The sequence below is a fragment of the Povalibacter uvarum genome, assembly GCF_014202975.1.
Lineage (GTDB): Bacteria > Pseudomonadota > Gammaproteobacteria > Steroidobacterales > Steroidobacteraceae > Steroidobacter > Steroidobacter uvarum.
Window position 1 is genome coordinate 112,646 of record NZ_JACHHZ010000004.1, and the last position, 57,671, is coordinate 170,316.

The 57,671-nt window shown below is 63.6% G+C and carries 43 protein-coding genes (2 of these 43 running past the window's edge); 27 read left to right on the forward strand and 16 right to left on the reverse strand.

The features are described from left to right. Positions 1-208, forward strand: partial view of a hypothetical protein gene (locus HNQ60_RS16985; RefSeq protein ID WP_184333961.1) — the end only. The gene continues 593 nt to the left of window position 1, outside the view; 208 of the gene's 801 nt are visible here — the last part of the coding sequence; the start codon falls outside the window, past its left edge; the stop codon is at positions 206-208. Positions 209-218: 10 nt separating this feature from the next. Continuing rightward, entirely contained in the window at positions 219-812 is a 594-nt protein-coding gene (locus HNQ60_RS16990) for a hypothetical protein (protein WP_184333962.1), read from the forward strand. A 35-nt stretch (positions 813-847) separates the two neighbouring features. Here HNQ60_RS16990 and HNQ60_RS16995 read toward each other — a convergent pair whose 3' ends face one another. From HNQ60_RS16995 to HNQ60_RS17005, 3 genes are all read right to left on the reverse strand, one after another. Continuing rightward, complete coding sequence (locus HNQ60_RS16995; protein WP_184333963.1) at positions 848-2,221, reverse strand: sensor histidine kinase; 1,374 nt, start codon at positions 2,219-2,221, stop codon at positions 848-850. Between the two features lie 119 nt (positions 2,222-2,340). Next, positions 2,341-3,018: a winged helix-turn-helix domain-containing protein gene (locus HNQ60_RS17000; RefSeq protein WP_184333964.1), complete on the reverse strand. Its 678-nt coding sequence runs from the start codon at positions 3,016-3,018 to the stop codon at positions 2,341-2,343. A gap of 110 nt (positions 3,019-3,128) precedes the next feature. After that, positions 3,129-4,616: a DegQ family serine endoprotease gene (locus HNQ60_RS17005; protein WP_184333965.1), complete on the reverse strand. Its 1,488-nt coding sequence runs from the start codon at positions 4,614-4,616 to the stop codon at positions 3,129-3,131. Positions 4,617-4,882: 266 nt separating this feature from the next. Here HNQ60_RS17005 and HNQ60_RS17010 point away from each other — a divergent pair, with 266 nt between their 5' ends. The 5 genes from HNQ60_RS17010 (at position 4,883) to HNQ60_RS17030 (ending at position 11,509) form a co-directional block, all read left to right on the forward strand. After that, a complete protein-coding gene (locus HNQ60_RS17010) occupies positions 4,883-5,509 on the forward strand; it encodes an RNA polymerase sigma factor (protein WP_184333966.1) in 627 nt (208 codons plus the stop codon). 18 nt (positions 5,510-5,527) lie between these two features. Next, complete coding sequence (locus HNQ60_RS17015) at positions 5,528-6,541, forward strand: FecR domain-containing protein (protein ID WP_184333967.1); 1,014 nt, start codon at positions 5,528-5,530, stop codon at positions 6,539-6,541. 156 nt (positions 6,542-6,697) lie between these two features. Beyond that, entirely contained in the window at positions 6,698-8,380 is a 1,683-nt protein-coding gene (locus HNQ60_RS17020; protein WP_184333968.1) for a BamA/TamA family outer membrane protein, read from the forward strand. 1 nt (position 8,381) lies between these two features. Then, the gene (locus tag HNQ60_RS27585) at positions 8,382-9,101 is read left to right on the forward strand and encodes a phosphatase PAP2 family protein (RefSeq protein ID WP_184333969.1); all 720 of its coding nucleotides are present in this window, start codon (positions 8,382-8,384) and stop codon (positions 9,099-9,101) included. 65 nt (positions 9,102-9,166) lie between these two features. Continuing rightward, positions 9,167-11,509 (forward strand): TonB-dependent receptor plug domain-containing protein, encoded by a 2,343-nt coding sequence (locus HNQ60_RS17030; RefSeq protein ID WP_184333970.1) that lies wholly within the window; start codon positions 9,167-9,169, stop codon positions 11,507-11,509. A 61-nt stretch (positions 11,510-11,570) separates the two neighbouring features. On the opposite strand, the gene HNQ60_RS17035 is transcribed toward HNQ60_RS17030, so the two are convergent. After that, on the reverse strand, positions 11,571-12,224 hold the full coding sequence (locus HNQ60_RS17035) for a YceH family protein (protein ID WP_184333971.1): 654 nt from the start codon (positions 12,222-12,224) through the stop codon (positions 11,571-11,573). 159 nt (positions 12,225-12,383) lie between these two features. Between HNQ60_RS17035 and HNQ60_RS17040 the strand changes: the two genes are divergently transcribed. From HNQ60_RS17040 to HNQ60_RS17060, 5 genes are all read left to right on the forward strand, one after another. Continuing rightward, on the forward strand, positions 12,384-16,346 hold the full coding sequence (locus tag HNQ60_RS17040; protein ID WP_407676455.1) for a DUF3683 domain-containing protein: 3,963 nt from the start codon (positions 12,384-12,386) through the stop codon (positions 16,344-16,346). Positions 16,347-16,445: 99 nt separating this feature from the next. After that, on the forward strand, positions 16,446-18,305 hold the full coding sequence (locus tag HNQ60_RS17045) for a DUF4382 domain-containing protein (RefSeq protein ID WP_184333972.1): 1,860 nt from the start codon (positions 16,446-16,448) through the stop codon (positions 18,303-18,305). A gap of 76 nt (positions 18,306-18,381) precedes the next feature. Beyond that, positions 18,382-19,485, forward strand: a complete 1,104-nt coding sequence (locus tag HNQ60_RS17050; RefSeq protein ID WP_184333973.1) for a D-2-hydroxyacid dehydrogenase — start codon at positions 18,382-18,384, stop codon at positions 19,483-19,485. 234 nt (positions 19,486-19,719) lie between these two features. Then, positions 19,720-22,014 (forward strand): VTT domain-containing protein, encoded by a 2,295-nt coding sequence (locus tag HNQ60_RS17055; protein ID WP_184333974.1) that lies wholly within the window; start codon positions 19,720-19,722, stop codon positions 22,012-22,014. After that, positions 21,986-22,798 (forward strand): endonuclease/exonuclease/phosphatase family protein, encoded by an 813-nt coding sequence (locus HNQ60_RS17060; RefSeq protein WP_184333975.1) that lies wholly within the window; start codon positions 21,986-21,988, stop codon positions 22,796-22,798. Before HNQ60_RS17055 ends, HNQ60_RS17060 begins: the two co-directional genes overlap by 29 nt. Here HNQ60_RS17060 and HNQ60_RS17065 read toward each other — a convergent pair. The 3 genes from HNQ60_RS17065 to HNQ60_RS17075 form a co-directional block, all read right to left on the reverse strand. Further along, positions 22,743-23,462 (reverse strand): hypothetical protein, encoded by a 720-nt coding sequence (locus tag HNQ60_RS17065; protein ID WP_184333976.1) that lies wholly within the window; start codon positions 23,460-23,462, stop codon positions 22,743-22,745. The two genes, HNQ60_RS17060 and HNQ60_RS17065, sit on opposite strands and share 56 nt — an antisense overlap. A gap of 305 nt (positions 23,463-23,767) precedes the next feature. Further along, a complete protein-coding gene (gene folE / locus HNQ60_RS17070) occupies positions 23,768-24,385 on the reverse strand; it encodes a GTP cyclohydrolase I FolE (RefSeq protein ID WP_184333977.1) in 618 nt (205 codons plus the stop codon). 119 nt (positions 24,386-24,504) lie between these two features. After that, positions 24,505-25,224: a dienelactone hydrolase family protein gene (locus HNQ60_RS17075; RefSeq protein ID WP_184333978.1), complete on the reverse strand. Its 720-nt coding sequence runs from the start codon at positions 25,222-25,224 to the stop codon at positions 24,505-24,507. A 207-nt stretch (positions 25,225-25,431) separates the two neighbouring features. Between HNQ60_RS17075 and HNQ60_RS17080 the strand changes: the two genes are divergently transcribed. Both HNQ60_RS17080 and HNQ60_RS17085 read left to right on the forward strand, forming a co-directional pair. Beyond that, positions 25,432-25,992, forward strand: coding sequence for an SRPBCC family protein (locus HNQ60_RS17080; protein WP_184333979.1), 561 nt, complete (start codon positions 25,432-25,434; stop codon positions 25,990-25,992). A gap of 218 nt (positions 25,993-26,210) precedes the next feature. Further along, a complete protein-coding gene (locus tag HNQ60_RS17085) occupies positions 26,211-27,017 on the forward strand; it encodes a M48 family metallopeptidase (RefSeq protein WP_184333980.1) in 807 nt (268 codons plus the stop codon). Between the two features lie 26 nt (positions 27,018-27,043). On the opposite strand, the gene HNQ60_RS17090 is transcribed toward HNQ60_RS17085, so the two are convergent. Both HNQ60_RS17090 and HNQ60_RS17095 read right to left on the reverse strand, forming a co-directional pair. After that, positions 27,044-27,352: a hypothetical protein gene (locus tag HNQ60_RS17090; protein ID WP_184333981.1), complete on the reverse strand. Its 309-nt coding sequence runs from the start codon at positions 27,350-27,352 to the stop codon at positions 27,044-27,046. 148 nt (positions 27,353-27,500) lie between these two features. After that, complete coding sequence (locus HNQ60_RS17095; RefSeq protein WP_184333982.1) at positions 27,501-27,740, reverse strand: EF-hand domain-containing protein; 240 nt, start codon at positions 27,738-27,740, stop codon at positions 27,501-27,503. Positions 27,741-28,148: 408 nt separating this feature from the next. Between HNQ60_RS17095 and HNQ60_RS17100 the strand changes: the two genes are divergently transcribed. Together HNQ60_RS17100 and HNQ60_RS17105 are read left to right on the forward strand one after the other, a co-directional pair. Further along, the gene (locus HNQ60_RS17100) at positions 28,149-28,877 is read left to right on the forward strand and encodes a response regulator transcription factor (protein WP_184333983.1); all 729 of its coding nucleotides are present in this window, start codon (positions 28,149-28,151) and stop codon (positions 28,875-28,877) included. Beyond that, on the forward strand, positions 28,874-30,223 hold the full coding sequence (locus HNQ60_RS17105) for an ATP-binding protein (RefSeq protein WP_184333984.1): 1,350 nt from the start codon (positions 28,874-28,876) through the stop codon (positions 30,221-30,223). Before HNQ60_RS17100 ends, HNQ60_RS17105 begins: the two co-directional genes overlap by 4 nt. A 5-nt stretch (positions 30,224-30,228) precedes the next feature. Here HNQ60_RS17105 and HNQ60_RS17110 read toward each other — a convergent pair whose 3' ends face one another. Further along, positions 30,229-30,687 (reverse strand): hypothetical protein, encoded by a 459-nt coding sequence (locus tag HNQ60_RS17110; RefSeq protein WP_184333985.1) that lies wholly within the window; start codon positions 30,685-30,687, stop codon positions 30,229-30,231. Between the two features lie 159 nt (positions 30,688-30,846). Between HNQ60_RS17110 and HNQ60_RS17115 the strand changes: the two genes are divergently transcribed. The 5 genes from HNQ60_RS17115 (at position 30,847) to uvrA (ending at position 41,091) form a co-directional block, all read left to right on the forward strand. Beyond that, positions 30,847-31,095 (forward strand): hypothetical protein, encoded by a 249-nt coding sequence (locus HNQ60_RS17115; protein ID WP_184333986.1) that lies wholly within the window; start codon positions 30,847-30,849, stop codon positions 31,093-31,095. Between the two features lie 84 nt (positions 31,096-31,179). Continuing rightward, the gene (aroQ, locus tag HNQ60_RS17120; RefSeq protein WP_184333987.1) at positions 31,180-32,445 is read left to right on the forward strand and encodes a gamma subclass chorismate mutase AroQ; all 1,266 of its coding nucleotides are present in this window, start codon (positions 31,180-31,182) and stop codon (positions 32,443-32,445) included. A 142-nt stretch (positions 32,446-32,587) separates the two neighbouring features. Next, on the forward strand, positions 32,588-33,172 hold the full coding sequence (locus HNQ60_RS17125) for a LemA family protein (protein WP_184333988.1): 585 nt from the start codon (positions 32,588-32,590) through the stop codon (positions 33,170-33,172). Between the two features lie 85 nt (positions 33,173-33,257). Next, positions 33,258-35,189 (forward strand): M48 family metallopeptidase, encoded by a 1,932-nt coding sequence (locus HNQ60_RS17130; RefSeq protein ID WP_184333989.1) that lies wholly within the window; start codon positions 33,258-33,260, stop codon positions 35,187-35,189. A 163-nt stretch (positions 35,190-35,352) separates the two neighbouring features. After that, complete coding sequence (gene uvrA, locus HNQ60_RS28330; protein WP_184333990.1) at positions 35,353-41,091, forward strand: excinuclease ABC subunit UvrA; 5,739 nt, start codon at positions 35,353-35,355, stop codon at positions 41,089-41,091. Between the two features lie 15 nt (positions 41,092-41,106). On the opposite strand, the gene HNQ60_RS17140 is transcribed toward uvrA, so the two are convergent. Next, a complete protein-coding gene (locus HNQ60_RS17140) occupies positions 41,107-42,015 on the reverse strand; it encodes an NmrA/HSCARG family protein (RefSeq protein WP_184333991.1) in 909 nt (302 codons plus the stop codon). Between the two features lie 103 nt (positions 42,016-42,118). Further along, positions 42,119-43,024 carry a retroviral-like aspartic protease family protein gene (locus HNQ60_RS17145; protein ID WP_184333992.1) on the reverse strand — a complete coding sequence of 302 codons (906 nt, stop codon included), beginning with the start codon at positions 43,022-43,024 and terminating at the stop codon, positions 42,119-42,121. Positions 43,025-43,451: 427 nt separating this feature from the next. On the opposite strand from HNQ60_RS17145, the gene HNQ60_RS17150 reads away from it, so the two are divergent. Then, positions 43,452-46,544, forward strand: coding sequence for a TonB-dependent receptor domain-containing protein (locus HNQ60_RS17150; RefSeq protein WP_184333993.1), 3,093 nt, complete (start codon positions 43,452-43,454; stop codon positions 46,542-46,544). Between the two features lie 378 nt (positions 46,545-46,922). Here HNQ60_RS17150 and HNQ60_RS17155 read toward each other — a convergent pair whose 3' ends face one another. Continuing rightward, a complete protein-coding gene (locus HNQ60_RS17155) occupies positions 46,923-47,096 on the reverse strand; it encodes a hypothetical protein (RefSeq protein ID WP_184333994.1) in 174 nt (57 codons plus the stop codon). 284 nt (positions 47,097-47,380) lie between these two features. On the opposite strand from HNQ60_RS17155, the gene HNQ60_RS17160 reads away from it, so the two are divergent. Next, positions 47,381-47,731, forward strand: coding sequence for a hypothetical protein (locus HNQ60_RS17160; protein ID WP_184333995.1), 351 nt, complete (start codon positions 47,381-47,383; stop codon positions 47,729-47,731). A 27-nt stretch (positions 47,732-47,758) separates the two neighbouring features. On the opposite strand, the gene HNQ60_RS17165 is transcribed toward HNQ60_RS17160, so the two are convergent. Together HNQ60_RS17165 and HNQ60_RS17170 are read right to left on the reverse strand one after the other, a co-directional pair. After that, positions 47,759-48,424, reverse strand: a complete 666-nt coding sequence (locus HNQ60_RS17165) for a Fe2+-dependent dioxygenase (RefSeq protein ID WP_184333996.1) — start codon at positions 48,422-48,424, stop codon at positions 47,759-47,761. A 65-nt stretch (positions 48,425-48,489) separates the two neighbouring features. Further along, complete coding sequence (locus HNQ60_RS17170) at positions 48,490-49,668, reverse strand: aspartyl/asparaginyl beta-hydroxylase domain-containing protein (protein WP_184333997.1); 1,179 nt, start codon at positions 49,666-49,668, stop codon at positions 48,490-48,492. Between the two features lie 189 nt (positions 49,669-49,857). On the opposite strand from HNQ60_RS17170, the gene HNQ60_RS17175 reads away from it, so the two are divergent. The 3 genes from HNQ60_RS17175 to HNQ60_RS17185 are packed head-to-tail and all read left to right on the forward strand — an operon-like array spanning position 49,858 to position 53,429. After that, positions 49,858-51,027, forward strand: a complete 1,170-nt coding sequence (locus HNQ60_RS17175; protein ID WP_184333998.1) for an aspartyl/asparaginyl beta-hydroxylase domain-containing protein — start codon at positions 49,858-49,860, stop codon at positions 51,025-51,027. Between the two features lie 18 nt (positions 51,028-51,045). After that, positions 51,046-51,570, forward strand: coding sequence for a hypothetical protein (locus HNQ60_RS17180; protein ID WP_184333999.1), 525 nt, complete (start codon positions 51,046-51,048; stop codon positions 51,568-51,570). A 38-nt stretch (positions 51,571-51,608) separates the two neighbouring features. Beyond that, positions 51,609-53,429 carry a tetratricopeptide repeat protein gene (locus HNQ60_RS17185; RefSeq protein WP_184334000.1) on the forward strand — a complete coding sequence of 607 codons (1,821 nt, stop codon included), beginning with the start codon at positions 51,609-51,611 and terminating at the stop codon, positions 53,427-53,429. 16 nt (positions 53,430-53,445) lie between these two features. Here the strand turns inward: HNQ60_RS17185 and HNQ60_RS17190 are convergent, their stop codons facing one another. After that, positions 53,446-54,678, reverse strand: a complete 1,233-nt coding sequence (locus tag HNQ60_RS17190; protein WP_184334001.1) for a tetratricopeptide repeat protein — start codon at positions 54,676-54,678, stop codon at positions 53,446-53,448. A 317-nt stretch (positions 54,679-54,995) separates the two neighbouring features. Between HNQ60_RS17190 and HNQ60_RS17195 the strand changes: the two genes are divergently transcribed. Continuing rightward, positions 54,996-57,671: the 5' portion of a TonB-dependent receptor plug domain-containing protein gene (locus HNQ60_RS17195; RefSeq protein WP_184334002.1), read on the forward strand. Its footprint extends 273 nt past the window's final position; 2,676 of the gene's 2,949 nt are visible here — the first part of the coding sequence; it begins with the start codon at positions 54,996-54,998; the stop codon falls past the right edge of the window.

A 57,671-nucleotide genomic window follows, 5' to 3' on the forward strand; every position in this document is an offset into this window, starting at 1 on the left:
GCAGCAGGCACAACGAGTGAGCGGCAATTCGTCGACGATCCAGAGCCAGTCCATCGATACGCAGGTTGGCGGCGCGCTCGGCCAGTGGATCTCGCTGGGCGGCGTCAGCGAGTCGGGGCAATCGCGCGGCAGCGGAACGTTGAGCCGCAGCTACTCGACCGGCAGCAGCGACATGGAAGTTTGGGTGAAGGTAGAGATGGGTCGCTGAGAGCGCTGTGATGCTGCGACACTGGAAACCCCTGCTTGCGATCGGCGCCTGCTTCTTCGGCATCGTGGGCATGCTGTCGGGCCGTCCGATCGAACGGTCGCCGGGTGTTCTGGCACCGGAGGAGCCCATCCAGATGGCAGCCGAAACGGCGCCGTTCGACCATGGGGATTACCGGGTCGCCCCGCGGGCCCGGTATGACATCACGGCGCGTGTGCTTTCGGTCGAGCCCTACAGGGTGGATGGCGGCGCAGGGATCGCTCCGATCGATTTCGCAGTCGGCTGGGGCCCGATGTCCGACAGCACGGTGCTCGATCACTTCCGGGTCACGCAGGGATCGCGGTTCTTCACGATCTATCCCGACGAGGAAGCCATCGATCTGCCCACCGCTCTGCGCAGTGCGGCCAACATGCATCTCATCCCCGGATCAGCGCAAGTGCGTGAGCAACTCGAGTCCACTCGCGCGGGCAACATCGTGCGCTTGCAGGGCATGCTCGTGAACGTCAGTCGCGCGGACGGATTCACCTGGGAAACTTCCCTCAGTCGCAATGACACGGGTGCGGGTGCCTGCGAGCTCTTCTTCGTGGAGCAGGTGGAAGTCAGGTGATCGAAAGCGCTGCCGATCGGGCAGTCGCGCAGTAATCAGCCCTTCTGGAATCGACAAGCCACTCTGAGGCCCGGCGCATTGTCCGAGAGCTCGACCGTGCCGCGATGGAGCCGCATCACTGCCGCGACGAGACTGAGGCCCAGGCCGCTGCCGGTCTGGGTGCGATCGCGTTCGAGGCGAACGAACGGCTGGAGAATATGTTCACGCTCAGCGGCGGGCACTCCCGGACCATTGTCGGCCACGGTGAGGTTCACTTCGTTGCTCGTCGTTTCGACAGCGACGTCGATGCGCCCGCTCGCAGGAACGTACTTCAGCGCGTTCTCCACCAGGTTGACGAGTGCCTGCGCCAATAGCTGCTGATTGCCGCGGATGATGGCGTGGGTTTCGCCGCTGAAGGCCAGAGATAGGCCGCGTTCGCTCGCTTCAGGCTGATAGAGATCGACGATTTCACGCGCGAGCTCCGCGAGGTCAACGGCTTGGAGTGCGAGTTCGCGCGCACTACCATCGGCCTGAGCAATCTGCAGCAGCGTTCCCAACGTGCGCTGCACGCGATCGAGCTCGGCGAGCGTGGCGTCCATGACTTCACGCGATCCGCTCGCGAGGTCCGGGTGCTGCAGCGCTTCCTCGATCCGCACCCGGGCTCGATAGAGCGGTGCGCGCAGGTCGTGGGCTGCGCTGTCGAACGTCGTGCGCAATACGCTTGTCTGCTGCTCGATGCGATCGAGCATGCCGTTCACGGTCTTGGCCAGCTCATCGAATTCGTCGTGCGAGCCTTCGACTGGGAGGCGCTCCGACAGCCGGCCCGTCATGATCGATTCGCAAGTCGTCGCCACCGCCGCAATACGACGGCGCACGCGCTGGCTGTAGAAATAAGTGACCGGCACTGCGAGCGCGAGACACAGGCTCGTGCCCCAGATCATTGCGGAGCGCAGGCGCGACGCGAGTTGCTTGCGTTCGAGGATGTCCGTTCCGACGAGCAATGACCTTCCCGACGGCAGCTTGAAAATCTGCGCGCGTACGGGATGCGCGACGACTCCGCCGTGTTCGCTCGCATCGATCTCGAACTCGATCCACGCATCGCTGGTCGCGATCTGTTCCGGCCAGCCGGCGATGTTTCCGGCGATACGACGTCCCTGTGCATCCACCAGCAGGTAGACAGCGCCAGTGCGTCCCCAGCTGTCAGCGCGCCGATGCAATGTCTCGACGAGCTGCAGCACGCCGCCGCGACGATAGTCGTCGATGAGCCCATTGACCTCCGCCTGGATGACGACATCGACTTCGTGATCGAGCACACGAGCCGTGAGGATGTAGACGGTGGTGAGAAGGATCGCGATGCCCGCGGCAAAGATCGCCGCGAACAGCGCGGTCAGGCGGGAGGTGGAGAGGCGGAATTTGCGGGGAGCGGACATGGTTCGTTCGTCATTCCCGCGCAGGCGGGAATCCATCTTATCTGAAAGCCATGGATTGCCGCGTTCGCGGGAATGACGCAGGCGCAGCCCGATTCGCTGCGGGCAGTGCCAGCCATCAACTATTCGGATTCCTTCAATACATACCCAGCGCCCCTGACCGTATGAATCAACGGCCGCGGGAACCCCTTGTCGACCGCGTTGCGCAGTCGGCTCATGTGAACGTCGATGATGTTCGTCTGCGGATCGAAGTGCAGGTTCCACACGCCTTCGAGCAGCATCGTGCGGGTGATGACCTGGCCGGGGCGGCGCATCAGGTACTCGAGCAGCTGGAATTCCTTGGTCGTGAGATCGATGTTGCGGCCTGCGCGCGTGACGTGGCGGCCGAGCAGGTCGACTTCGAGATCGCCGACCTGCAGTCGCGTTGCTTCCGCGGCCGATGCGCTGCGCCGGCTCAGCGCTTCGATGCGTGCAAGGAGTTCGGCGAACGCGAACGGCTTGGTCAGGTAGTCGTCGCCGCCGACCTTCAGCCCGTGAACGCGATCGTCGACCGTGCCCAGCGCGGACAGAATCAGTACGGGAGTGCGATCACCTTTCTCACGCAGCGAGGCGATGATCGCGAGACCGTCCATGAAGGGCAGTTGCCGGTCGGCAATGATCACGTCGTACCGGTTCTGCGTGGCTCGCGCGAGACCGTCACGACCGTCGGCACTGTGGTCGATCGTGTAGCCGCTCTCGCGCAGACCCTTGATCAGGTACTCGGCCGCCTGGAGATCGTCTTCGATGAGAAGCAAGGACATAGCGGTAGCGGTTAGCGGTTGGCGGTTGGCAAGAGTTCAGAAACAAGACAAAGGCCGTGAGCACCGGATCGGGGTGCTCACGGCCAGGGCCTTATCTGGTCACTAAACTGTCAGCCTACGCGGACTGGAACGAAGATCTGGGCATTCTCGCGCTCGATGAGGAGGGCGACAACCTTTCCGCCCTTGCCGGCGGCTTTGCGCAGTTCATCCACCGACTTCACGGGCTTGCCGTTGACGCCCAGGATGATGTCGCCGGGTTGCACGCCGGCTTCGGCTGCGGGGCCGCCCACGTCTTCGACGAGGATCGAGCCGCTGGTTTCGGCCTGGCGCTTCTCTTCCGGGGCGAGCGGGCGAACGGCGAGTCCCAGCTTGCTTTCGGTGTCGTCCGCGGCGTTGCCACGTGAAGCCACCTGTTCCGCCTGCTCCTTGATCTCCTCCGGTCGCGCGGTCACGGTCTTCGTGCTGCCGTCGCGCCACACTTCGATCTTCACCGGCGTGCCGGGCTTGGTTTCGGCAATGATCGCCGGGACCTGAGCGGATCGATCGATCTCGTTGCCGTCCACTTTCAGGATGACGTCACCGGCCTTGATGCCCGCCTTGTCGCCGGGGCTGTCGCTTTCGACCATGCCGACGAGCGCGCCACGCGGACGATCGAGTCCGAACGAATCGGCGAGCTGGGCATCGACTTCCTGGATAGACACGCCGATGCGGCTGCGGGTCACCTTGCCCGTTGCGACGAGCTGTTCCTGCACCCGCGTCGCCACATCGATCGGAATTGCGAACGACAGGCCCATGTAGCCTCCCGTGCGGCTGTAGATCTGCGAGTTGATGCCGACGACTTCGCCCTTGAGATTGAAGAGCGGTCCGCCGGAGTTGCCCGGATTCACCGCGACGTCCGTCTGAATGAAAGGTGTGTAGTTCGCAGCGCCCGGCATCGAGCGCGACGTCGCGCTCACGACGCCTGCCGTCACGCTGTTCTCGAAGCCGAACGGCGAGCCGATCGCGATCACCCATTCGCCGGGCTTGAGCGTCGATGCGTCGCCGAGCTTCACGATCGGCAGGTTTTTCGCTTCGATCTTGATGACGGCCACATCCGTACGTTCGTCGACCCCGATGACCTTGGCCTCGTACTCGCGCCGGTTGGTCATCTTCACCGTGACCGATGAAGCGCCGTCGACGACGTGGGCGTTGGTGAGAATGTAGCCGTCCGCGCTCACGATGAAGCCCGAGCCTTCGCCACGCGCGGGCTGGGGGTTGCCACGCGGCATCTGGCCGCCGCCGAACCGACGGAAGAATTCGTAGAACGGGTCGTTGGGCGACATGCCCGGTCCGCTGGAATTCGGTCCGCCGCTGAAATTGCCGACCGGTTGCGCTTTCTCGACGACGGCGACGTTCACGACCGCGGCACCGTAGTGCTCGACGAGCGTCGTGAAGTCCGGCAGCCCCGTGACGACTGGCGCAGTCGCCGCCGAAGCAGGCGTCGCCGCGTCCGCACGGGCGCCGGCCAGAGACGACACCACTTGTTCCTGAGAGCAGGCAGCCAGCGAAAACCCGACTGCCGCGATGCAAAGAGAAGCCCGAGCCAGATTCGCAACCATAGATGCTTACTCCGCCGAATGAGTTGACTTGGCGCCGTCCCGCGCCGGATCAAAGGCATGGACTGCCGCTTTCGCGGGAGTCCATCCGGACGTTGCTCACGTTGAGACGACCGATGCCCGGGAAAGTTTGGTGGCGCAGGCCGGCGATTCCAGTTTCTTACAAAGAATTCATATGGATAGGCCGGTCTTCGCCCGCTCAGCGGCGCGGGAAAACCGCGATTGATTCCGCTTGCGAAGCGCGTCCAACGGGCAGACAGTGGCTAATCGTGGACGCGGAATTGATCGACGACCGTGAACTGGTGCGGCGCATGCTCGCCGGCGAGGAACGCGCCTTCAACGCGTTCTTCAACGACTTCTTTCCGCGCGTCTACCGTTTTGCCCTGCCGCGGCTGGCCGGCGATCAGGAGACCGCGAAGGAAGTCGTGCAGGCAACGCTCGTCAAGGCGATCCGCCATCTGGCCAACTACCGGGGCGATGCGGCATTGTTCAGCTGGGTCTGCCAGATCTGTCGGCATCAGATCGTCGACCATCTGCGGGTCCATCGGCGTCACAGCAAGCATGTGACTCTGCTCGAGGACAGCCCGGATCTGCGGGCCGCTCTCGAATCGATCGAAGCGCCGGCGGAAGATGAGCCGTTGCAGCACTACGGCACCGAAGAAACACGCCGGCTGATTCGCAGCGTGCTCGATCGCCTGCCGGGCCGTTACGGAGATGTGCTCGAATGGAAGTATGTCGAGGGACGCTCGGTCGAAGAGATCGGCGCGCTGCTCGGCATCGGCCACACGGCTGCGCAATCGATGCTGGCGCGTGCGCGTGTTGCGTTTCGCGAGGCGCTCGAAACGGTGTTCGGATCGACCGCCGCGGATGTACTCGCTGGGATGCGTAGTGTCTGAAGTGATGCACACGAGTCCATGAACGAGAAACTCCCCACTGCCGGGCTGGATGAAGACTCCGAAGACGAACGGAGTCTGCGCGATCTGCTGCGCGAGGCGGGCGCGCGCGACGTGCCTTCCAGCGAGGTGATGAACGAAGTGCGCCAGGTCGTGCACGGTGAATGGCGCGAGCTCGTCGAGCAACGCCAGCGTCGCCGCCGGTTTGTCGGATTCAGCGCGGCCGCCGGCATCGCAGCCGCGGTCGTTGCCGTTACGCTCGTATTCCAGATGGGTTCGAAGACTGGTGAACCTGTGGCGACTGTCGCCCGGGTCGACGGAGTTCTGCAGGCCGCCGCCGGCGGCAGCGATGAATGGCACCCCATCGTCCAGGGAGCGACGGTCACGACCGGGTCGATGTTGCGCACGGACGAGGGCACGCGTGTAGCGTTGACGTTGCCGAACGGCGTGTCGATGCGGATCGCGGCCGGCACGCTGATCGAGCTCAAGTCGCCGGAGCGCGTTGCGCTCGACAGCGGCGCGCTGTACGTCGATGCGAACCACCGCGCCGGCGCGCCAGCGGACCAGGCGCTGGTCATTGAAACTCTTTACGGCGCCGTCCGTCACCTGGGCACGCAGTACGAAGTCAGGACGATTCGATCCGGTATCGAAGTCAGCGTTCGCGAAGGCCGTGTCGAGATTGCAGGGCAGGGCGATACATACGTGGGCGCAGCGGGCGACCGTATGACCATCAGCAACCAGGGTGTGTCGGAACGCAACCGCATCTCCACGCAGGATCCGCGCTGGCAGTGGGCGACGAGCATCGCGCCCGTGTTCGATATCGAGCGTCAGCCGCTGTCGCGATTCCTCGAATGGGTCGCGCGCGAGACGGGCAAGCCCGTTGAGTACGCGACCCCAGAGCTGCAGGCGAGCGCGGGGCAACTCATTCTGCGCGGCTCCATCAACAATCTTCCTCCGGAGCAGGCGCTGGCCGCGGTTCTCGCGACCACGCCGTTCAAGCATTCCGAGACGGAAGCGGCGATCCTGATTCACTGAGAGCCTCCGTCATTCCCGCGAAAGCGGGAATCCACGCCTGTTAGGAGAAGATGGATCCCCGCTTTCGCGGGGATGACAGCTCGCCGCCTTTTTCCCCGATTGCTCCGTGCGCGTGAGTGCGTCCTACGCACAGCAGCCTCCTGTTCCGGAGCCCCCGTGAAAACCGCCGCGACAATCTCCGTCCTGTGCTGCCTGTGGGCAGTCGCCGAAGCCGAAGAAGCGCCGGTCGAGCAAGTGGCGCTCAATCTGCCCCCGGCTGCACGTTCGTCGTCGCATTCCCTCGATGACGCTCGCCTGCAACTCGATCACGCGCTCATCGGCAACGTCGAAATCCGGATCGACGATGTGTTCGAGGATGCAAACGATCTTTCGGCGCCGTACAAGCTCGCCAACGCGCTGCATATCTCTACGCGGGTGCGGACGATCGCCGAGCAGCTCCTGTTCCACACGGGTGACGCGTACAACCCGCATGCGCTCGCCGAGTCGGCCCGGATGCTGCGCGAGCAGCGTTATCTGAGCGATGCGACGATCGAGCCGGTTCGCTACAACGACGACAACACCGTCGATGTCGTCGTGCATGTCCACGACGTGTGGACAATGAGTCCCGGGATCTCCTTCGGTCGAAAGGGCGGCGCAAATGCGGTGAACCTGGAGTTCGAGGACACGAACTTCCTCGGTCTCGGCAAACAGATTGCCGTGGATCGATCCAGCGATGTCGATCGCGATGCATGGCGGTTCGCCTACAAGGATCCGCACTTGTTCGGGAGCTGGTGGCGGCTCGGGGCGAGTTATGCCGACATGAGCGACGGTCGCGAGGAGTCGCTGTCGCTGACCCGGCCGTTCTATTCGCTCGATACGCGATGGAGTCTCGGCGTCGGCGGGTTCGATTCGACTTCGACGCAGTCGCAGTACTCGCTCGGCGAGATCGTGAATCAGTACGCCGTCCATCAGCAAGCGTTCGATCTCGGCGGCGGCATCTCCGAAGGTTTACAGGATGGCTGGGTGCGACGCTGGATAACGGGCGTGCGCTACGACGCGCGTGACTTCTCGCTGGCGCCGCCGAAGGATGGAGTCAACGCGATGGTCCCGGAAGATCGCGTGCTCTCGTATCCGTGGGTTGGCATCGAAGTCATCCAGGATCAGTATCGGCAGACGCGCAATCTCGATCAGATCGGACGCACGGAGGATCTGCACCTCGGCCGCTCAGCCCGGCTCGAACTCGGCTACGCGTCGAGCGCCTTCGGCTCGACGCACGACGCCGTCGTCCTGAATGGAACGCTGCAGGCGGGATTCGAGCCGCTCGAGGATCACTACTCCATCAGCTCGCTCGCCCTGAACGGGCGACTCGAGGACGGCGAAGTCCACAACGGAACGCTCGAGGTCGGCAGTCGCTACTACATGCGGCAATCGCCGCGTCGCGTTCTCTTTGGCGCGGTGTCGGCTTCGTTCACGTCGAATCTCGATCCCGACACGCAGCTCCTGCTCGGCGGCGACAGCGGGCTGCGCGGGTATCCGCTTCGCTACCAGGCCGGTACGACACGGGCTCTGCTGACGCTCGAGGAGCGCTTCTATACGCGCTGGCAGCCGCTCAAGCTGTTCAATGTCGGCGCGGCGGTGTTCTTCGATGCAGGTCGCACATGGGGAACCGATCCTTATGCGCTCGCAGGCGGCAGCGGCGAGTCGCTCGGCTGGCTGCGGGATGTCGGTGTGGGCCTGCGGCTGGGAAGTGCGCGTTCGGGTCTCGGCAACGTCCTGCACATCGATGTCGCCTGTCCGCTGGATGGCGGCAAGGACATCGACAGCGTGCAGTTCCTCATCGAAACACGGCGTTCGTTCTGAAGTGTCAGCGCATGCGGATGCCTGGTGGGACGAGCTGCGCTGGCCATTGCTCGCCTTTGCGGTCGCCATTGCGATCATCAGCGCGACGGGCGCGGATACGCGGATCGCGGGCACGATTTTCTTCGACGAAGCGCGCATGCGGTGGCGCGGCGGAGAGAGCTGGTGGGCCAACGATTTTCTGCACACCGGAGGCCGCTGGTTCATCCGCTCACTGGTGGCGTCCGCCTGTTGTCTGTGGATCACGACTTTCTTCGTCGACCGGTGGCGGCAACGGCGGCGTCCCGTGGCCTATTTCATTGTTTCGATGGTTCTCGCCATCGGCTGCGTCGGATTGTTGAAGCAACTGACCAACGTCGATTGCCCGTGGGACCTGCAGCTGTTCGGCGGCCGGCTTCCCTACGTGTCGCTGTTCAGCGATCGGTTGGAGTCGCTGCGTGCCGCCCATTGCTTCCCGGCCGCCCATGCGAGCTCCGGCTATGCGCTGATGACTCTGTATTTCGCGATACGCGAACGGTCACGCGCTTGGGCGACGGTCGGACTCGCTGCCGGTGTTGCTGCCGGACTGGTCTTCGGGCTGGCACAGCAGTCGCGTGGCGCGCACTTCCTGTCGCACGATGTATGGAGCTCGATGCTGGTATGGCTGATCGCATCGAGCGTCTATCGGTTCGGTTTTCGCAGCCGGTTGTGGAGTCGGCCCAATTCAATCGAACCCGGGGTTTGATTAAGATGCCGCGAGTGAAGTCGTTCGCTGGATGACTTCGTCCGCACGGAACGGCATCCTTCAGCTTGAGCGATTCATTCATCACCGGTGGCCGGCACAGCGCGATTCGCGCCGCGATCGCGTGCATGGTGTTTGCCTGCAGCGTTGCAGTCGCTGCGCCCTACCAGGGCCGTCGCGTCAGCGATGTGCTCGATCAGCTGCGGGTCGAAGGGCTCACGTTCATCTACAACACCAGTCTCGTCTCCGATGATCTCGTGATTGGTGTCGAGCCGAGTGCGCAGCGGGGAGTCGAACTGGCGCGGGAAATTCTCGGGCAGCACGGGCTGGTGCTCGCCGAGGTGGCTCCGAAGACCTTCGCAGTGCAGCGAGGGGAACCGCCGCAACCTGCGAAGCCGAAACCAGCCGAACCCGCCGCGGCGCGTCCGATCGTCGAGGAAGTCGTCGTTCAGACGAGCCGATACGCACTCGCGTCCGATGTCGCGGGCTCGCACGCGTTCCTCGATCAGATCCAGGTGACGAATCTGCCGCGCCTCGGCGATGAGACCCTCCAGGCCGTGCAGCGATTGCCGGGTGTGGCGGCCAATGGGTTCTCGAGCATTGCTTCGATTCGCGGCGGTGTTCCCAACGAAACCGCGATCGTGCTCGACGGCCTGCGGCTCTATGAACCGTTCCATCTGAAGAATTACCTGAGCCCGGTGAGCCTGCTCGATTCGCGGCTGATCGCGGGGCTCGACGTGTACTTCGGTGGATTTCCGGTCATGTACGGCGATCGCATGAGCGCGATCATCGATGCACGCTCGATCCGGCCGGAGCAATCGCGGTACTACGAGCTGGGCCTGAGTCTCTTTCACGCCAATGCACTCGCGTCCGGAAAATTCCACGACGACCGGGCGCAATTGCTCGTCTCCGCGCGACGCAGCAATCTCGGCGAGCTCGCGCAGTTCGCGGAGAACGATTTCGGCAAGCCGGAGTACTCGGACGGCTTCGCGAGGTTCGACTATCAGTTCAGCGAAGCAACCAGAGCGTCGCTGAGCACGCTGCTCTCCCACGACCAGATTTCCGCGATCCGATCCGGCGGTACGGAACGTGCGCAGGATGAGTCGACCAACGTCTACACGTGGGCGGCGCTCGAGCATGACTGGTCCGGTTCGCTGACCAGTCGCGCGATCGCTTCATGGACCGACATCGTCGACAAACGACGCGGGCAGGTGGATGACCCGGATCGTCGCTTCGGCACGGTCGTCGATGACCGCACTTTCAGCGTGGTCGGCCTGCGCATCGACAACGACTGGAACGCGGAGAACCTCATTCACCGCTTCGGCGCGGAAGTGCGCCGCCTGTGGGCCGACTACGAGTACGACGCAAACATTTCCTTCGCGGCGGGTTTCCCATTCCCCGGTTCTCCGCCTGCGACTCGTGCGCGCAACGTCGTGTTGCATCCGGACGGCTTCGAAGCATCGGGCTACTGGGATACGCGTTTCGAAGTGAATCCTCGTTGGACGCTCGAAGGCGGCCTGCGGATCGACACGCAGACCTACGACGGCTCAGGCGATTCCGAGCAATGGAGCCCGCGAGTGAGCGTGCTCTATCTCTGGAACCCAGAGACGCGGCTGCGTGCGAGCTGGGGGCGCTTTTACCAGTCGCAGGGCATCAATGAGCTGCAGGTGGAGGACGGGGTCGACCGGTTCTATCCGGCGCAGCATGCGAACCACGCGATCTTCAGCATCGAACGTACATTTGCCGGACAGCTCGACGCGCGACTGGAGTTGTACCGCAAGGACTATCGCCAGCTGAATCCGCGCTTCGAGAATCTTTTCGATCCGCTCGTGCTGCTGCCGGAGATCGAGTTCGATCGGGTCCGCATCGCGCCGGACAGCGCTCGCGTCGATGGCGCCGAAGTCTGGTTCAACTGGCACCCCGACAGTCATTGGAGCGGCTGGCTGAGCTATACATGGTCGCAAGCACGCGATCGCACTGCGGGGGACGACGTATATCGCAGCTGGGATCAGCGCCATGCCGTCAGCCTGGGGATCGCGTGGACGAGTGGGCCTTGGGCAGCGACGCTCGCGAACAGCTTCCACACCGGATGGCCGACGACTCAGCTGAGTCTGGTGCCCGATCCGGCCCCCGGCCAGTCGCCGGTGGTTCTGGGCCCGCGCAACGCGCTGCGCTACGACGACTTCAATTCACTCGATCTTCGCGTCACCCGAACCTTCGATCTGCCTCGCGGCCAGCTCGATGTGTTCATCGAAGTGACGAACATGACCTCACGCGAGAATCCTTGCTGCACGGAGTATCGCGTCATCGACACGCCGGCAGGCCCGGCGCTGGAGTCCAGCACCGACAACTGGCTGCCGATGGTGCCGTCGATGGGGGTGCTGTGGCGATACGGGAAGGAGAAAGAGTAAGAGGTAAGAGTAAGAATCTCCCCGTGTGCCCCGTGGAGATTCTTCGTCTTGCTTCTTCCTCTCACTCCAGCTTCGCCTTCAACTCATCCAGTTCGCGGCGCAGTTCCGCGACGATTTCTTCCAGTTTCTCGATTCGCTCTGCTTGTGGCTGGGGGCGAGGGATCTGCACCATCGATTCGGTCGCGGAGGCTTCGGGAATCTCGACATCGCCGCTGAACAGATGCGCATAGCGTGAATCGCGGCGACCGGCTTCGCGCGGCAGCTGCACAACGAAAGGTCCGTCTTCACGCTTGGCGAGATTGAGAAGCGCGGACTCGACTTCGGAAACGTCGTTCACCTCCGCCATGCGCGCGGCACGCGTCTTGAGTTCGCCAGGCGTCTGAGGGCCACGGACCAGGAGTTCGCAAAGGATGCCGGTTTCGAGCGGCGTGAAAGTGAGCGAGCCGAAGCCGGTGTTGCAGAACCGATGCTGGTACTTCTGTACGCGGCTGCCGAAGCCGGACTTCTCCAGGACGAAGTGCTTGCGGACGAGGGAGTCCAGCGTCTGCTGCACCGTGCGCTCGTCCAGATCCATGATCGGGTCGCGGTTGCTCTTCTGATTGCACGCGGCAGTCAGGGAGTTCAGGGACAGCGGATACTGGTCCGGTGTCGTGATTGCCTTCTCGATCAGGCAGCCGATCACGCGGGCTTCGAGGGCCGTCAGCTCGATGTTCACCCTGAGGGTCCTTATTCGATTTGGTTACGAGAATATAAGCAAAGAACGCCCGCGTTGCCGCAGTTGTGTGGATTTCGGCCTGCACCTCATTGGACCGTCCGCACCGGCGACCACTACAATTCGTCGCCCCAGATCGCCACCGCTAGCGAGTCAGCCTTGCTGAACCTGTCCCTGCCGCTCGATCCCGTCGAGGCGGAACGCATTCCCGTCCCCGAAGCTCCCGCGCGCCTGCGCGAGATTCCCTACAACTACACCTCGTTCTCGGACCGGGAGATCGTCATTCGGCTGCTCGGCGAGCCGGTCTGGCAGGTGCTGGACGAGCTGCGGACTGAGCGCCGGACTGGCCGTTCGGCGCGGATGCTGTACGAAGTGCTCGGCGACATCTGGGTCGTTCAGCGCAACCCCTATCTCCAGGACGACCTGATCGACAATCCGAAGCGTCGCCGCCTGCTGATCGACGCCCTGCACCATCGCTTGAACGAGGTCGAGCGTCGCCGCGAGCCTGCGGACGCGGATCGCAATGCAAAGGTCGGCCAGTTGCTCGAAGCGGCCCGCAAGGCGGTCGAGTCGTTCGCGAGCGAATTCGACCGGGTCGCTACGCTGCGAAAGCGGGCGCGCAAGCTCTTCGCGCGCTACACCCGTGAAGATTGCATCCGGTTCGACGCCTTCGCACGCGTGTCGCACGTCACTGATGCCACTGACTGGCGAATCGAATATCCGTTCGTCGTGCTGTCGCCGGATGCCGAGAAGGAAATCCCGGCGCTCGTTCGCGCTTGCATCGAGCTCGGACTCACAGTGATTCCCCGCGGCGGTGGTACTGGCTACACCGGCGGCGCGATCCCGCTGACCAGCATGTCGGCCGTCATCAATACCGAGAAGCTCGAGCGCCTCGATGCCGTGGAGCTGGGCGAGCTGCAGGGAGTCGAGGGCAAGGTCCCGACGATCTACAGCGAAGCCGGCGTCGTGACTCGCCGCGTGTCGGATGCCGCCGAGCGTGCGGGTTACGTCTTCGCGGTCGATCCCACATCAGCGGACGCGTCGTGCATCGGCGGCAACATCGCGATGAACGCGGGCGGCAAGAAGGCGGTTCTCTGGGGCACCGCGGTCGACAATCTCGCGTGGTGGCGAATGGTCGATCCGGAAGGCAACTGGCTCGAGGTCACTCGCGTCGGCCACAACCGCGGCAAGATTCATGAAGTCGACGTCGCCCGGTTCGACGTCGTGTGGAAAGACGGACGTGAAGCACCCGATCGGGCGCGCGTCATCAATACCGCGCGGATCGATATCGAAGGCCGCAAGTTCCGCAAGGTCGGTCTCGGCAAGGACGTCACAGACAAATTCCTCGGCGGCCTGCCGGGCGTGCAGAAAGAAGGTTGCGACGGCCTGATCACGTCGGCGCGCTGGGTGCTGCATCGCATGCCGAAGCACATCCGCACGGTGTGCATGGAGTTCTTCGGTCACGCGCGTTATGCGATTCCATCGATCGTCGAGATCAAGAATTTTCTCGACAGCGAGGCGCGCACGAGCGGTGTGCAGCTCGCCGGTCTAGAGCATCTGGACGAGCGTTATCTGCGCGCCGTCGGTTACGCAACGAAGTCGAAGCGCGGTGCATTGCCGAAGATGGTGCTGATCGGCGATATCGTGGGCGATGACGATGACGCCGTGGCGCGTGCCACCTCCGAAGTCGTGCGGCTGGCGAACGCCAGATCCGGCGAAGGCTTCGTCGCCGTCAATCCGGATGCGCGCAAGAAGTTCTGGCTCGATCGTTCGCGGACGGCGGCGATCGCGCGCCATACCAACGCATTCAAGATCAACGAAGACGTCGTCATCCCCCTCGACCGGATGGGCGACTACACGGATGCGATCGAGCGCATCAACATCGAGCTGTCCTTCAAGAACAAGCTGGTGATGCTGTCCGAGCTCGGGCGCTTCTTCGCCGGTGAGCTCCAGCTCGGCAAGGTCGACGATCCCGACATGGAGCGGGCTTCGCGACAGGAACTGATCGGCGATCGCCAGCAACAGGCGCGGCAGGTGATCGCTACGGCGCACGCGCGCTGGGCGTATCTATATGAGAACCTCGATACGCCGCTGCGCGACGCCCTCTCGCAGTTGTCGATGCTGGGCTTCGAACCGGTGCGGGGCGATTTCGAAACGCGGCTGGAAAAGGAGCCCGACGTCCGCCTGTTCGACCTGATCCAGGACCGGACGATCCGTACGTCCTGGAAGACAGAAGTCCGCGCGCACCTGCGCAGGCTCTTTGTGGGCGGCGCCTTCATTCCGGTTCTGCAAGCGGCGGAGGAGATTCACAAGCGCGTGCTGCGCGGTCGCGTATGGGTCGCTTTGCACATGCACGCCGGCGACGGCAATGTGCATACGAACATCCCCGTCAACTCCGACGACTACGAGATGCTTCAGGAAGCCTATCGCGCGGTCGAGCGGATCATGCAGATCGCGCGCGGGCTGAATGGTGTGATCTCGGGCGAGCACGGCATCGGCATCACCAAGCTCGAGTTCCTGTCGGACGATGAGACCGCGGAATTTCGTCGCTACAAGGATCGCGTCGATCCGGACGGTCGCTTCAACCGGGGCAAGCTCCTGCCGGGCGCCGACCTGCGCAACGCCTGGACGCCGAGCTTCAACCTGATGGGTCATGAGTCGCTCATCATGCAGCACTCGGACATCAACTCGATCTCCGATGCGATCAAGGACTGCCTGCGCTGCGGCAAGTGCAAACCGGTCTGCGCGACGCATGTGCCGAGAGCGAACCTGCTCTATTCGCCGCGCAACAAGATTCTTGCCACATCGCTGCTCATCGAGGCCTTCCTCTACGAAGAGCAGACGCGCCGTGGCATCTCGATCCGGCATTTCGATGAGTTCTCCGACGTGGCCGATCACTGCACCGTGTGCCACAAGTGCGTAACGCCGTGTCCTGTGAACATCGATTTCGGCGATGTGTCGATGGCGATGCGCGACCTGCTGCGGCGCATGGGCAAGAAGCGCTTCAATCCAGGAACCGCCGCTTCGATGCTGTTCCTGAATGCGACGAACCCTGAAACCATCAAGCTCACGCGCAAAGCGATGATCGACTGGGGCTTCAAGGCGCAGCGCTTCGCCAATCGGGCGCTCGGTGCCTTCGCATCGGGCCAGACCAGGCGGCCGCCGGCAACGACCGGCAAGCCGGCGCTCAAGGAGCAGGTCCTGCACTTCGTGAACAAGAAGATGCCGGGCGGTCTGCCGAAGAAGACGGCGCGCGCGCTGCTCGATATCGAGGATCGTCACTACGTGCCGATCATTCGCGATCCGCAGCGCACGAGCAGCGACTCGGAGGCGGTGTTCTATTTCCCCGGGTGCGGTTCGGAGCGGCTGTTCTCGCAAGTGGGGCTCGCGACGCAGGCGATGCTGTGGCACGTCGGCGTCCAGACCGTGCTGCCGCCGGGCTATCTGTGCTGCGGCTACCCGCAGCGAGGCTCGGGCGACTTCGAGAAGGCGGAGAAGATGATCACGGACAACCGGGTCCTGTTCCACCGCGTCGCGAACACGCTCAACTATCTCGATATCAAGACGGTCGTCGTGAGTTGCGGCACCTGCTACGACCAGCTGCAGGGCTACAAATTCGAAGAGATCTTCCCGGGCTGCCGCATCATCGATATTCACGAGTACCTGATGGAGCGGGGCGTGAGGCTCGAAGGGGTCACCGGCGTGCGCTACATGTACCACGACCCGTGCCACACGCCGATCAAGCAGCACGATCCGCTGAAGGTCGTGAATGCCCTCATGAACTCGCAGGCGAACGGCAAGATCGAGAAGAACGACCGCTGCTGCGGCGAGTCGGGAACGTTCGCGGTGACGCGTCCGGACGTGGCTACGCAGGTCCGCTTCCGCAAGGAGCAGGAGATGCGTGCAGGTGCGGACAAGTTGCGCGCCGATGGCTTCAAGGGCGAGGTAAAGATCCTCACTTCGTGCCCGTCCTGCCTGCAGGGACTGAAGCGCTACAACGACGATGCTTCGACCGAAGCCGACTACATCGTCGTCGAGATCGCGCGTCATGTGCTGGGCGAGGAGTGGATGCCTGCTTATGTGAAAGCCGCGAACAACGGCGGGATCGAGCGGGTGCTGGTCTAGTCGGCGGCTGGCGACAACGGTTTTCCCTTACCGCCCGCGTCAACCGTTCGCGGACCCGCACGTTTATGCTCCGTTGTGTTCTCAACGGGAGATCCCGCCATGCGCGTTCCGGTCCTGGTGCGGTTTGCTGCGGGCGCCATTGGTGCCTTGATGCTGGCGGGGTGCGGTAGCGGCGGCGGAGACGCGGCGACCCAGCAGCCACCCGGACCCGTGTATTCAGGATGCGTTACGCCCGCGGACTGCGGCAACGTGATCATCGCGATGACGGATGCCGACGGTGATTTCCTGAGCTACACCGTCGACGTCCAGTCCCTGACCCTCAAGCGGGCGAACGGCGATACCGTCGAAACGCTACCCCTGACGACGCGGATCGATTTCGCGCAGGTCGTCGATCTCAGCGAATTCCTGACCTCCGCCACGGTACCCAACGGCGCCTATGTCGAAGGGTCGCTGCGGCTCGACTACTCGAACGCAGCGGTGACGGTCGAATCGAATGGTCAGCCGGTCGAGGCGCGAGTGGTCGGTGCCGACGGCAGTCCTCTCGGCATCGTCGACGTGCGCGTCGTGCTCGACAATCGCAATCACCTGACGGTGTCACCAGGTCGGCCATCGTTGCTGACGCTGGACTTCGATCTCGCCGCGTCCAATACCGTCGATCTCACGACATCGCCGGCTACGGTGACTGCCACACCTTCGCTCGTCGCGTCGCTCGAGCCCGTGGACGAAAAGGATCTGAGACTGCGTGGTCCACTCGTCAGCGTCGACGCGGCGTCTTCGAGCTACGTCGTGGATGTCCGGCCGTTCGGTCACCGCAGCGGAAAGTTCGGCCAGGTAACCGTGTACACGAACGCATCGACCGCGTTCGAAGTGAACGGCACTGCGTCGACGGGCGCTGCGGGTTTGCAGGCATTGGCCACGGCCGGAGCGGGCACGCAGACTCTGGCGGTGGGGACTTTGTCGCGGGGCGATCGTCGATTCGACGCGCAGACGGTCTATGCAGGCACGAGCGTGCCGGGCGCTGGCGTCGATGCTGTGCTGGGCAATGTGCTGTCGAGAGTCGGTGACGAACTCATCGTGCGCGGAGGCACGCTCGATCGCAGTGACGACGGCAGCTCCCGCTTCATTCGCGACCCGATCGTTGTCCGAGTCAGTTCCACGACGAAGGTGCTGAGGGTAGGCGCGCCATCGTCGAGCGCATTCGACAGTCAGGATGTTTCCGTCGGCCAGCGCGTTCTCGCCTTCGGTTCGATCGAAGACGAGGCGGGAGCCGCGGTGCTGGATGCCACGCAGGGTCGTGTGCGCATGCTGCCCACGCACTTGTCCGGAACCGTGCATGACGTGAGCGCCGGCAATCTCGAGTTGCAGCTGGAATCGATCGACGGACGCGCGGTCGGTGCCTTCGACTTCGCGGGAACTGGCGCCAGCGCGGATCAGGATGCGGACCCGGACAGCTACGAGGTCTCCACCGGCTTCCTCGGTGGGAATCTGCGCGAGGGACGCTCCGTCCGGGTGCTTGGTTTCGCGACGACCTTCGGTGCCGCGCCCCCGGACTTCGAGGCTCGCACTGTCGTCGACATGCGCGATTCGCGTTCGTCCCTGACCGTCACCTGGGGCATGGACGGAACCGATGCACCGTTCTCGACCGCCGACGATTCGGGCCTGATCGTCGATCTGCAGAATCCCGATCTCGGGAGGCTGCACGTCCTCCGGACGGGCTGGCGTGTCCGCGATCTGCTGGACCTGCCCGCTTCGCCCCAGCTCGTGCCCACCGGGGATCGCGCCGCCTTTGTCGTAGCTTCACGCGGTTCGTGCCGGTCGTTCCATGAATTCGCCGACTTCCTTGCGGAGATCCAACGGCAGCTCACCGCTGGCGGCGCCGCCAGATCGCTGACCGCCCACGGCGTGTACGACGAGAACGCCAACGTGCTGAGGGCCAAGTCGATCGTGGTCATTCTTTGAGGAAGCGTTCCATTTCGGATCGTCGCGACCTCGGGCTATCCTTGCAGTGTCGAGGAGTTCCCACCCGAGGTTCGCGATGCCGACTGCAGCCCGCTGGTTGATGATTTTTGCCTTGGCCTGGGCCTGCGCTCCGGTCTCGGCTGCTCAGAAGGTCGACGACGCGATCATCGAGCGCTACCACCTGGAGCAGGCCGAAAAGCCGGTGAGCGACCGCGCCGGCTGGCGCAAGCCGAAGCGCATCGTCGTCGGCGGTTTCGTCAGCCAGATGATCGGCGATCTTCGCAAGGACTTTCCCGATGTCGAGTTCGTCGCCGCGACGCCGGGACAGATCGCCCAACAGGCCGCGAATGCGGACGCATTGTTCGGCGTGTGCAACGCGGAGGCGCTCGCCGCGGGCAAATCGATCCAGTGGATTCATTTCGTGACTGCCGGCGTCGAGAACTGCGTGTCGGTCCCCGGCGTGCGCGAACGCAACATCCTCGTCACGAACATGCAGCGCATCGGCGGCCCGATCATCGCCGAACACGTCATGGCCATGACGCTTGCGTTCACGCGCGGGCTCGATCTCTACATCCCGCAGCAAGCCAAACACGAATGGAAGCGTGTGACGCCGCCGGGACGCATGGCCGTCGTGAAAGGAAAGACGATGCTCGTCGTGGGCCTCGGCGGCATCGGCAGTGAAGTGGCGAAGCGGGCGCACGCGATGGAAATGAAAGTCATCGCCACGCGCGCGAGCGGCCGAAGCGGACCTGACTATGTGAGCTACGTGGGATTGCCCGACGAATTGCCGAAGCTCGCTGCGGAGGCGGATTTCGTCGTCAATACGGCGCCGCTGACGCCGGAGACGAAAGGTATCTTCAATGCGGCCTTCTTCAGCAAGATGAAACCCAGCGCGTACTTCATCAACGTGGCACGCGGCGGCAGCGCGGACACCGACGCACTGGTTGCGGCTCTCAAGAACAAGCAGATCGCAGGTGCGGGACTCGACGTCACGGACCCGGAGCCTCTGCCGTCCACCCATCCACTCTGGGATGCGCCGAACGTGATCATCACACCTCACGTCGCGAACGATTCCGACCTGGGCTTCGACGCGCAGATCGCGGTGACGAGAGAGAATCTTCGGCGGTATATCGCAGGGGAGCGGATGCTCTCGGTCGTGGATGTGGCGCGGGGGTACTGAGGATCAGAATGAAGAGTGAAGATCTCCACGGGGTACACGGGGATCACGGGGGAGGAAGTAAACGCGAACGAAGTTTTTGCAGGATTTTCGGCGCACAACGGGCCGCGGCGTCAGATGAGGCGGTCCCGTACATCTGAATTCGTTCCCCCGTGATCCCCGTGTACCCCGTGGAGATTCTTTCTCTGGTCCCTGCCTCTGAGGAACCCGGCCGCTACGAGCGGCGTTTTCCCGACAATGGCAGCGGGAATCCCTTTACCGAAGCATCGTACTGAACCGGCACCGGCCAGGCTCTTCGAGCCGGGCCGCAATTGCTGGCGCGTCGAGCATGCGACACGTGCGGCGTACATCGTTGATGCTGACGCCTATTTCAAGGCGTTCGTCGAGGCTGCGCGCAAGGCGCAACGCTCGCTCCTGATCACGGGCTGGGATTTCCACAGCCGCACGCGGCTTCTGTGCCAGGGCGACGGCACTGACTGCGATCTCGAACTCGGCGAGTTTCTCAACAGCCTGGCGCGCGAGCGCCGCGATCTCCAGATACACATCCTCATCTGGGACTACCCGATGATCTTCGGGATGGATCGCGAATGGGCGCCGATCTATGGGCTCGGCTGGAAGCCGCACCGTCGTGTGCATTTCCGCTACGACAATACGCATCCAACCGGCGGTTCGCACCACCAGAAGATCGTCGTGGTCGACGATCTGCTGGCGTTCAATGGCGGAATCGATCTCACCTGTCGCCGCTGGGACACGTGTGCGCACGCTGCAGACGATTCGCACCGCGTAAGCGAGGGCTCGGCCTATCCGCCGTTCCACGACATGATGATGGCAGTCGAGGGGGATGCGGCACGCGCGCTCGGCGATCTCGTTCGGGAGCGCTGGCGCATTGCCACCGGTGAAACGCTGCGAGCGCCCACGACTCCGCGGAAGATGGATTGGGTGAGACATCGAAAGGGACTGCGTCGTTCCGTTCAGCTGACGGAATCGCATTGGCCGCAGGTGCTCAACGTCAACGTGAGCGATGTTCCTGTCGCGATTTCGCGGACCGCGCCTTCCGCCAACGGTCATAGCGAGGCACGCGAGGTCGAAGCGCTCTACGTCGATATGATCGCGGCGGCGCGCCACAGCATCTACCTCGAGAATCAGTACTTCACGGCACAGCGCATCGGCGACGCGCTGGAAGCGCGTCTTCAGGAAGCCGACGGTCCGGAAGTGATCATCGTGCTGCGCAAGCTGAGTCACGGCTGGCTCGAGGAAATGACGATGGAGGCGCTGCGCACCCGCATGATCGCTCGCCTCGAGGCGGCCGATCAGTACCAGCGTCTTCGTGTAGTGTATCCCTACATCGAAGGATTGAAGGAGGGCACCTGCATCGACGTGCACTCCAAGATGATCATCGTGGACGATGACATCGTACGTATCGGCTCGGCAAACGTGGCGAATCGATCCATGGGCCTCGATACCGAGTGCGATCTCACGATCGCCGCGGACGGTCGTGAGGACGTGCGGCAATCGATTCGCGAACTGCGCGCCGTATTGCTGGGAGAGCACCTCGGTCGGGATCCCGAGGTCGTGCATCGGATGATTGATCGGACGGGCTCCCTCGGTGCGACGATCACGGAGCTGCAGCAGGAACACAGGACATTGCGCGACCTCGAGGGCGGCGCCGAGACATCGGATGGCCTCTTGAACGTGTTGAGCGTTGCCGATCCCGAGAAGCCCGTCGGCCTCAGTGAGCTGGCGAAGATCTTCAGTGCCGACGATGCTGTCGAAACCGCTCGTCCCTCGACGGGTCCGGCCTGGGGCAAGATCGCAGCGATCGCGTTCGTGCTGGTTGGGCTCACTGCGCTGTGGCAATTGACGCCACTCTCCGAGCTCATGGACGCCCGACGCATCGTCGCCTGGGCGCAGGAGTTCGGCGGCAACTGGTGGGCACCGATCGTGACGATCCTTGCGTATACGCCGGCGTGCATCGTGATGTTTCCGCGCTCTCCGATCACGCTGTTCGCTGTCGTAGCGTTCGGGCCGTGGCTCGGATTCGCATACGCGATGATCGGCCTGGAGTTCGCGGCCTGGATGACCTACTTCGCAGGCCAACAGTTCGATCGGGACACCGTGCGGCGAATGGCCGGCCGCAAGCTCAACGACATCATCCAGGTTCTGCGGCGACGCGGCCTCATCGCGATCACTGCGCTGCGTCTCGTGCCGCTCGCGCCTTTCAGCGTCGAAGGCATCGTGGCCGGTGCGGTCGGGATCAAGCTGTGGCACTTCATGGTGGGATCGGCGATCGGCATGCTGCCGGGCACGCTGCTCGCCACCGTCTTCGGCGACCAGTTGAAGGCGGCGCTGGACGATACGGGCAGCGTCAATTACTGGCTGCTCGCGGCGGCCGTGCTGCTGATTGCGATCGCGACGTGGTGGGTGCGGCGCTGGCTGCTCGCTTCCGCTGCGCAACTGCGGTCGGACGACAGCACGGCGAAAAGCAGCCGCGAGTCCAGGAATCATGGCGTCGGTCGAACCCGCACGGCCTGAGGTGCCGGAGTCGCACGGGGGAGCGAACGGAACACTCGCCATCGCCTCCTACAATATCCACAGCGGCGTGGGTCTCGATCGACGCTGCAGCGCCCGTCGCATCGTGAGCGTGCTCAAGGAACTCGACTGCGACATCTATGCGCTGCAGGAAGTCGACAATCAGCCCGGCGAACATGAAGAGTCGATGCAGCTCGAGCGCTTCGCGCGCGACATGAACATGGAGGCGATCCCGGGGCTGCGCATCGTGCGGCGAACGGGCGAATACGGAAACGCGGTGCTTACGCGACTACCGGTGTTGAGCGTTCGTCGCCACGATCTCAGTCATTCGTGGTTCGAGCCTCGCGGCGCCCTTGATGTGCAGCTCGATATGGGAGGTCGACCGCTGCGGGTCATCGCGACTCACCTCGGTCTCGCTCGGTCGGAGCGGCGAACTCAATGGCGCGCGTTGATGGAGGCGCTCGCCGAGCATCCGCTCGACATGCCTACGATCCTGCTGGGTGACATGAATGAGTGGTATCGCGGCGCGGTCACGCTGAAGGAAGCGCATCGGGCCTTCGGTGAACCGCCGGCACCCGCGGGTTTTCCTTCCTTCGCACCGTGTCTCGCACTGACGCGAATCTGGGTGCGCCCGCGCGCCGCACTGCGCAGCGTCGAAGTTCATCGCAGCGAACTCTCACGCAAGGCATCGGATCACCTGCCTGTGAAGGCGGTGATCGATACGGCCGCGCTCATCGGTGCGCCGCGAGAATCCTCGCCTTGCTCGCCTCGTAGTCCTGCTCCGTGATCGCGTTCGCCTCTCGCAGGCGATGATGCTCGCGCATCTCATCACGCAGGAAATGGGGCAATGGTTGGGGGCGAGCCTGTTTCGCCGCGTTGATGTTCTTGATCAGGTCGACGAGGAAGGCCTTGCCTGCTTTCGCGGCACCGATACCGCCGATGATGCTGATCAACGTAGCACCACCGTGAACACTCTTGAATTGCAGCGCTTCCGTCGTTCGCCGCAGGAACAGCGTGAACGCGCCCGCTGTCACCAGCAATGCACCGACCGCACCAAAGAATCCAGGATGGGCCCACAGGACCTCGGCCTGCGAGTAGGCCCAGAGGAATGCGCCCACGGACGTCAGCAGAAACGCGATCGTGAGCCCGAGGCACACCCACGCAATGTTCCGGACGCGCACCGGCCGCGCGTTCACGAAGCGCAGGTCGACGACATACTTTATGGGCTGTTCGGTACCGCTCGCCTGGCGCACGGACAGATAGTGATCCTGAAGGATCGACAGTTCGGTGGAGATGCGGCGCAGCTTGCTGGCGAGCGTGAACTTGGAGAGCGTGCGCCGATGCGGCTGGCGCTGCGGCGTTGCTATGTCCGGTGTCGACTCGATGGAGATGTGTTCGGCGCGTGCACGCGGCGGCGCGGCAGACTCTACGTTGTGTGCGTGCGCATTCACTTTCCCGATGCTCCGGATCCCAGGCTCGATTCAGTCCGTGGGATCGATGCTAGGGCGGAAGTGAATTTGACTACGAGACGTGGATCACACGGAGACAACGGCGGCGTTGACAAGGAACGTGCGTCTAAGGAAGTCCCTGATGGGGAGGGGTGGGAAGTGGGACAACTGTTAAATGGGAGGGCGGCTAGCCAACCAGCCGGAGAGGAAGCGCTGCCGTCACTCCCGCGCACGTGGGATTGTTCCCGATGGATTCCCGCTTTCGCGGGAATGACTTGCTCTCGCTCGCTAGCTAGCCGGCTTCGTCCTCATCCCGCTCCATCGATCTCGATGAACCGCAAGAATTCCGCTCTCGTTCGCGCGTCGTCGCGGAAAGCGCCGAGCATCTTGCTGGTGACCATCGAAACGCCGCGCTTGTGGACGCCGCGGGTGGTCATGCACTGATGCGACGCGTCGATCACGACACCGACGCCGCGCGGTTTCAGCACTTCATCGATGCAGCGCGCGATCTGCGCCGTCATTTTTTCCTGCACCTGGAACCGGCGGCCGTAGCCATCGACGACGCGTGCAAGCTTGCTGATGCCGACGACTTTGTTGGTGGGCAGGTAGCCCACGTGAGCGCGGCCGATGATCGGCGCCATGTGGTGCTCACAGTGGGATTCGAACTCGATCCCGCGCAGCACGATCATCTCGTCGTAACCCTCCACTTCTTCGAACGTGCGGCGCAGATAGTCCGCCGGATCGCTCAGATAGCCGGAAAACCAGTCGCGATACGCACGGACCACGCGCGTCGGTGTATCGCGCAGCCCTTCGCGATCGGGGTCGTCGCCGGCCCAGCGAAGCAGCAGTCGAACCGCTTCCTGTGCCTGGGCTTCGGTCACCGGTTCGGGGGCAGGCGCAGATCGTTTCGCGCGGGTTTTTTTCATGAGGCACCAGTCGTAGTCACAAGCAGCGAAGCATCGATTCTGTCATTCCCGCGCACGCGGGAATCCATTGCGGTCTACCAGATGGACTGCCGCTTGCGCGGGAGTGACGGCAAACTCAGTCAGCGCAGCACTTCCTCAAAAAAGTTCAACAGCGACGTCCAAGACCGCCGGTCCGCATCCGCGCTGTATTGCAGGCCCATCGACGGGATGTTCGCGCGCGGATCGCTGAACGCATGTTGAGTGCGGCCATAAGCGTGAACCTGCCAGTCCGCGCCAGCGGCGGTGAGTTCCTTCTCGAGAGCAACGACATCTTCGACCGGCACCATCGGATCATCGTGTCCGTGCAGGACGAGAACCTTCGCAGTGATCTTCGACGGGGCAGGGCCAGGAGGCGGCTTGAGCGCACCGTGCAGGCTGACGACGCCGCGAATGTTGGCGCCGCTTCGGGCCAGGTCCAGGACACAAAGGCCGCCGAAGCAGTAGCCCATCGCGGCGATTCGACGCGCATCGATCTGAGGTTGCGCGCTGGCTGCGGTGAGCGCAGCGTTGAGTCGTCGCAGGAGCATCGGCCGATCGGTGACGAACGGTTGCATCAGCGCGGAACATTCCGGCGGTGCGGTGGCAGTCTTGCCTTCGCCGTACACATCGATAGCGAAGCCGGCATAGCCGAGGCGCGCGAGGTCACGAGCCTTTTGTTCGAAAGGTTCCTGGCGTCCACCCCAGGCATGGCTGATCAGCACGCCGGGCAACGGACCCGGGCGCGAATCGTCGTAAGCGAGGAAGCCCTTGCACGTGACGCTGCCGTCCTTGTACTCGACTACTTGTTCCTTGATCGCCATGAATCGGTTCCCCGAGTTTTCTCCGCCGAGGCATCGGCAGGGCGGCAAGGCTACCCCAGTTTGACGGTTCGTGGCTCGATCGGCGGCGACTGCATACCGTTCCACGGGATATCGCGCCCGGATTGCGCCCGAACGCCAGTGTCTCCACCGGGTCACCAGCGTATTGGTATCCTCCGGCGTCGGGATCACGACCTCTGGGAGGAGACCATGATTCGTTCCGGCCATTGGCGGGCACTGCTCGCCTGCATTGCGGTGAGTGCGGTGTTCGCGCCCGCAGCGAACGCGGAGATCGTCAGCGCCGCACCGGGTGGTTTCAGCATTCGCCATGTCGTCGATGCGGCGGGCGTCCCTCCGCCGACCGTGTGGGCGGCGCTCTCCGACATCGGCAAGTGGTGGGACAGCGAGCACACGTATTCCGGTGACTCGCGCAATCTCAGCCTCGATCCGGTGCCGCGCGGCTGCTTCTGCGAGAAGCTCAGCCTCTACGCAGGTATCGAACATGCCCACGTCGTTTACGCGCAGCCCGCGAAAACCCTCCGCCTCGTCGGTGCGCTCGGACCGCTGCAGGAGTTCGGTGTCAGCGGTGCGCTCACCTGGCAAATCGAAGCAGCCGGCGGGGGCTCCAAGATCACTGTGACCTACAACGTGGGCGGATTCGCCGACCGGCCGCTGGCTGATTGGGCGCCCATCGTCGACGAAGTCGTCGGCGGGCAGGTGAAGCGGCTGGCGCGCTTCGTCGTGACCGGGAATCCGGCGGAGCAGAAGTAGATAGCGGATAGCGGATAGCGGATAGCGGATGGCGGATGGCGGATGGCGGATAGGGGGCTGTCGCGCTCTCGAGCCGAAGCATCCATGAGTCTCGTCCCAAGGAACCGTCACAGGTACAAAAGCGTCCTACAGTCATTCAGTCGGTGGAGTTCGGCAGCTCGAAGAGCCCGCGAAGCGGCCTATCCGCCATCCGCTATCCGCCATCCAACTTCCAACATATGCGCTCATTCCACAAAGTGCTGATTGCCGGTATCGCGGTGCTCGCGGCCGGATGCCAGACAGTCCAGACGACGCAGCCTGGCGCGATCGGCGTCGAGCGAAAACAGCACATGCTCGTGTCGGAGGCGGACGTCGAGAAGGGCGCGCAGGTCGCCTACCAGCAGGAGCTGGACAAGGCGAAGCAGAAGGGCGCGCTCAATGCGGACAAGAACACGTACGACCGTGTGCAGACGATTTCGCGACGCTTGATCCCTCAGACGACCGTGTTTCGTCCCGATGCCGCGGACTGGAAATGGGAAGTGAACGTCCAGACCACGGACGACGTGAACGCCTACTGCATGCCCGGCGGCAAGATCATGGTCTACACCGGGCTCATCGAACAATTGCACGCGACGGACGCGGAGCTCGCTGCGGTGATCGGACACGAAATCGCGCATGCATTGCGCGAACATTCCCGCGAACGATTGTCGCGCGCATACGCGCAACAGCTCGCCCTGACAGGGATCGCATTGGCAACCGGTGCTGGCGACATGACGATGGAGCTCGCGAATCAGGTCGCCGCCGTTACGTTCACCTTGCCTCACAGCCGCGAGCAGGAGGCAGAAGCCGATCGCGTCGGCCTCGAACTGATGGCCCGCGCCGGCTACGACCCGAACGCATCGATCACGCTATGGCAGAAGATGGGAAAACTGGGCGGCAGCAAGTCCGAATTCTTCAGCACCCATCCCTCGAGCGATTCGCGGATCAAGGATCTGCAGGCGAATGTGCCGAAGGTGGCGGGGTTGTATGAGGCGGCGAGGCGGTAGGGGGCGGCAAGCTCATCGCTCATCGCTCATCTCACCATCCCAATCACCGCCATCACGATCGCCACGCTCGTCGCGGCCCCCAGCCATATCGCCCTGCGATACAGCACCGTGACTGCCTTGGTCAGTTGCGCAATCTGCTCCGCCATCTGGCCGATGAGCTCCGCCTGACGGCGTTCGTTCTCCTCGAGTCTCGCGATGCGTGCTGCCGAGGCTTCGTTCAGATCTTCGGGATTGACCGGCGGCGGGGGCAGGCTGCGGGACTTGCGCAGCAGTTCGCGCGACACGTCCAGGATGGACGGCACGAGTTGCACGATCTGTAGCCAGGGTACGGGCATGGGCCTCTCCGTTGCTTACCTTGCGACCGCTGTGAGCGATCTGCCCGGTCATTGGGCCGCAGCCGCGTTCCGCAAGCAAGTCGCGCAAGCAAAGGCCCCGGAACTTGCGGTCGTTCCGGGGCCCGCCAGTCATCGCGATCGTCCGTCTTTAGGACTTCGTCTTCATCTTGGCCGCGAATTCGGACTTGCTCAGATAGCCGTCGCCGTTCACGTCCATCGCGGCGAAGCTCTCCGACAGGTGTTTGTCGCCGGCAGCTTCGGTCTTGCTGATCTGCTGATCCGCGTTCTTGTCGAGCGAATCGAACGTCGCAGCATGGGTCTTGTCGTCGCCAGCCATCGCGGCGGCCGACAGCAACGTTGCAGTTACAACAGTGAGAAGTGCTTTCATGTGTGTCTCCGGTTGTCGTTGTGACCGTGCGCCGGCGCGCAGCGTGTCAGCGAGGCGATGCATCCGTGCCCAGGACTTTGCGTGACAGCCTTCTTCGGCGCCTTCGTCGGATCGATCGATGCCGGTCGATGCCGCACGAAGTTTTCTGCGAAGTCGTGGATTCGAACGCCTCGTGAATGAGAGCGGTTCCCCGCAATGGCCGTGCAGCGAAAAGCTGTCGGCGCTGATCTACAAGCCTTTTGTGCACCGCGAGCCGGCAAACGCCGGGCGCCGCAAATACCTATGGACTTGACGATTCTTGGCGCCCGGGGCCGCGCAGACGGGAAAAGTTCCCGGGCGTTCGGGCGGCGGGTCCGGCATCATGCAGCGCAGTCGACAACCCCTTGATGTTTGCGGATTGATGGCGCCATGACAGTTCCCGCTTCCCTGCTGATCGTCGACGACGATCGTGAACTGGGCCAGATGCTCACCGAATACCTGACCGCCGAAGGCTTTCAGGTTTCGCTGGTCCGTGACGGCGCCGACGCGCTGGCGCGCCTGACGGGCCAGTCGGTGCCCTACGATCTCGTGATCCTCGATGTGATGCTGCCGTCGCTCAGTGGCTTCGAAGTGCTGCGGCGCCTGCGGCATTCGCTGTCCGTGCCCGTCGTAATGCTGACCGCGCACGGCGCCGACGTCGATCGCATCGTCGGGCTCGAGCTCGGTGCCGACGACTATCTGGCGAAGCCGTTCAATCCGCGCGAACTCGTCGCGCGTGTGCGTGCGGTACTGCGCCGTTTCTCCCGGCGCGAAACGGATACGCCGAATCATCCAGTGAGTGTCGGGCCGATCCGGCTCGATCCGGCCACCTTCGACGTCACGCTTTCCGGCCAGTCGATTCGCCTGACCGGCACGGAGCTGCGATTGCTCGAAGTGCTGATGCGCGCCGTCGGCCAGGTCCAATCGCGTGAATCGCTGACGGAGCGCGTGCTCGGACGGCGCCTCACGCCGTACGATCGCAGCATCGATACTCACGTCAGCAACCTGCGTCGCAAGCTCGGCCTCGGTGAGAACGGACTGCCCGAGATCCGCAGCATCCGCGGCGCCGGCTACGTCCTGATCGCCTCCTCCGAAGCGCGCACCGAGCCGGCTTCGTGAGAACCCTGTTTCTCCGGATCTTCCTGTCCTTCTGGGCAGCGATGCTGCTCGTGCTGCTGTCGACCGCGGGAGTCGCGTGGTATCGCCTGAGCCAGGTGCAGAGCGTGACGATCCGTCAGCTCGGCGAGGAGGCGGAGGCCGCTCTCTACTCGGGCGGTGTGCCGGCGATGCGAACGTGGCTTGCGGAGACGCAGCGCAAGTACCCGGGCCGGCCAATCTATGTCGTCGGGCAGACGGGAGAAGACATTCTCGACCGGCCGCTGCCGCAGGCGCTGCGCAGCTACGCCAGGCGCATGAGAGAGGCCGGATTCTTCGGCGTCGGCGTCCTGCCGAGCCGGCGCAACGATCCCTTGCTGCTGACGCCGCTGTTCACGGATCGCGATGGTTCCGTCTATACCGTGATGATCGACACCGCCGGCTGGCCGCTGTCGGCGTTGCGCGATACCGACGTTCGTCTGCTGCTGCTTGCCTTCGCACTCGTGGTCAGCGGACTCGTTTGCTGGCTGCTCGCTCGCTACGTCAGCAAGCCTGTCGTCCATCTGCAGGCCAGCGCACGCTCGCTGGCAGCCGGGAATCTCGACACGCACGTCGCCGAAGATTTCTCGCGCCGCAAGGACGAGCTGGGCGTGCTCGCCCGCGACTTCGACACGATGGCTGATCACGTCCGCAACCTGATCGCATCGAAGGAAACGCTGCTGCGGGCGATGTCGCACGAACTGCGTTCTCCGCTCGCCCGCTTGCGTGTGGCGCTGGGCCTTGCGCGACGCGAAGGAGCGGATCTCACGCGCCAGCTGGATCGCATCGAGCTGGAAGCGGAGCGACTGGACGAAATCATCGGCCAGATGCTGCAGCTGTCGCAGCTGCGCGTCGTCGAGCATCAGTTGCCGCGCGAGCCGCTCGATCTCACGATCCTGTTGAGTGAAGTAGTGGACGACGCGCGGCTCGAAGCGACCGCGGTCAACAAACAGGTCGAATGGAAAGCCGGGCCGCCCGTGCCGTTCGATGGCGATCACGCGCTTCTGCGCAGTGCCATCGAGAACGTGCTGCGCAACGCCGTTCGATTCACGACTCAGAACACTGCGGTCATGGTCTCGCTGATCGCGGAAGGCCGTGACATCCGCATCGTGATCGAAGATCACGGTCCCGGTATTCCCGAGGCCGAGCTCGAGCGCGTGTTCGAGCCGTTCTATCGTGTCGCCGAATCGCGCGATCGCGATTCAGGCGGCACAGGGCTCGGGCTCGCGATCACGGCGCGAATCATCCATCTCTACAGCGGCACGGTTCGCGCGTTCAATCGCGGCGGAGAAGGACTCAAGGTCGAGATCACGCTCCCGGCGCTGGCCTGAGGCAGCTAATCGCCGTGGCCCTGCGATGTCTTGCGCGTGAGTGCGAGGCTGCGCAGTAGCTGAGCCCGATTGGTGACAGCAGCGATTTCTTCCGGCGACAGACCTTCGCCACCCGCCGTCAGCGCTCCCTGCAGATTGAACGTAAGCGCAGCGTCCTTCGCGCCATCGATCGTCGGACCTTTGTATTCGAGAAGACGCGCTCCCTTGAATGTGTAAGCGCCTGCGAGTTCGCGTGCATCGGGAGTGCGCGTTTCGATGATGCTCGTCAGTGCGCCTTCCTTGTCGAAGCGCGCTTCGTATCGCGTCGCGATGCCGCCGATTTCCGCATGTGCCTTCACGACTTCACCTGTCTGCAGCGACCAGTCGTCAGTCCGCTGCGGCGCGGGTTTCGAGCATCCCGCGAAGGTCGCGAGTGCGATCAGCAACGCAATGAAAGTCGGTGCGTGGCGACAGAGGCTGAACATAATGGGTCGGATTCCGGGCGAACTCAGTGCACTCGAATCAACATGCCACAGGAAGCGCGGCGAAGACCAGTGCGAACGTGACTCAGCTCACGCGGCGAGGGATGCCGATCCTCTAGGCTGCCCGACGTCCACTCAAGTTTCACCCGGAGATTTCCGTCGATGAGCGCCAGTCCCTCGCAGGTTCGTCATGCCGCAGCCGCCGCTGCGCGAGCACCCGCCCAGCCTGCTGCGCGTGCCGCCGCCCGCTCGGCACCGATGTACTCCTTCGTCTCGTCGGAAGTGGATGAGGAGTTCAAGCTCCATCTCAACGACATTCCGCGCCAGCAGGAAACGCTCGACGTCGAAGGCCTCAAGCCTTCGCTCCTCAGCCGTCTGCTCGATCTCGTCGCGCCGATCAACAAGGGCTGATCCGCTCTTTGTCGGGCAGGCAGGGCGCCTGCCCGACGATCCCGGCGCTTGCATGCGCCAGGGATTCGAAGGCATCGTAACCGGATGCCTCGCTTCTTCCTGATTCCATTCATCGCACTCTGCGCGCTGAGCCTGCCGGCTCGCGCGGACGAGGTGCACTTCGACGATCCTGCCGCCGACGTCGCAGCTGTCTTCGATCTCATCGAGCAGCGTCTCGCGCTGATGCCCGCCGTCGCGTCGTGGAAGTACGCGAAGTCGCTTCCAGTCGTCGATGCGGATCGCGAGCAGGTTGTCCTCGATGCCACAGTCGCGCGTGCCGAGAAGCTGGGAATCGAGCCGGGAAGCGCCCGCACGCTGTTCGCGCTGCAGATCGAGATCGCGCGTCGCATTCAGGCGGAGAAGATCGATGCCTGGCGATCCGGGCGCGAACAGCCTCCACCGGTGCGTGATCTCGCTCGAGAGTTGCGTCCCGCGCTTGACGACATCGGCGATCGACTGCTCCGTGCAATCTATCTCGCGCTCCCTGAACTGCAGCGGCCCGGGTTTGCCAACAGCCCGGCAGCACTGCAGTGGCAGAAGAGGTTCGGCGCCGATGCCGCGAAGCTGGTCGGCGCACTGGCCGCGCTTCGCGATACGCCTGTTCCGGCGCTGGCGCGCATCAAGGCGAGCGCCGTGCTGCGAATCGGGACGACTGGCGACTACGCGCCCTTCAGCAGCGATGCCGGCGGAATACTCCGCGGTGCCGACATCGATGCGGCCGTGCAGCTCGCGAAGGCACTCGGCGTGGAGCCCCATTTCGTTCGCACGAGCTGGCCGACGTTGATGGGCGACTATCGCGGCGGGCGATTCGACATCGCGATGAGCGGCATCAGCATCACGGCCGAGCGAGCCGCGGAGGCTGCGTTCTCTGCTTCCTATCACCGCGGCGGCAAGACACCGATCGTCCGATGCGGCCGGGAGACATCCCTCGATACGCTCGAAGAGATCGACCAGCCCGGGACGCGTGTCGTCGTGAATCCGGGCGGCACCAATGAGCGGTTCGTTCGCGAGCACATCGCGCGGGCGAAGGTGAGCCTGCATCCGGACAACCGCACGATCTTCGACGAGATCCGTCTCGGTCGCGCCGACGTCATGATCACTGACGACGTGGAAGTGGAGCTGCAGGTGCGCGGCAAACCCGGATTGTGCCGTGCGACCCCCGCCACGTTCACGCAAGGCGACAAGGCGATCCTGATGCTTCGCGACGGCGAGCTGCTGAAGGCCGTCGATGGATGGCTGGCGAACGAGCAACGAAGCGGTGCAGTCACACGACGGCTGGAATCCGCGCTGGCGACAGCGCCGGTCCATTAGCTGCGCAACCCGACCGGTCCCACGGCGGCATTGACCGGTGGGGCGGGCGTTTTTGGCCGGCAAGGGCTGTCCTGTCCCCTGCGCTTGGGTATGCTCGGATAGCTTGGGGTCAATCGCCAACGTTCTGGGAGGTTTCACGAACATGGGCTGGATCATTCTGGGTGTCGTGGTCCTGGTGGTGTTCTTCTTCATCTCGATCTACAACCGGCTGGTCGGTGCGCGCAACGCTTACAAGAACGCTTTCGCACAGATCGATGTGCAGCTCACGCGCCGCTATGACCTGATCCCGAATCTCGTCGAAACGGCCAAGGGCTACATGAAGCACGAGCGCGAAACGCTCGAGGCCGTAATCGCAGCCCGCAACGCTGCGGTGAGTGGATTGAAGAGCGCTTCCAGCAATCCGGGGAATCCCGCCGCGGTCCAGCAACTGGCCGGCGCGGAGAACGCCCTGACCGGCGCGCTGGGTCGTCTGTTCGCGGTGGCCGAGGCCTATCCGGATCTCAAGGCCAACCAGAACATGATGCAGCTTTCCGAAGAGCTCACGAGCACGGAGAACAAGGTCGCGTTCGCGCGCCAGGCGTTCAACGATGCAGTGATGGGCTACAACAACACGCGCGAGATGTTCCCCAACACCATCATCGCGGGCATGTTCGCTTTCTGGCCGGCACAGCTCCTCGAGATCGAATCTCCCGAGAAGCGCGTGGCGCCGAAAGTGAGCTTCGGCTGAAGCGGCGAGCAAGTAGCAGCGAGCTGTGAGCAAGAGGGCGGAGGATGCGGTCGCATCCTCCGCACACTCCCGGACGCCTCATGCCATGAATTTCTTCCAGCGCCAGACCGAAACGCGTCGACTGTCGCGACAGCTCGTCGTGCTGTTCGTCGTCGCGGTGATCTGCGTCATCATCGGCGTCGACCTCGTGTTGTTCACCGTGCTTGCGTCGGTGCAGCCGGGCGCCGAGGGGCTCACGCTGCCGAACTGGGCGTGGCTGAGTGCGCATCCCGGGATTGTCTTCGTCACGACGCTGAGCGTCGTCGGGGTCATCGGGCTGTCGAGCCTGTACAAGACGATCGCGTTGAACGGCGGCGGTGGCGTCGTCGCGCGATCGCTGGGCGGCGTGCGTGTTTCGCCCGATACGACCGATCCGCAGCAGCGGCGGTTGCTCAATGTCGTCGAAGAAATGTCGATCGCGTCGGGCGTGCCGATGCCCGAGGTCTACCTGCTGGAGCAGGAGGGCGGTATCAACGCATTCGCCGCGGGACACAATCCTGCGAATGCAGCGATCGCTGTGACGCGCGGCGCGCTGACCACACTGAACCGAGCCGAACTGCAGGGCGTGATCGCCCATGAGTTCAGCCACATCCTGAATGGCGACATGCGCCTGAACGTGCGGCTCATGGGCCTCCTGTTCGGCTTGCTCGTGATTGCGCTCATCGCACGCACCGTGCTGCGCTTCGCTCCGCGCGGGGGCAGCAACAAGAAGGGTGGAGGCGCCGTTGCCGCGATTCTCGTCGCGGCGTTCGTCGTGCTCATCGTTGGTTACGTCGGTCTCTTTTTCGGCCGGCTCATCCAGGCGGCTGTCTCGCGAAATCGCGAATCGCTCGCGGACGCGTCGGCTGTCCAGTTCACCCGCGATCCCGGCGGATTGCGCGGCGCGCTGGTGAAGATCGGTGCGAACACTACAGGCTCGCGCATCGGCAATCCCGAAGCGGAAGAAGTCGCGCACATGCTCTTCGCGCCGGGGATCAAGCGGTTCTTCGCGACGCATCCTGAACTCGAAGATCGACTGAAAGCGATCGATCCGCGTTTCAACAAGAACGAGTTCGCGCAGATGCGCGAGCGACTTGCGAGACAGGAGGTCGAAGCGCCCGCACCCGTACCGAGTCCGGAACCGACGGCTCACAGGCTCGAATCCATCATCGCGTTGCCCACGACTGCGGGCGCCGTTGGCCAGCTCGTCGGAAATCCCGCCACGCTTCACATGGAGGTGGCGCGAGAGATTCGATTGTCCCTGCCCGAAGTGCTGAGCGTTGCAGGCAGGCACCCGTCGCCTGCCCGGGCGCTGCTGTTGTCACTTGCGCTCGATCCGCAGCCCGAGGCGCGTCAGCGTCAGCGGAATTTCATCGACCGCCAGCTCGGCGCCGATATCGCCACCGAAGTTGCGGGCTTGTTGCCGGCAGTCGATGCGCTGGAACCTCAGCAACGCATGCCGTTGCTGACGCATGCGTTCCCGGCGTTACGGCAGCTCACGCGCGACGAGCGAGTCCAGTTGATGGCGTGCCTCAACGGAATGTTGCAGCGGGAAGGGTCGCTTTCGCTGCCGTCCTACGTATTGCGCAAGCTTGCTCAGGTGCATCTGCGCGACGATCTCGATCCGCGAGGCCGGCGCGGCAAGCTGTCGCTCGACGCAGTGACGTCCGATCTCCAGACATTGCTTTCAGTGCTCGCTCATCACGGTCACCAGCAGGAGCAAGACGCGCGGCGCGCTTATGAAGCGGGAATGCATCATCTCCTGCCGCGACAGCGCCCCGGGTATCTGTTCGCGTCGAACTGGCCCATGCAGCTCGACGTGGCGCTGAGCCGGCTCGATCAGCTCATGCCGGTCGGCAAGGAGCAGCTGATCGAGGCGCTCGTGAAGACGGTAGGGCATGACAATCGCCTCACGATCGGCGAGGCCGAACTGCTGCGCGCTGTGTGCGCGGCGCTGCATTGCCCGTTGCCCCCGCTGGTCGCCGAAGCCAGCGTCTGACTTCCGCCTGATCCCTGCCAGCCCCTGACAGGGTTTCGCGGTTCAATGTTGCCAGGCCGGCCTTGAAACTTGACAGCTGGCTTACAATCTTTGAGCAGCGCCGGCTTCCGTCGGCGATTCCCCGATCCCGATCGAACTCCAGCGGCGCAAGCCTGCAGGCACCATGTCCCATTCCATCGTCATCCACGGCGCCCGGCAGAACAATCTCAAGAACCTCGACGTCGAATTGCCGACGAACGAGCTGATCGTCGTCACCGGCGTGTCCGGCTCGGGCAAGTCCTCGCTCGTGTTCGACACGCTCTATGCGGAAGGCCAGCGCCGCTACGTCGAGACGTTCTCGCCCTACGCGCGGCAATTCCTCGATCGGATGGACAAGCCGCAGGTCGATCGCATCGAAGGCATTCCGCCGGCCATCGCCATCGATCAGACCAACCCGGTGCGCACATCGCGTTCGACTGTCGGCACGATGACGGAACTCAACGATCACCTGAAGCTGCTGTACTCGCGTGCCGCGCAGTTGTTCTGTCGTTGCTGTGGCGCGCCGGTGAAGCGCGATACGCCCGACAGCATCGGTGAGGAAATCAGCAGGCGGCTCGCCTCACGACCGGATGCACGGCTGATCGTCACGTTTCCAGTCTCCGTCCCGCACAACTTCAGTGAGCAGGAAGTGCTGCAGCTTCTCGAGAAGCAGGGCTACACGCGCGTATTCGCGCGCCACGAATCCGAAGTGCCAGCCGAGCAGGCGCCAGCGAAAGCCAAGAAGCGCGCCCGCGTGCCGCGAAAGCAGATCGTGCTTGAAATGATCCAGGATCGGCTGCGCTTCGACGCGAGCGATCGATCGCGGCTTGCCGAGGCAGTCGAATCAGCGCTGCGAGTTGGGCGTGGCAAGGTCAGCGTGCACGTGATCACTGACGAGCGATCCGATTCCGGGGATCGTTCTGAGCCATCCGCTATCCGTTATCCGCTATCTACTTCCTGGCGTTTCTCTTCTGATCTGCATTGCGCCGACTGCGACATCCACTACCAGGATCCGGTGCCGAGTCTCTTCTCCTTCAACTCGCCGCTCGGCGCCTGCGACAGTTGTCGCGGCTTCGGCCGCATCATCGGCATCGACTTCGGGCTCATCGTTCCGGATGAATCGAAGACGCTGCAGGGCGGCGCCGTGCGTCCATGGCAGACCGAGTCGTACAAGGAATGCCAGGACGATCTCATCAAGTTCGCCCGCAAGCGCGGAATTCCGATCGACAAACCGTGGCGTTCGATGACGCAGGCGCAGCGCGACTGGGTTCTCGAAGGCGAGGGCGAATGGGCGAAGGACGTCTGGTACGGCGTGCGCCGCTTCTTCAAGTGGCTCGAGACCAAGGCGTACAAGATGCACATTCGCGTGCTGCTGTCGAAGTATCGCGCGTACACGCCCTGCGAAGCCTGCAACGGCGCGCGTCTGAAGACTGATGCACTGATGTGGCGACTGGGTACGCAGATGGGCGACGTTCGCAAGGGCGCTCCCGCGTTCCGGCCGAACGGCGTGCAATGGAACGATGAGGTCCTCACCCGTCTTCCGGGGCTCGGCATCCACGAACTGATGCTGCTGCCCATCGATCGCTGCCACCAGTTCTTCGATGCACTGCGGCTGGCGCCGCCGATGGATGAAGCTGCGGATCTCGTCCTGCGCGAAGTGCGCGGTCGTCTTCGTTACCTGATGGACGTCGGTCTCGGCTATCTCACACTCGACCGACAGTCGCGCACGCTGTCGGGCGGCGAAGTGCAGCGGATCAATCTCACGACCGCGCTGGGCACTTCGCTCGTGAATACGCTGTTCGTGCTCGATGAACCCTCGATCGGCCTGCATCCGCGCGACATGGGACGCGTGATCGGTGTGATGCAGCGATTGAAAGAGGCGGGTAACTCGCTGGTCGTCGTCGAGCACGATCCGCAAGTGATGCAAGCCGCGGATCGCCTGCTGGATGTCGGCCCCGGCCCGGGCGAGCGCGGCGGCGAGATCGTTTTCTACGACACACCGGATCGCCTGTCTTCCGCGAAGCGCTCACTCACAGCGGACTATCTTCTGGGTCGCCGGCACGTCACCGCCTCTGGCCCATCGCTCGCAGCTCACGGCTCGCAGCCAGCAATCCGGATTCGCGGCGCAAGTCAGCACAACCTCAAGCACATCGACGTCGACATTCCCCTGCGGCGTCTAGTCGCCATCACTGGCGTCTCGGGCTCGGGGAAGTCGACGCTGATCCAGGACATTCTCCATCCGGCGTTGCGCAAGCATTTCGGCAAGCCGACGGAATCCCCCGGCAGTGTCGATGCGATCGAAGGAGCCGATCAGATCGGCGCCGTCGTCATGGTCGATCAATCGCCCATCGGGCGGACGACGCGATCGAATCCCGCGAGCTATGTCGGCGCGTTCGATGCGATTCGCAAGCTGTTCGCCGCGCAGACGCAGGCGAAGGAGCGCGGCTACACGATCGGCACCTTCAGCTTCAACTCCGGCAATGGTCGATGCCCGACGTGCGGCGGCAACGGCTTCGAGCACGTCGAGATGCAGTTCCTCTCCGACGTCTATCTGCGTTGCCCGGACTGCGATGGTCGGCGATATCGCAACGAGATCCTGGAGATCAGGCTGCGCAGGAAGGGTGCCGCGCCGAGCATCGCAGAGGTCCTGGAAATGACCGTGCACGAGGCGGTCGCATTCTTCGCCGACGAACCGGAGGTGCTGCACAAGCTGCAGCCGCTCGCCGAAGTCGGTCTCGACTACCTGAAGCTGGGACAGCCGGTGCCGACCCTGTCGGGTGGCGAAGCGCAGCGACTAAAGCTGGCGGGGCATCTCGCTGAGAGCGCAGACGCACAGAAGGCCCCGGCCAATGGCACGCGCGGCACGCTCTTCCTCTTCGACGAGCCGACCACCGGTCTGCACTTCGACGACATTGCGAAGCTCCTGCGCGCCTTCCGGCGCCTGATCGAAGCGGGGCACTCAGTGCTCGTGATCGAACACAATCTCGACGTCATCGCTGGCTCGGACTGGCTGATCGATCTCGGCCCCGAAGGCGGCGAAGCAGGTGGCGAAGTCGTCGTGACCGGAACCCCGGCTCAGGTCATGCAGCACGGGACCTCGCATACGGGAAAAGCGCTGCGCGAGTACGAGTCGACGACAGCTGATTGGTTGGCAGCCGCCACGAGGGCGAACGCCGTGGCCGATCGATCCGTGGTCGACACTTACTCCGGTTCATCGCTCGCCGCTCGCAGCTCACCGCCTCAGGTCGACTCCTCGATCCGCATCCACGGCGCCCGCGAACACAACCTGAAGAACATCGACGTCACTCTCCCCCGCGACCGCTTCACAGTCGTGACCGGTGTCTCGGGTTCCGGCAAGTCGACGCTCGCATTCGACATCGTGTTCGGTGAAGGACAGCGCCGTTATCTCGAATCGCTGAACGCCTACGCACGGCAGTTCGTCCAGCCCTCATCGCGTCCGGATGTCGATGCGATCTTCGGCATTCCGCCGACAGTGGCCATCGAGCAGCGCACCAGTCGCGGCGGACGCAAGAGCACCGTCGCGACGCTGACTGAGATCTATCACTTCCTGCGTCTGCTCTACGTGAAGCTCGGAACCCAGTACTGCCCCACTTGCGATGTGCCGATCGAGCCGCAGAGCTTCGATGCGATCGTCGCGAAGCTGCTGAAGGACTACAGAGGCAAGAGCGTCACGCTGCTCGCGCCGCTCGTCACCGCGCGCAAGGGTATCTACAAGGATCTCGCCGCATGGGCGGCCAAGAAGGGATTCGTGCAGCTGCGCGTCGACGGCGAACTGCTCTCGACCGCAAAGTGGCCGAAGCTCGATCGCTTCAAGGAGCATTCGATCGAGTTGCCGGTGAAGACACTCACTGTCGCAGCGAAGACGGAGCGCGAATTGCGCGAAGCACTGACGGTGGCCCTCGAGCATGGCAAGGGAACCGTGGCCGTCGCTCCTGACCATGCTCAGCGATCGCGTGGAAAAGCGTCGCCGCTCGCGTTGTTCTCGACTCGTCGCGCATGCCCGTCCTGCAATACGAGCTTCGCGGAGCTCGATCCGCGTCTGTTTTCCTTCAACTCGAAGCTGGGCTGGTGCGAAGGCTGTTTCGGCACGGGTCTGGCGATTTCCGGCTTCGACGAACAGCAGAGCGGCGAAGAAGGTATGTGGAACGAAGGCGACGAGTCGCATACGTGCGAGGAGTGCAATGGCGAACGGCTCAACGCCGTTGCGCGCCACGTGCTCTTCCAGAATCAATCGATCACTGCAGCTACCGCCCAGTCCGTCGCGGAGCTTCGCAAGCAGTTCTCGCGATTGAAGCTGCAGGGTCGTGAGCAGGAGATTGCGCGCGACTGCCTGACCGAAATCCACTCGCGACTCGCGTTCCTGGAAGACGTCGGGCTCGGCTACCTGCAGCTTTCGCGATCAGCGCCGACGCTGTCGGGCGGCGAGGCGCAGCGAATCCGCTTGGCGGCGCAGCTGGGCTCGAATCTTCAGGGCGTCTGCTACATCCTCGATGAGCCGACGATCGGTCTGCATCCACGCGACAACGGCATCCTGCTCGACACGCTCGAGCGGCTCGCGGCCAAGGGCAATTCGCTGCTCGTCGTCGAGCATGATGAGGAGACGATCCGTCGCGCCGACTATGTGGTGGACCTCGGTCCCGGTGCCGGCTCGCGAGGTGGTCGCGTAGTAGCCGCAGGGACCGCGGAGGAACTCGAACGCTCCAGCGATTCGCTTACCGGCCGTTTCCTGCTCAATCCGCTGCGGCATCCGCTCGCGGCTCGCCGCCCGGTGAGCACGCGGACGCCCTCGCTGATCGTGAAGGACACCGAGCTCCACAATCTGCGCCGTCAGTCGGTTCGCGTACCGCTGGGCCGCCTGGTCGTCGTGACGGGCGTTTCCGGTTCAGGCAAATCGACGCTCGCCCGCGATGTGTTGCATGACAACCTGCGTGACGCGCTGAGTCAGCGGCGCCGCTCGCCGCAATGGCACGGCTGTCGTGAGATCGCGGGATGGGAAGCTGTCGAGCGCATTCTCGAGGTGGACCAGACGCCGGTCGGCAAGACGCCGCGCTCGTGTCCGGCCACGTACGTCGGATTCTGGGATGCTATCCGACGCTTGTTTGCCGACACGACAGAGGCGCGCATGCGCGGCTATGAGCCGACGCGGTTCTCGTTCAACACCGCAGGCGGTCGCTGCGAAGCGTGCGAAGGCCAGGGCATGCAGCGCATCGAGATGAGCTTCCTGCCGGATGTGAAAGTGAGCTGCGACTCCTGCCGGGGCCGCCGCTTCAATCAGGAAACGCTGGCCATCCAGTTCAAGGGCAAGAGCATCGGCGACGTGCTGATGATGAGCGTCGATGAAGCAGTCGAATTCTTCGCGGCGCATCCGCGCATCCATCATGCGTTGCGCCTGCTGCAGGACGTTGGGCTCGGCTATCTCACGCTCGGGCAGCAAAGTCCCACGCTGTCCGGCGGCGAGGCGCAACGAATCAAGCTAGTCACCGAACTTGCGAAGGTTCGCACGGACGCCGCGCGGGCGTTCTCGGACAGAGACGCGACGGCAGGCACGCTCTACGTGCTCGACGAGCCGACTGTCGGACTGCACATGGCCGATGTCGAGAAACTCATCCACGTGCTGCACCGGCTCGTCGATGCGGGGAACTCGGTTGTCGTCATCGAACACAATCTCGATGTCATGGCCGAGGCGGACTGGCTCATCGATCTGGGGCCGGAGGGCGGCGAAGGCGGCGGCATGGTCGTCGCCCAGGGTTCGCCGGAGGATGTGACCCGCGGCAGGAGCAAGTCGCACACAGCCCGCATCCTGAAGGATTTCCTGCAGGAACGTCGCAATGAGGAAGCGCCGCTGGCGCGGGCGGTCGGGTAGCAGAGTCGACAGCAATCAACTGTCGAGCGCGTGCTGCATCGCTGTCGTGTTCGAGCGCAGCCACCGATCGAAGCTGCGGATTTCCGGGAAGAGCTCGCGCGATTTCGCGAGATCGGCGCGGCGATTCGGCACGTAGAGCCGGTTGAACTCGAACATGTTCGCGAGATCAGGCGCGGCCGGGAACGGCAGCGCCGCGAAGGAAGCATGGTCGATGTAGTGGTACTCGACCTTGCGATGCAGAGTCTGCGTCATCACCTCCGCGTACTCGTCCGCTCGCAGATCGTCGCCGACGGCACCGACCAGCTTGTCGCGATACCAGAATGATTCAGCGAGGATCGCAACGACGAGCCCCCCGATGTCCGACGCCGCAATGGCAGCGAGCGGCGTCGTGCCTTGCGGGAAGCCGAAAACATACGTGCCGTCCGGCTGTCTTCGCGGCGGAAAATAATTCAGGAAGTTCTCGTAGTAGAACGCGACGTGCAGATACGTCGCCGGCAGCTCCATCTCGCGCGCGTACTCTTCGATGCGTGCCTTGGTGTCGAAGTGCGGGACTTCGAGCCGGCCGCCCGACAGCAGTTTCGTGTGCGGCAGCGTGCTGAGGATGGTGTGCTGGACGTCGCTGTGACGGATGGCGTCCACGAGATTGCGGCCCTGCACGTACTCCCGTTCCCCGTGCTCCCAGTAGTTCGTCACGCCGAAGACGGCGTCGCAGTCGCGCAAGAGCGCCCGCAATGCCGGCGGATCTTCGAGATCCCCCTGGACGATTTCGGCGCCTGCCTGCCGCAGTGCCATCGCCGAGCTCGAATCGGGATGACGCGTCAGGCACCGCACTTTGTATCGGCCCGTGCCCAGCAAATGCCTGGCCACGGACCCGCCCTGAGCGCCGGTGGCGCCCACGACCAGGACTCGGATGTTGTTGCTCACAGCGCTGCTTCTTGAGATGCGCTACGCCGCCCGGCGAGCTCAAGCCGAGGATGGGCGGTCCGGGCGCGGTTGCCTATCGGGGTATTGCGAAGCGCATGTCGGCTCAGCTGCGGAAGCCGATCTCCATGCGCCGGAAGTCGATGGCAAAAATATCAACGCGGCCAATGACATCCATTCCCAGAATGATCGCCGGCCGGTCGTCCAGATCCCAGATGTCGAAGACATGGAAATCGCCGAAGGCGACGTGCGTGTTGTTGATGCGCACTTCGCCCATCCGGATCGTCTGCACGGCCGACAGGTCACCCGTGCTCACATCCAGCGTCGTACCGAAAACCGTTACATCGGTGATCGGCCGTCCTGCCTTCTTCAGAGCCGTCTGCAGTGAGCGATTCCCCAGCGTGCGCTCGGCCCCGGTATCGATGACCGCCAGCGCCCGCACCCGCCCAACCATCGCGGGAGCGACGAGCAGACCCGACGGCAGGCGCTTCGCCTTCACCGTGATGAAGTAGGGCGGAAGCTTCTGGGAATAGCCGAGCGTGACCCGGTTGTAGCGGAAGTCGACGATGAGCTGTTTGTCGGTGAGCGCCGCGACGCCGAGGATGCCGTCGGCGTTGGCCATCACGTTGGATTCGATGACGGGCACACGCTGGTTGGTCAGCACCAGCGCGCCTGCCTGGAGCCGATCGATCGATGCGGCGGGCATCAAGGCTCGGCCCGTGACGCCATTCACGATGATCTGGGAATCGGCGCTATAGGCAAGCCCAAGGCGCCGCGCGAGCGCGCCCGACACCGTTGTGCTGTTGGCGCCCGTGTCCACGAGCAGATTGAAAGGCCCCTGGCCGTTGATCATCACCGGCGCAACGATCCGGCCGACCCGGTCCCGTTCGGTCGGCGCGGCAAACAGAGGGCGCGCGTCGTCGGGTGGAGGGTCTGAAACCGTCTCTCCCGGCTCACAAATGCCCGTGGAGCACGCGAGGAGAGACGCCGCGAATAGGGCCTGGCGCAGCATGTTGGCCGATTATCCGGACATGCTCTGCGCGGCGGCAATCACGAACGGCCAGTCTGACGGCAGGATGCGCCAGAACGTGGGTCGGCAAGGGTCCTGCCCGCTTGAGGCCGTTGGCTGAAATTGCTTTGGGTGGAATCCTGCGGATTCCCGGCTGTGGCTCGGATGCTACGGTATACAACGATTGTTGCCTCCGAAGCACCGCGTTCACATTGAAAATCAGTGCTTTTGTTGTCACCAGACACGCGATCTGACTACCAATTGCTAATCCTTCGGTTGTATGCTCGGCGCCACGCATGGGGCAGAAGGGCGCGGGTGTTGCTATTCGCACGTCCGTAAAGATCGCTCCTAGCTTGGGACCGCGGGCAGTTTTCGGACGGCCCACAACACACAAATCAATTCCCTCTCGCAGGAGGAGACTTAGATGTCGATGAATAACTCAGTACAGCGCGCTGTACGCTTCGCGTTGTGCGGCGGTGCTGCCGTCGCAGCCGCAGCGACACTTCCGGCAAACGCAGCAGACACGCCTATCCAGGAAGTCGTCGTTACCGGTTCACGCATTTCGCAGCCGAACCTCACCACCACCAGCCCGATCACCCAGGTCACCGCGGAAGACGTGGCCGTCCAGGGTGTCGCCAAGATCGAAGACCTCGTCAACTCGTTGCCGCAGGCATTCGCCGCTCAGAACGCGACGGTTGCCAACGGCTCGACCGGTACCGCAACGGTCAACCTGCGCGGCCTCGGCTCGCAGCGCACTCTCGTCCTCATCGACGGCCGTCGCATGCCGTACGGTGGTGTGACGAACTCCGCTGCTGACTTGAACCAGATCCCGACCGCGATGGTCGAGCGCGTCGAAGTGCTGACCGGCGGTGCATCCGCTGTGTACGGCTCGGACGCGATCGGCGGCGTCGTCAACTTCATCATGAAGAAGGACTTCGAAGGCATCCAGATCGACCTTCAGGGCAACGTCTACCAGCACAACAACGACTTCGGCGGCCCTGGCCAGGTCAAGCTGCGCGATGTGATCGAAGGCCGTGCGGCCACGAACCCGTCGCAGTTCGCCCTCCCGGACGACAACGTGACGGACGGCGAAGGCTATCAGGCGAACATCCTGATGGGCGTCGGCACTGACGACGGCCGCGGCAACATCACTGCTTACGTGTCCTACCAGGACAACAAGCAGATCCTCCAGCGCGACCGTGACTTCTCGGCGTGCTCGCTGGGTGCCAACCCGACGGTGTCGTTCGCTTGCGGCGGCTCGGGCACTGCATTCCCCGGCCAGTTCACGGACTTCAATTCCAACTTCAACGGCCGCGTCGGTCCGGACGGTCTGCCGAACACGGCGGACGACACGGTTGCGGACACCAATCCGCTGCCGTCGTACAACCTGTCGATCGATCAGGGAACGGGCGACTTCCGTAACTTCACGGCAGCGCTTGACCAGTACAACTTCGGTCCGGTCAACCACTTCCTGCGTCCCGACACCCGTTACAGCCTCGGCGCGATGGGTCACTACGAGATCAGCGAACACGCGGACGTCTACAGCCAGCTGATGTTCACCGACGTCCGGTCGGTGGCACAGATCGCTCCCGGCGGCGCGTTCTTCGATACGGCCACGATCAACTGCGACAACCCGTTCCTGTCGACGCAGCAGGCGACGCGGATTGGTTGCGGTGCTCTGGCGGACCTGGCGGCAAACACGATCGATCCGTCCACGATCACGCCGGAAAACCCGACGGGCAGCCCGTTCCTGGCCGATCCCAACATCGTTCCGCTGTACATCGGTCGTCGTAACGTCGAAGGCGGTGGTCGTCAGCAGGACTTCCACAACACGTCGTTCCGCACCCTCGTTGGTGTTCGCGGCTCGATCGCTGATGGCTGGGACTACGACGCAAGCGTGCAGTACTCCCGCACCACGGCTGACCAGCTCACGAAGAACTACTTCGCGATCGCCCGTCTGCAGCGCGCTATGAACGTCGTCATGGTGAACGGCGTGGAGACCTGCCAGTCCGTGGTCGACGGCAGCGATCCTCTGTGCGTGCCGTACAACGTGTTCGATCCGAGCGGTGTGACGCCGGAAGCGCTGAACTACCTGCAGGCTCCTGGCCTCCAGCAGGGCGTGATCGACCAGAGCGTCGCTCAGTTGGTCGTCACGGGTGACCTCGGCACGATCGGCTTCAAGCTCCCGACGGCAAGCGATTCCGTCAAGTTCGCGTTCGGCGTCGAAAGCCGCCATGACAAGCTGGAAAACGTCACCGACGATCTGCTCACGACCTCGGGCCTCTCCGGCACGGGCGGTGCGACCATCGGTATCGCGGGTTCCACGAACGTCAACGACATCTTCACGGAAATCAACGTTCCGCTGGTGCAGGACAAGGCCTTCGCCCAGCAGCTCGGCCTCGAGCTCGCGTATCGTTATTCGGACTACGGCGACAGCGTGTCGACGGATACGTACAAGATCGGCGCCGACTGGGCACCGGTTGAAGACATCCGCTTCCGCGCAAGCTTCCAGCGTGCGGTCCGCGCGGCGAACATCGTCGAGCTGTTCACGGCTCAGGGCTTCAACCTGTTCGACATGGACGGCGATCCTTGCGGCTTTGCTCTGCGCAACGCAGCGAATGCCCCGTCGGAAGAAGCGTGCGAAGCCACCGGTGTGGATCCGTCCCAGTACCAGTCTCCGGTGCTGGACAGCCCGGCAGGTCAGTACAACTTCACGCAGGGCGGCAACCGGAACCTGGTTCCGGAAGAGTCGGACACGATGTCGTACGGCTTCGTGTTCACCCCGGGCTTTGCTCCGGGCCTGAGCGTGTCGGTGGACTACTTCGACATCGAAGTGACCCAGCTCGTCTCGACCTACGGTGCCGAGAACACGCTGAACTCCTGCTACCAGCTGAACGACCAGGTCGCGTGTGATCGCATCATCCGCAACCCGGAAAACGGCACGCTGTGGGTGGGTGAAGGCAACGTGCTCGACCTGAACACCAACATCGGTGGTCTGGAAACCTCGGGCGTCGACCTGAACATCGGCTATGCCTCGCTGCAGATGGGCAACATGGGCAGCCTGAACCTCAACCTGACGGCGACGTACCTGATCGATCTGATCACGGACCTCGGCACGCCGGGTGCGGAACCGTTCGATTGCACAGGGTACTTCGTGGGCGCCTGCGTCAGCTCGCTGACCACGGCGGTCAACCCTGAGCTGCGCACGCGTACACGCATTGGTTGGGCGACCCCGTGGAACGTCGACCTGGCACTCACGCACCGCTACATCAGCGCTGTGGAGATGTACCAGGCTCCTGCGAACCGTATCGATCGCAAGCTCGAAGCCGAACACTATTTCGATATCTTCGGCAGCTGGCAGGCGCTCGAGAACACCACGATCCGCATGGGTATCAACAACGTTCTCGACAACGATCCGTCGCTCAACGCCAGCGTTGGTACGACCGGTAACGGCAACACCTATCCGCAGGTGTATGACGCTCTCGGTCGCTACGTCTTCGCCGGCCTGACTGTTACGTTCTAACAGTCTTTCGGTAGACGATTGAAGGCGGCGGTCCCGTAAGGGGCCGCCGCTTTTTTTTGGGCTACGATCGCGGGACCCAAGGCTTCCCGAAGCCCGTGAACCATTGCCGAGATCCCACATGCCAGCCGCTCCTCAATCCGGCGCTCTCTCGCAAGAACTGCTGGCCCGCCTGCCGCAGTCGCCGGATGTCCTCGTTCACAAGCTCGACCTGTCGCGAAACGCAGCGCTGCTGGTCGAGTTCAGCCGTGGCGCGTACGACCGCGCCAGCTTCCTGGATGACCGGATACTGGGGGCGGCGACTAAGGGTGGCTGGGTCATGCTCCCGCGTCTTCACGAGGCAGCCAGGACGCTGGGCGTGAGGCCGGTCCACTTCATCTTTCACACCGGCCATGTCGGATCGACGCTGCTGAGTCGATTGCTGGAGAGCACGGGGCGGGTGCTGTCGTTGAGGGAGCCGCTCGCCTTGCGCGATCTGGCCGATGCTGCCGATAGCGTCGGCAGCATCGATTCATTGTTGAGCAACACGCAGTTCGGGGAGCTGCAGTCGTCCATGCTGACGCTCTGGGGCCGAAGCTACGAAGCGACACAGAGTGTCGTCGTGAAGGCCACGAGCAGCGCCTCGCGGCTCGCTCCGTCGATTCTCGCCGCCGCTCAGCAGAGTAGGGCGATCTACATGAACCTTCGCGCCGAGCCGTATCTTGCGACACTGCTCGGTGGGCAGAACTCGTCCATCGATCTGCGCGGTCATGGTCCGGGAAGGATTCGCCGCTTGCAGGCACACCTGTCGACGCAGCTGCAACCCTCTGCATGCGCTGAGTCTGGGAGAGCTGGCGGCTATGAGCTGGCTGGTCGAAACGTGGACGCAGCTCGATCTCATCGCACGGTTCGGCGATCGCGTGATGGCTCTGAACTTCGACGAGTTCCTGCTCGACGTGACGTCGGCGATGCGGCGTGTGCTGGCCCAGCTCAATCTGCCGCTCGATGAGGGGTACCTTGCCGGTGTTGCCAGCAGTCCCGTTCTCAGCCAGTACTCGAAAGCGGCGGAGTTTGCCTACTCTCCGCAGGTGCGCGCGGATGTGTTGAGCGAATCACGGCAGCGCAACGCCGACGAGATCGGTCGCGGAATGCGCTGGCTGGAGGCGCTGGCCGCGAAGGAGGCGGGCGTGGCCCGGATACTCGGCGCCTGACGGGCTGAGACGGCCGTCCCGCCGCGCTCAGGTCGTCGACCACATGCGCATGAGATTCTGGCGTACGACGTCGAGCCGGACGCGGTTCTCCCATCGCATGGTCGTGCCTTCCATCGCCGCGATGTCGTTGAGCTCGTAGACCTGCATGCGCTGATGCTGGTCGACGATCAGGCTCTCGATGAACGTGATCGAAACCAGTCGCTGGCCTGAGCGCACGGGAATGACTTCGTGCAGCGTCGTCGACGGGTAGACGATGGCCTCGCCGGGCGCGCCCTTGAACGGGATTCTCTGGTTGCCGATGTTGATGGCGAGCTCGCCGCCCTCGTAGCTCGAGGGATCGCTGATGAAGACCGTGCAGGACAGGTCCGAGCGCAGCCGCGCATTCCCCAGCGGGATCAGCGCGGCATCGGCGTGCGCACCGTACTTCATGCCCGGCTCGTAGCGGCTGAGGAGCGGCGGCGCGACCCGCTTCGGCATCGCAAAGTCCATGAATTCGCGCGAGCGCGCGAACGCCGCGTTGACGATCTGCACGGACTCCGCGTACTTCGGATCGGCGGGATCCGCCTGCTGGTTGAGCTTGGTCTGGTTGGCCGGATTCGTTGCCCGGCCATCGACGAATTTGAGGTCGCGGCTGATTTCGTCGAGCCGGGCGACCTCGGCGGCAGTGAGGAGCTGCTTGATCTTCAGAAACACGGAAAAGTCCCCGCGGTACGCGATGCGCAATGCTGCGGCGATGCCGGGGCCGATGCAAGTCGCGGTCAGATCCTGCCGTCGGGAGAGACCCCGTTGAAGGCATCCGTCGCGGCGATGACCTTGTCGATCGCCGTGCGCTCTTCGGGCGAGAGGCGCGGATTCCAGACGTCGCAGATGAAGATGATGCGGATCTGGTCGCTGTCGTTCCAGGCCTCGTGCTCGATGGTGTCGTCAAAGACCCAGGCCTGCCCGACGCGCCACTCCCGCGTTTCTCCGCCGACACGGAAGCCGCAATGCGCCGGAACGATCAGCGGCAAGTGGACGACGAGCCTGAAATTCGCCACGCCCGTGTGCGCCGGAATGCGTGTCTTCGGCTGCAGGACGGAGAACATGGCTGCGGGCGATCGCATGCGCACCTGAGGCTGCGGGAGCTTCGCCAGCGTCTGCATGATCGCGGGCGCACGTGCGCAGTGATCTTCGATCGGCTTGCCCCGGTCGAAGAAATGGAACGCGCTCCAGCGCGGTGAATGATTCAGCTCGCGCCACTGGTCGAGCGGCAGGTGATCGTCGTAGTGGATGTAGGGGGCGAAGCCCGCCTGGTCTTCCCGCACGATCGCATCGAGCTCGCGCTGGAATGCGGGTGTCTGCGCCTCGAACTCCTCGATCCAGGGAAATTCCTCGCGATCGTAGAACTCGATCGAGGGCAGGCCGGGATAAAGGTAGTCGGAAGGGTTCTGGTGATAGCGCTTGCGAACGCGCAGTGTCGTGTCGATGAATGCATCGATGCGGCGCTGCTCGCTGCCGGAGCACTGGCCACGCGCATCCGTCACATGATCACGAATGTACTCGCTGAGCTTTTCGGTATGCCGGCCGCTGATCTCACGGGCATGGGCAGCGGCTTGAAGGGTGGGGGCATCGAGATATTTCTCGTCGGGCGCATTGGCCAGCGCGGCGGCGTACCAGGTTGCCGCCTGTTTCACGTCGCCGTCGCGCTCGAGCAGCGTGCCGAGCATGAGCAAAGCATGGAAATGGCGCGGCTCGATCCGCAGCGCTTCCCGCAGCGCGGCGTATGTCCCGCTAGTGTCGTTCAGCTGACGCGCTGCCGTAGCGAGGCCCAGCCACGCTTGCAGGTTCTGCCGGTCCGACTGGACCAGCTGCGCGAGGAGGTCCCGCGCACGCGCAAAGTCGCCGACAGACATCGCCTGCCGAGCCGCCTGATTCAGGCTGACCGCATTGTTCGTCATATCCCGCTACACCGACGCGAAAAGCACTTCTGCCTGCCGATGCATATCCGGGGCCAGCCGGACATCGGCTGGATGCCGAGCGTTCTTATTGCCTGCGACTATAGCGCCGGGGCGACTGCAGGTCACTGCACCGTTCGCTATGAGCCATAATCCTTTCTTCTGCCTGAAGCCGGAGCCGCGCGTCTCTGTATGTATTCCATCGACGAAAGTCTGCGGGCCGCAACCGACGCATTGCGCAGCGGCGATCCGCTGCGGGCCCGGGACCTTTTCGCGAAATCGCTCGGTGCCGGCGCCAATCAGGCTGCAGCCCTGCTCGGGCTTGCGCGTGCCTGCGCTGCCCTGAAGGACGAAGCCGGACAGACTGCCGCCGTGGATCGTCTGCTCTCTGTCGATCCACGCAACGTCCTGGGTCTGATCATGAAGGCCGATCAGCTTGCGGGCGCGGGTGACTCGCGATCCGCGACCTCCTTCTACCTGGCCGCGCTGAGGAACGCGCCGGCGCGCGAACAGCTGACGCCCGAAGTGGTGACGGAGCTGCGTCGAGCCAAGCAGATCTGCGACGGGTACGCGGCCCACTACCAGAATTACGTCGTGCAGCAGCTCTCGGATCGCGGTTTCGATCCGGCGACTTCCAGTCAGCGTTTTGCCCAGTCGGTGGACATCATCCTCGGCAAGCGGAAGATCTTCGTTCAGGAACCGAAGTACTACTACTTCCCCGGCCTGCCGCAGATCCAGTTCTATGGTCGCGAGCAGTTCCCCTGGCTGTCGGCGGTAGAGCAGGCGACGGCGGACATCCGCGACGAGTTGCTGAGCGTGATGAACGAGCCCTCCGCATTCGCGCCGTACGTCCAGGGAGACGCGAATCGGCCGCGCAAGGACCAGGCGGGAATGCTGAACAATCCCGCGTGGAGCGCTTTCTATCTCTGGAAGAACGGCGAGGCGGTCGCGGAAAATGCGGCGCGTTGCCCGAAGACGCTGCGTGCATTGCAGGATGTGCCGTTCTCACGGACGCCGAACAGATCGCCGTCGATCCTCTTCTCGCTCCTGAAGCCGGGCGCGCACATTCCGGCGCACCACGGGCTCGTGAATACCAGGCTCATCTGTCACCTGCCGCTCATCGTGCCGCCCAACTGCAGGTTCCGGGTCGGCAATGAGACGCGGCATTGGGAGCAGGGCAAGGCCTGGCTGTTCGACGACACGATCGAGCACGAAGCATGGAACGATAGCGATCAGACGAGGGTCATACTGCTCTTCGACGTCTGGCGGCCTGAACTCACGACGGAGGAGCGCGACCTCGTCACCGCGCTCTTCGCGGCCATCGATGCGCACAGCGGCCAGAAGCCTGAGTGGTCGATCTAATTAGCGGAGCTGAAGACTGTGATTCGAACGATCGTGTTTGCCGGGGCTCTAGCAGCCATGTACTCGCCGGGCCTCCTGGCTTCGGATGCCGACACCGTTGCCGCGATGCGCGGCTGTGCGGGCGAGAGGGACGACGCCAGGCGACTCGCGTGCTACGACGCGAAGATCAACGCTGCCGCTCCCAACGCAAGCGCGTCATCGGCGCCTGCCGCAGCCGCTGTTGGCGCCGCCGCCGCTGCCGCACCGAGCGCGGAACAGAATTTCGGATATCGGGGGAGCGTCGCTCGCGAACAGATCGACCGCGAGGAGGCGGCGAAGCCCAAGATCGAGCAGCTGACGGCACAGGTGAAGGGCGTGACGATGAGGCCTCATGGCGAATTCGTCGTTACCCTGGACAATGAGCAGGTCTGGGCGCAGAAGCGTCCGGATTCCAAAGTCCGGCCGCAGGTTGGCGACTCCGTGACGATCAAACCGGGATCGTTGGGCTCGTTCCATCTCGTCACGTCCGGTGGACGCTCGACGCAGGTGTCACGCGTCCAGTAGGCCGCTGGCGCCATGCTCCCGGCACATGAGTAAGGGACATGAGTGCGCCGGACAATCATTCTCATGCGTTGCGGGCAGCTGCCAAGCTGCTCGAGTCGGGTCGCGCGCACGAAGCGGCCGAGCTGTGTCGACGCGTCGCGACTGACGCACCTGCCTTCGCTGATGCGCACCAGATGCTGGGCGTCGCACTACGGCGGCTGGGCGAGCTGGACGCTGCCGATCGCGCGATGCTCCGTAGCATCGAGCTTGCGCCTGACAGGGCGGATTTCCTGACGAATCGAGCGAATCTGCTGCGTGCGCTCGCGAGGCACGCGGAGGCTGAAGAAAACTATCGCGCCGCAATTCATCGCGACACGCAATTCCGCCCGGCCCGCTCGGGCTTGCTGCGGTTGTTGAACGACAAGGAAGATCCGCGGGCGGAAACCGAAGCGGTTGCGATGCTGGCCGTCGATCCGTCGGATGCGGATCTCTGGCATGAACTCGGCGTTGCACTCCGGATTCGCGGGCGACTCGCCGAGGCTGAAGCCGCGTATCGTCGTGCGATCGAGATGCGACCCGCCTACGCGGTGGCATGGCACAACCTCGGTGCGCTGCTCTCCCAGCAGCGCCGACCGGAGGAAGCGCTTGCTGCCTTCGATCGCGCAAGAGCGCTCGGCGCGAAAGGCGCGGCCTTGCACTACAACCGCGCTCGCGCGTTGCACGACCTGGATCGATTCGATGAGTGCGAAGCCGAGCTGCTCGATGCAATCTCTTCGGCACCGGGGCACACGGATTCGCTCGTCATGCTCGCGCGCGTGCGATTTGCACGCGGCGACGCTCAGTACGCCCGTTCGTTCGAGATCGCGATCGCGGCGGATCCCGCCAATGCATCGTTGCGAACGGCGTTTGCAGCTGTGCTGCGTGATGCCGGAGATTCAGATCGGGCTCGCGTGGTCATCGAAGAAGGGCTGCGGCGTGATGATTCAGATGCCTCGCTGCGGATTGCTTTGGCTGCTACGTTGCAGGAAAGCGGTGACGGCGATGCCGCCTCACGGATGCTGGAACAGGTCGAGCAAAGACAGCGAAGCCGCATCAGCTATCAGCATCTCGCCATATCGACATTGCTGAGCGCCAGTCGACCCCAGGAGGCGCTGGCGCTGGCAAGGCATCGGCGCAGCCAGGCGCCATTCGATCAGATCGCGATCGCTCACGAAGCCGTCGCCGCTCGCGTACTCGGAGACGCGGCGTATGAAGTGCTCTACGACTACGACAGCTTCGTCCAGGTGTTCGATCTGCCGTCGCCACCGGGCTGGACGTCGATCGAACAGTTCAACGAGCAGTTGCACGACGCGCTGACGGATCTGCATCGGCTGCAAGCTCATCCGCTTGGGCAGAGCCTGCGCAACGGGACGCAGACGACGCGGAGCCTGTTGGCGCAATCGCATCCGGTCATTCGTGCCTTCCTCGATTCGCTGCCAGCTCCCATCGCGCAGTATCGCGAAAGGTTGCCGCGCCGAATCGAGGCGCATCCGCTGCTCGCGCGAAACATCGGTACAGCGAGTCTCGTCGGCTGCTGGTCCGTTCGCCTCGCTCGCGGCGGCTTCCATGTCAATCACGTCCATCCGGAAGGCTGGCTGAGTTCCGCGTACTACGTGACGGTGCCGGCCGAATCTATCGACACCAGCAAGCGGGCCGGCTGGTTGAAGTTCGGCGAGCCGCGCTTCGCCGTGCCGGGAATCACCGCGGAGCGATTCGTTCAGCCGAAAAGTGGTCGGCTGGTCCTGTTTCCCTCTTACATGTGGCACGGAACGACGCCGCTGGAAGCGGACGAGGTTCGTCTTTCGATCGCATTCGACCTGATCACGACGCTTGATCGGTGATGCGGCATCGCGCGCCTCAGATCTGTTCGCGGAAACTCATGCGGTAGCGAACCGATCGGGTTTCGACCGGCGCACCGTTCTCGAACCGGGGTCGATAGATCCAATCCGCGAGTGCCTTCAGTGCCGCTCGCTTATTCGGCTCGCTCGTGTCCGCCTCGACGACGCGCGGACCGGCAACGTAGCCCTGCGGCGTGACGTCGAACTCGATGACCACGAAAGTCACACGGATCTCGTTTTCGGGCAGCGCACGGTGCTTCGCTGCGGCTGGCGGGAAGCTCATGTAGACAGGGACGGGGAGCTGCAGCGATTCGCGAGGTGTCATCGGGTCCGTCGCTTTCAGCTCGAACGTTCTGCGGTAGTACGGCAGTGCGTTTGCGGGCTGTCGCGCTAGTTGCAGCCAGTCGCCGGTTTGCAGTAGCACGGTCCGATGGATGGCTGGATCAATCTGTGCCGGATTGTTGTCCGCGATCTGCAGCGCGCGTTGCAGGTAACGAAGCCCTGAGGGATGCAGCTTGCGCCAACTGCCGTAGTTGTCCGCTCCGACCGATAGCAACTGCCGGCGCGTCTGCACTGCCATGTCGTTCGTTCGGCTCGCGTCGTAATCGGTATCGCCCGTTGCTTCGCGGCGATAGACGTCGGCCAATCCCGCAAGCGGTTCGACGAGTGCGATCGAGTCCGGCCCGGCCTGGCTCTCGATGATCTGCAGCGCTTGCCGGTAGCGTTGTCTCGCATCCAGGAAGTCGCCGGTCGCAGCGTGCCACTGTGCGACGTCCGCCATCGCGAGCGCGGTGCGCTGATCGCTCGGCCCGTAGAGACGCTCGTGAACTCTCACTACGTACTCGAGCGCGCCCAGAGCGCGCGCGAAGTCTCCATCGATCGAGTACAGAGTGGCGCTGCCACGAAGAGCGTCGATCTGATCTTCGTTGAACAGGCCGGAGCTGCGTCGGCTGATCGAGATCGCTCGTTCGAATGCCGACTGTGCGGAAGCAGAGTCGATGGGCGAGAGCGCTCGGCCGAGTGAGGTCAGCGGTGCGACAAGGGCAGTGCTGTTCGATCCGCTGCGAGCTTCGAGGAGCGAGACCGCACTCGCATAGCTCGTCGCGGCGCCTCGTGCATCGCCTGCACGCAGTTGTTCGTCGCCGAGTTGCAGGTATGCGGACGCTGTTTCAGCAGGCGCGATTGCCGCGTCGCCCGGCGCGCCTTGCGCGCTGAGCACCGATCCAATCACAGCCAGGATCAGCGCACGCATCGCCTTCGAGCTTAGCAGCAATTCGGCAGGAAACCCGTTCTGCACATCTGTGCGACTCGCGTTGGTCGCGAACAACGATACGAGTCAATCGACGACAATGAATTTTTCGCAAGATTCCCTGCGAAACGATGCACTCGTTGCGCACTTGCAGGGCAATCGGGCAACAGCAGCATGTGTCGCGGTGTCGCGGCGTTATGGTCCGGCCACATCGCTGTGTTGCTAACCGCACACAGCGTGATCAACCAACGGAACGGTCCTGCGTCATCGATTGCGATGGCCGCCATTGGTTCCACTCTTGTCGCAGCGAGGAATCAACCATGTACTGCAAGAACCACGATCGGGTGCGCAATCTGCGCACTGCCATTCATCTAGCGTTGCTCAGCAGCGCAATCGGCGCGATCGCCCCCGCACAGGCTCAGGAGACGTCGGGCACTCCTGAAACTGTCGAGGAAATCGTCGTCACCGGATCGCGTATCGCACGCCCTGATTACACGGCCGCCAGCCCTGTCGTGTCGGTCGGCGCGGATGTTTTCAATCGGGTCGCCGCGGCGACACCGGAGCAGGTGCTCAACACCCTGCCGCAGTTCGTCCCGAACATCACGTCGAACAGCAACAACCCTGGGAACGGGCAATCGAACATCGATCTGCGTGGTCTCGGCACGAATCGCAACCTCGTGCTCCTCAACAATCGCCGGCTGCCAGCATCCAACGCCGATGGCACTGTCGACATCAACATCATCCCGACCGCACTCATCAAGGATGTGCAGATTCTCACGGGAGGTGCATCGGCGGTGTATGGCTCCGACGCGATCGCCGGTGTCACCAACTTCATCCTGCGCGACGACTTCGAAGGCGTGGAGCTCAACAGCACCTTTGGCCTGACCGATGAGAGCGACGGCCAGGAGTGGACTGCCAACATCACGATGGGCGGCAACTTCGCCGACGATCGCGGCAACGCAGTGGTGCACGTCGGCTACACCGAGCGCGAACTGGTACGGCAGGGCGCGCGCGAATTCTCTTTCCTGGATCTCGACGTCCGCCGCCAGGGCAATACGCCCGGCGGTTCGGCGACGATCGAGCAGGGACGCATCCTGTCCAGCTCGGCGAATCTCGCCAACCAGGGAATCATCGACTCGGTGTTCTCGCAGTATCAGGGCTACGTCCCCGGCTCGGTGACGCCATCGCGCGCACTGGGTACGAATCCGGACGGCACGCTGTTCTCACAGGGCAACGGCACGCCGAACAGCGTCGTCAATTACACCGGCGAGCGGGATGCATCGTTCAATCCGGACGCGTACTCGTACAACTTCGCGCCGCCGAACCTGCTGCAGTTGCCGATCGAGCGCTGGAACCTGACGGCGTTCATGAACTATGACCTGACCGACAACGTCAACGCGTATTTCTCGGCGCTCTATACGACGTATGGCGCCGATACGAATCTCGCGCCCACACCGGCAACCGGACTCACCGTGCCCGTGACGAATCCGTACATCCCGGCGGACCTGGCGACGATCCTCGCATCACGGCCGGATGCCGACGCGGATTTCGGCTTCTCGCGCCGCATGTCCGAAGTCGGACCGCGTACTGATGTGTTCGACGTCGACGTCTGGCAGTACACCGCGGGCCTGAAGGGAACTGTGGGAGACGGCTACAACTGGGACGTGTATGTGTCGGGTTCACGCGTGGAAGAGCGCAACACGCAGGGCGGTGATCTGTCGCTGCAGCGAATCCAGGAATTGCTGGAAGCGCCCGACGGCGGCGTTGCGATCTGCGGCGGTTTCAACGTCTTCGGCTCAGGCAATGTCAGCCCGGGATGCGCAGCGTATGTCACGACGTACTTCACGAACCTGACGACGGTGGAGCAGGTGTCCGCTGAAGCAACTTTCGGCGGCAGGATGTTCTCGATGCCGGCGGGCGATGCGCGGTTCTCCATCGGCGCGGCATATCGCGAAGACAGCTATGCGTTCGAACCGGACTCGAGTGTCGCCTCGGGCGATCTCGTCGGCTTCAACCAGCAGAGTCCGCTGACAGGCTCGATCAACGCGACAGAGTTGTTCGCCGAAGCGCTGTTCCCGCTGTTGCGTGACGCACCCGCGGCGCAACGCCTGGATGTGACGCTGGGCTATCGCTGGTCGGACTACAACCTGTCCGGCGCCGCGAACGCTTACAAGGCCGAAGTCGACTGGCAGGTGGTGGACGCGGTGCGATTGCGTTCGTCGTACCAGCGTGCCGTGCGGGCACCGAGCATCGACGAACTGTTCAGCCCGCCGAACCAGGGCTTCCCGCCTGTGATCGAGGATCCGTGCGACATCACCTCGACGGCCCGTACATCCGGCGCGAATGCGGATGCGGCGAACGGCGGCAGTGACGCGATCCGCCAGCTCTGTCTGCAGACAGGCGTGGGCGCCGATGTCATCGACGACTACTCCTATCCGTTTGCGCAGGTGGAAACCAATGCCGGCGGCAATCCGAATCTCCAGGAGGAAAGCGCCGACACGATCACCTTCGGCGTGGTGTTCGATTCGCCGTTCTCGGGCGCGGCGCTCGAGAATCTCCGCGCATCGATCGACTACTGGATGATCGAGATCGACGATGCGATCGTGCAGACGCCGGGCGGCGAGATCTTGCTGCTCTGCTACGGCGCGAACGGCAACAACCAGAGCTTCGATCCGAACGATCCGACGTGCCAGGTCGTCGACCGCTCCGTCTATGGCGACTCGACACCAGTCATCTCGGCCGGTATCACCAGCAATGCCTCCAAGCTGGAGACGGCGGGTATCGACGTGCAGATCGACTGGGGTCTCGATTTCGGCGGCGGTGGCCGGCTCGCGACGAACTTCGTCTACACGTATCTCGAGAAATACGACCTGTCGATTCGCGAGGGTCTGCCTGTGCTCGATCGCGTAGGGCAGGTGAGCGATACGCCGGGAGAAACGTTGCCCGAATGGAAGATGCTCCTGAACATGGACTACTACTTCCTGAACGACATGTTC

Coding starts and splice junctions, on each gene's coding strand:
- HNQ60_RS17130 (WP_184333989.1), top strand. CDS start 33,258: ATGAATTTCTTCCAGCGCCAGACCGAAACGCGTCGACTGTCGCGACAG.
- folE (WP_184333977.1), bottom strand. CDS start 24,385: ATGAAAAAAACCCGCGCGAAACGATCTGCGCCTGCCCCCGAACCGGTG.
- HNQ60_RS17110 (WP_184333985.1), bottom strand. CDS start 30,687: ATGTTCAGCCTCTGTCGCCACGCACCGACTTTCATTGCGTTGCTGATC.
- HNQ60_RS17160 (WP_184333995.1), top strand. CDS start 47,381: ATGAGCTGGCTGGTCGAAACGTGGACGCAGCTCGATCTCATCGCACGG.
- HNQ60_RS17185 (WP_184334000.1), top strand. CDS start 51,609: ATGAGTGCGCCGGACAATCATTCTCATGCGTTGCGGGCAGCTGCCAAG.
- HNQ60_RS17085 (WP_184333980.1), top strand. CDS start 26,211: ATGCGCTCATTCCACAAAGTGCTGATTGCCGGTATCGCGGTGCTCGCG.
- HNQ60_RS17175 (WP_184333998.1), top strand. CDS start 49,858: ATGTATTCCATCGACGAAAGTCTGCGGGCCGCAACCGACGCATTGCGC.
- uvrA (WP_184333990.1), top strand. CDS start 35,353: ATGTCCCATTCCATCGTCATCCACGGCGCCCGGCAGAACAATCTCAAG.
- HNQ60_RS17150 (WP_184333993.1), top strand. CDS start 43,452: ATGAATAACTCAGTACAGCGCGCTGTACGCTTCGCGTTGTGCGGCGGT.
- HNQ60_RS17100 (WP_184333983.1), top strand. CDS start 28,149: ATGACAGTTCCCGCTTCCCTGCTGATCGTCGACGACGATCGTGAACTG.
- HNQ60_RS17015 (WP_184333967.1), top strand. CDS start 5,528: ATGAACGAGAAACTCCCCACTGCCGGGCTGGATGAAGACTCCGAAGAC.
- HNQ60_RS16990 (WP_184333962.1), top strand. CDS start 219: ATGCTGCGACACTGGAAACCCCTGCTTGCGATCGGCGCCTGCTTCTTC.
- HNQ60_RS17000 (WP_184333964.1), bottom strand. CDS start 3,018: ATGTCCTTGCTTCTCATCGAAGACGATCTCCAGGCGGCCGAGTACCTG.
- HNQ60_RS17095 (WP_184333982.1), bottom strand. CDS start 27,740: ATGAAAGCACTTCTCACTGTTGTAACTGCAACGTTGCTGTCGGCCGCC.
- HNQ60_RS17190 (WP_184334001.1), bottom strand. CDS start 54,678: ATGCGTGCGCTGATCCTGGCTGTGATTGGATCGGTGCTCAGCGCGCAA.
- HNQ60_RS17075 (WP_184333978.1), bottom strand. CDS start 25,224: ATGGCGATCAAGGAACAAGTAGTCGAGTACAAGGACGGCAGCGTCACG.
- HNQ60_RS17050 (WP_184333973.1), top strand. CDS start 18,382: ATGCCGACTGCAGCCCGCTGGTTGATGATTTTTGCCTTGGCCTGGGCC.
- HNQ60_RS17170 (WP_184333997.1), bottom strand. CDS start 49,668: ATGACGAACAATGCGGTCAGCCTGAATCAGGCGGCTCGGCAGGCGATG.
- HNQ60_RS17155 (WP_184333994.1), bottom strand. CDS start 47,096: ATGGACGACTGCAGCTCCCCGAACTGCGTGTTGCTCAACAATGAATCG.
- aroQ (WP_184333987.1), top strand. CDS start 31,180: ATGCCTCGCTTCTTCCTGATTCCATTCATCGCACTCTGCGCGCTGAGC.
- HNQ60_RS17115 (WP_184333986.1), top strand. CDS start 30,847: ATGAGCGCCAGTCCCTCGCAGGTTCGTCATGCCGCAGCCGCCGCTGCG.
- HNQ60_RS17125 (WP_184333988.1), top strand. CDS start 32,588: ATGGGCTGGATCATTCTGGGTGTCGTGGTCCTGGTGGTGTTCTTCTTC.
- HNQ60_RS17145 (WP_184333992.1), bottom strand. CDS start 43,024: ATGCTGCGCCAGGCCCTATTCGCGGCGTCTCTCCTCGCGTGCTCCACG.
- HNQ60_RS17005 (WP_184333965.1), bottom strand. CDS start 4,616: ATGGTTGCGAATCTGGCTCGGGCTTCTCTTTGCATCGCGGCAGTCGGG.
- HNQ60_RS17080 (WP_184333979.1), top strand. CDS start 25,432: ATGATTCGTTCCGGCCATTGGCGGGCACTGCTCGCCTGCATTGCGGTG.
- HNQ60_RS17060 (WP_184333975.1), top strand. CDS start 21,986: ATGGCGTCGGTCGAACCCGCACGGCCTGAGGTGCCGGAGTCGCACGGG.
- HNQ60_RS17090 (WP_184333981.1), bottom strand. CDS start 27,352: ATGCCCGTACCCTGGCTACAGATCGTGCAACTCGTGCCGTCCATCCTG.
- HNQ60_RS17045 (WP_184333972.1), top strand. CDS start 16,446: ATGCGCGTTCCGGTCCTGGTGCGGTTTGCTGCGGGCGCCATTGGTGCC.
- HNQ60_RS17055 (WP_184333974.1), top strand. CDS start 19,720: ATGGCAGCGGGAATCCCTTTACCGAAGCATCGTACTGAACCGGCACCG.
- HNQ60_RS16995 (WP_184333963.1), bottom strand. CDS start 2,221: ATGTCCGCTCCCCGCAAATTCCGCCTCTCCACCTCCCGCCTGACCGCG.